At 59.3% G+C, this 57,671-nt stretch carries 45 protein-coding genes (1 of these 45 running past the window's edge); 17 read left to right on the forward strand and 28 right to left on the reverse strand.

All coding sequences use genetic code 11. The features are described from left to right. Positions 1–83: 83 nt before the first annotated feature. The 8 genes from folE to HS101_07735 all read right to left on the reverse strand — a co-directional run bounded on the left by folE (position 84) and on the right by HS101_07735 (position 8,253). A complete protein-coding gene (gene folE / locus HS101_07700) occupies positions 84–698 on the reverse strand; it encodes a GTP cyclohydrolase I FolE (GenBank protein MBE7506157.1) in 615 nt (204 codons plus the stop codon). Between the two features lie 34 nt (positions 699–732). Continuing rightward, positions 733–1,215 carry a hypothetical protein gene (locus HS101_07705; protein ID MBE7506158.1) on the reverse strand — a complete coding sequence of 161 codons (483 nt, stop codon included), beginning with the start codon at positions 1,213–1,215 and terminating at the stop codon, positions 733–735. 202 nt (positions 1,216–1,417) lie between these two features. After that, entirely contained in the window at positions 1,418–2,554 is a 1,137-nt protein-coding gene (locus HS101_07710; GenBank protein ID MBE7506159.1) for a hypothetical protein, read from the reverse strand. Between the two features lie 55 nt (positions 2,555–2,609). Next, positions 2,610–3,614: an AI-2E family transporter gene (locus HS101_07715; GenBank protein ID MBE7506160.1), complete on the reverse strand. Its 1,005-nt coding sequence runs from the start codon at positions 3,612–3,614 to the stop codon at positions 2,610–2,612. A gap of 48 nt (positions 3,615–3,662) precedes the next feature. Beyond that, positions 3,663–4,379 carry a PH domain-containing protein gene (locus HS101_07720; GenBank protein ID MBE7506161.1) on the reverse strand — a complete coding sequence of 239 codons (717 nt, stop codon included), beginning with the start codon at positions 4,377–4,379 and terminating at the stop codon, positions 3,663–3,665. A 750-nt stretch (positions 4,380–5,129) separates the two neighbouring features. Further along, the gene (glmS, locus tag HS101_07725) at positions 5,130–6,956 is read right to left on the reverse strand and encodes a glutamine--fructose-6-phosphate transaminase (isomerizing) (protein MBE7506162.1); all 1,827 of its coding nucleotides are present in this window, start codon (positions 6,954–6,956) and stop codon (positions 5,130–5,132) included. A gap of 347 nt (positions 6,957–7,303) precedes the next feature. Beyond that, the gene (locus HS101_07730; GenBank protein MBE7506163.1) at positions 7,304–7,597 is read right to left on the reverse strand and encodes an RNA-binding protein; all 294 of its coding nucleotides are present in this window, start codon (positions 7,595–7,597) and stop codon (positions 7,304–7,306) included. Positions 7,598–7,851: 254 nt separating this feature from the next. After that, on the reverse strand, positions 7,852–8,253 hold the full coding sequence (locus tag HS101_07735; protein MBE7506164.1) for a hypothetical protein: 402 nt from the start codon (positions 8,251–8,253) through the stop codon (positions 7,852–7,854). Positions 8,254–8,458: 205 nt separating this feature from the next. On the opposite strand from HS101_07735, the gene HS101_07740 reads away from it, so the two are divergent. From HS101_07740 to HS101_07755, 4 genes are all read left to right on the forward strand, one after another. After that, positions 8,459–10,000: a B12-binding domain-containing radical SAM protein gene (locus HS101_07740; protein ID MBE7506165.1), complete on the forward strand. Its 1,542-nt coding sequence runs from the start codon at positions 8,459–8,461 to the stop codon at positions 9,998–10,000. 168 nt (positions 10,001–10,168) lie between these two features. Further along, positions 10,169–10,804, forward strand: a complete 636-nt coding sequence (locus HS101_07745) for a helix-turn-helix transcriptional regulator (GenBank protein ID MBE7506166.1) — start codon at positions 10,169–10,171, stop codon at positions 10,802–10,804. A 5-nt stretch (positions 10,805–10,809) separates the two neighbouring features. After that, positions 10,810–11,673: an SRPBCC domain-containing protein gene (locus tag HS101_07750; GenBank protein ID MBE7506167.1), complete on the forward strand. Its 864-nt coding sequence runs from the start codon at positions 10,810–10,812 to the stop codon at positions 11,671–11,673. A 66-nt stretch (positions 11,674–11,739) separates the two neighbouring features. Beyond that, positions 11,740–12,669 carry an SRPBCC domain-containing protein gene (locus HS101_07755; protein ID MBE7506168.1) on the forward strand — a complete coding sequence of 310 codons (930 nt, stop codon included), beginning with the start codon at positions 11,740–11,742 and terminating at the stop codon, positions 12,667–12,669. A 748-nt stretch (positions 12,670–13,417) separates the two neighbouring features. On the opposite strand, the gene HS101_07760 is transcribed toward HS101_07755, so the two are convergent. The 8 genes from HS101_07760 to HS101_07795 all read right to left on the reverse strand — a co-directional run bounded on the left by HS101_07760 (position 13,418) and on the right by HS101_07795 (position 20,823). Continuing rightward, the gene (locus HS101_07760) at positions 13,418–13,666 is read right to left on the reverse strand and encodes a hypothetical protein (GenBank protein MBE7506169.1); all 249 of its coding nucleotides are present in this window, start codon (positions 13,664–13,666) and stop codon (positions 13,418–13,420) included. 27 nt (positions 13,667–13,693) lie between these two features. Further along, positions 13,694–14,467, reverse strand: a complete 774-nt coding sequence (locus HS101_07765) for an HNH endonuclease (GenBank protein ID MBE7506170.1) — start codon at positions 14,465–14,467, stop codon at positions 13,694–13,696. Positions 14,468–15,233: 766 nt separating this feature from the next. Next, positions 15,234–16,202, reverse strand: a complete 969-nt coding sequence (locus HS101_07770; protein MBE7506171.1) for a hypothetical protein — start codon at positions 16,200–16,202, stop codon at positions 15,234–15,236. A 39-nt stretch (positions 16,203–16,241) separates the two neighbouring features. Then, on the reverse strand, positions 16,242–17,213 hold the full coding sequence (locus tag HS101_07775; protein MBE7506172.1) for a D-alanine--D-alanine ligase: 972 nt from the start codon (positions 17,211–17,213) through the stop codon (positions 16,242–16,244). Positions 17,214–17,291: 78 nt separating this feature from the next. Beyond that, the gene (gene murB / locus HS101_07780; protein ID MBE7506173.1) at positions 17,292–18,176 is read right to left on the reverse strand and encodes a UDP-N-acetylmuramate dehydrogenase; all 885 of its coding nucleotides are present in this window, start codon (positions 18,174–18,176) and stop codon (positions 17,292–17,294) included. Further along, positions 18,151–19,626, reverse strand: a complete 1,476-nt coding sequence (gene murC / locus HS101_07785) for a UDP-N-acetylmuramate--L-alanine ligase (GenBank protein MBE7506174.1) — start codon at positions 19,624–19,626, stop codon at positions 18,151–18,153. The genes murB and murC overlap by 26 nt, the downstream gene beginning before the upstream one ends. A 377-nt stretch (positions 19,627–20,003) precedes the next feature. Next, a complete protein-coding gene (locus HS101_07790) occupies positions 20,004–20,339 on the reverse strand; it encodes an STAS domain-containing protein (protein MBE7506175.1) in 336 nt (111 codons plus the stop codon). Positions 20,340–20,424: 85 nt separating this feature from the next. After that, positions 20,425–20,823 (reverse strand): helix-hairpin-helix domain-containing protein, encoded by a 399-nt coding sequence (locus tag HS101_07795; GenBank protein MBE7506176.1) that lies wholly within the window; start codon positions 20,821–20,823, stop codon positions 20,425–20,427. 194 nt (positions 20,824–21,017) lie between these two features. Here HS101_07795 and HS101_07800 point away from each other — a divergent pair, with 194 nt between their 5' ends. Continuing rightward, a complete protein-coding gene (locus HS101_07800; GenBank protein MBE7506177.1) occupies positions 21,018–22,637 on the forward strand; it encodes a glycosyltransferase in 1,620 nt (539 codons plus the stop codon). Between the two features lie 17 nt (positions 22,638–22,654). Here HS101_07800 and HS101_07805 read toward each other — a convergent pair whose 3' ends face one another. The 4 genes from HS101_07805 to HS101_07820 all read right to left on the reverse strand — a co-directional run bounded on the left by HS101_07805 (position 22,655) and on the right by HS101_07820 (position 27,334). Beyond that, on the reverse strand, positions 22,655–23,896 hold the full coding sequence (locus HS101_07805) for a hypothetical protein (protein MBE7506178.1): 1,242 nt from the start codon (positions 23,894–23,896) through the stop codon (positions 22,655–22,657). A gap of 77 nt (positions 23,897–23,973) precedes the next feature. After that, complete coding sequence (locus tag HS101_07810) at positions 23,974–24,429, reverse strand: PEGA domain-containing protein (protein ID MBE7506179.1); 456 nt, start codon at positions 24,427–24,429, stop codon at positions 23,974–23,976. A 133-nt stretch (positions 24,430–24,562) separates the two neighbouring features. Next, complete coding sequence (locus HS101_07815; GenBank protein ID MBE7506180.1) at positions 24,563–25,825, reverse strand: SpoIID/LytB domain-containing protein; 1,263 nt, start codon at positions 25,823–25,825, stop codon at positions 24,563–24,565. Between the two features lie 168 nt (positions 25,826–25,993). Beyond that, a complete protein-coding gene (locus HS101_07820; protein MBE7506181.1) occupies positions 25,994–27,334 on the reverse strand; it encodes a tetratricopeptide repeat protein in 1,341 nt (446 codons plus the stop codon). A 511-nt stretch (positions 27,335–27,845) separates the two neighbouring features. On the opposite strand from HS101_07820, the gene dnaA reads away from it, so the two are divergent. From dnaA to HS101_07840, 4 genes are all read left to right on the forward strand, one after another. Continuing rightward, positions 27,846–29,234, forward strand: coding sequence for a chromosomal replication initiator protein DnaA (gene dnaA / locus HS101_07825; GenBank protein MBE7506182.1), 1,389 nt, complete (start codon positions 27,846–27,848; stop codon positions 29,232–29,234). Positions 29,235–29,522: 288 nt separating this feature from the next. Further along, a complete protein-coding gene (gene dnaN / locus HS101_07830; protein MBE7506183.1) occupies positions 29,523–30,620 on the forward strand; it encodes a DNA polymerase III subunit beta in 1,098 nt (365 codons plus the stop codon). A gap of 1,745 nt (positions 30,621–32,365) precedes the next feature. After that, a complete protein-coding gene (locus HS101_07835) occupies positions 32,366–32,617 on the forward strand; it encodes a hypothetical protein (GenBank protein MBE7506184.1) in 252 nt (83 codons plus the stop codon). Positions 32,618–32,824: 207 nt separating this feature from the next. Further along, entirely contained in the window at positions 32,825–33,592 is a 768-nt protein-coding gene (locus HS101_07840; GenBank protein ID MBE7506185.1) for a hypothetical protein, read from the forward strand. A gap of 701 nt (positions 33,593–34,293) precedes the next feature. Here the strand turns inward: HS101_07840 and HS101_07845 are convergent. Beyond that, the gene (locus HS101_07845) at positions 34,294–35,121 is read right to left on the reverse strand and encodes a hypothetical protein (GenBank protein ID MBE7506186.1); all 828 of its coding nucleotides are present in this window, start codon (positions 35,119–35,121) and stop codon (positions 34,294–34,296) included. 426 nt (positions 35,122–35,547) lie between these two features. Here HS101_07845 and HS101_07850 point away from each other — a divergent pair, with 426 nt between their 5' ends. The 6 genes from HS101_07850 to HS101_07875 all read left to right on the forward strand — a co-directional run bounded on the left by HS101_07850 (position 35,548) and on the right by HS101_07875 (position 42,554). Beyond that, a complete protein-coding gene (locus tag HS101_07850; protein MBE7506187.1) occupies positions 35,548–36,381 on the forward strand; it encodes a hypothetical protein in 834 nt (277 codons plus the stop codon). Between the two features lie 99 nt (positions 36,382–36,480). Further along, the gene (locus HS101_07855) at positions 36,481–36,978 is read left to right on the forward strand and encodes a molybdopterin-binding protein (protein MBE7506188.1); all 498 of its coding nucleotides are present in this window, start codon (positions 36,481–36,483) and stop codon (positions 36,976–36,978) included. Then, positions 36,930–37,772 (forward strand): prepilin-type N-terminal cleavage/methylation domain-containing protein, encoded by an 843-nt coding sequence (locus tag HS101_07860; GenBank protein ID MBE7506189.1) that lies wholly within the window; start codon positions 36,930–36,932, stop codon positions 37,770–37,772. The genes HS101_07855 and HS101_07860 overlap by 49 nt, the downstream gene beginning before the upstream one ends. A 42-nt stretch (positions 37,773–37,814) precedes the next feature. Beyond that, complete coding sequence (locus HS101_07865; GenBank protein ID MBE7506190.1) at positions 37,815–38,558, forward strand: hypothetical protein; 744 nt, start codon at positions 37,815–37,817, stop codon at positions 38,556–38,558. A gap of 819 nt (positions 38,559–39,377) precedes the next feature. After that, a complete protein-coding gene (locus tag HS101_07870; protein MBE7506191.1) occupies positions 39,378–39,848 on the forward strand; it encodes a hypothetical protein in 471 nt (156 codons plus the stop codon). Between the two features lie 48 nt (positions 39,849–39,896). Continuing rightward, on the forward strand, positions 39,897–42,554 hold the full coding sequence (locus HS101_07875; GenBank protein MBE7506192.1) for a cation:proton antiporter: 2,658 nt from the start codon (positions 39,897–39,899) through the stop codon (positions 42,552–42,554). 292 nt (positions 42,555–42,846) lie between these two features. Here the strand turns inward: HS101_07875 and HS101_07880 are convergent, their stop codons facing one another. Then, positions 42,847–45,348 carry a serine/threonine protein kinase gene (locus HS101_07880; protein ID MBE7506193.1) on the reverse strand — a complete coding sequence of 834 codons (2,502 nt, stop codon included), beginning with the start codon at positions 45,346–45,348 and terminating at the stop codon, positions 42,847–42,849. Next, complete coding sequence (locus HS101_07885) at positions 45,345–45,926, reverse strand: sigma-70 family RNA polymerase sigma factor (protein MBE7506194.1); 582 nt, start codon at positions 45,924–45,926, stop codon at positions 45,345–45,347. Before HS101_07885 ends, HS101_07880 begins: the two co-directional genes overlap by 4 nt. A gap of 190 nt (positions 45,927–46,116) precedes the next feature. Between HS101_07885 and HS101_07890 the strand changes: the two genes are divergently transcribed. Continuing rightward, positions 46,117–51,339 carry a hypothetical protein gene (locus HS101_07890; protein ID MBE7506195.1) on the forward strand — a complete coding sequence of 1,741 codons (5,223 nt, stop codon included), beginning with the start codon at positions 46,117–46,119 and terminating at the stop codon, positions 51,337–51,339. Between the two features lie 30 nt (positions 51,340–51,369). Then, positions 51,370–52,242 (forward strand): hypothetical protein, encoded by an 873-nt coding sequence (locus HS101_07895; GenBank protein ID MBE7506196.1) that lies wholly within the window; start codon positions 51,370–51,372, stop codon positions 52,240–52,242. Between the two features lie 984 nt (positions 52,243–53,226). Here HS101_07895 and HS101_07900 read toward each other — a convergent pair. From HS101_07900 to HS101_07920, 5 genes are all read right to left on the reverse strand, one after another. Beyond that, the gene (locus HS101_07900) at positions 53,227–54,474 is read right to left on the reverse strand and encodes a hypothetical protein (GenBank protein MBE7506197.1); all 1,248 of its coding nucleotides are present in this window, start codon (positions 54,472–54,474) and stop codon (positions 53,227–53,229) included. A 428-nt stretch (positions 54,475–54,902) separates the two neighbouring features. Then, positions 54,903–56,522, reverse strand: coding sequence for a hypothetical protein (locus HS101_07905; GenBank protein ID MBE7506198.1), 1,620 nt, complete (start codon positions 56,520–56,522; stop codon positions 54,903–54,905). Then, complete coding sequence (locus tag HS101_07910; GenBank protein MBE7506199.1) at positions 56,485–56,664, reverse strand: hypothetical protein; 180 nt, start codon at positions 56,662–56,664, stop codon at positions 56,485–56,487. Before HS101_07910 ends, HS101_07905 begins: the two co-directional genes overlap by 38 nt. Positions 56,665–56,749: 85 nt before the next feature. Then, positions 56,750–57,187, reverse strand: coding sequence for a hypothetical protein (locus tag HS101_07915; protein ID MBE7506200.1), 438 nt, complete (start codon positions 57,185–57,187; stop codon positions 56,750–56,752). A 238-nt stretch (positions 57,188–57,425) separates the two neighbouring features. Beyond that, positions 57,426–57,671: the 3' portion of a hypothetical protein gene (locus HS101_07920; GenBank protein ID MBE7506201.1), read on the reverse strand. The gene runs 81 nt beyond the window's last position; the window shows 246 of its 327 coding nt (coding positions 82–327); its start codon lies off the right edge, out of view — the gene reads right to left on this strand; its stop codon occupies positions 57,426–57,428.

The following is a 57,671-nucleotide window of genomic DNA, read 5'->3' on the forward strand; positions in this document are numbered from 1 at the left end:
ATGACAACGGCATTGCCGGGTTGATCAAGCCCCCAAGGCTAATCTCGATGGGTCGCCCAGTCGAGTTCGCAGCGCCGCACGCGTTACTTGTGCAGCAGGCTCATGATCTCGGCGCGCGTCGATGCGTTGTGACAGCATTCGCCGCGCACGGCGGACGTCACCATCACACTGCCCGCCTTCTTCACGCCGCGACAGGTCATGCAACTGTGCACCGCCTCCATCACCACCGCGACCCCTTTGGCGTCGAGTTCGTTGAGCAGAATATCGGCGATCTGCGTGGTGAGGCGTTCCTGCACCTGTGGCCGGTGAGCGAAGGCGTCCACGATCCGCGCCAGCTTGGACAGGCCGATCACCTTGCCGTTCGGCAGATAGGCGATGTGACACTTTCCTTCGAAAGGCAGCAGGTGATGTTCGCACATCGAATGAAAGGTGACATCGCGAAGGACCACCATTTCGTCGTAGCGCTCGTGGAAGAATGTCTTGAGATGATCGCGCGGGTCCTGCCGCAGGCCGGCGAACATCTCGGCATACATCCGCGCCACGCGATTGGGCGTCTGTTTCAATCCTTCGCGATCCGGATTCTCGCCGATCGCCAGCAGTATCTCGCGGACCGCCGCGGCGATGCGCTTCAGGTCCACGTCCTTGCCATGTAGAACGGTTTCGCCCATGGTCGACTCCCATCTATCGCATGAACTCATACAGACCGGCGCCCACCAGGGACATGGCGCCGAATCAGGAATGCGAATATTTTTCTGACGTCGCCAGATCAAATCCCCGGTGATCGGCATTATAGCCCACGCCGCGGTATTCGGCCCGGCACTTGTAGCAGACCGTCGCCCGGCCGACGAACAGGTAGATGACCGCGTCGACCGCCACCAGCGAGCCCAGCGTGGCAAACGTCGCGATGACATTCTCATAGTAGTAGAACACGGACGCCACGATTCCGAAGACGATAACCAGCCCCAGGCCGACCTTCTGCGGGAAGTCTTTGCGAATGAAGAACTCCCTGCCCCCGCACCAGACGCACTGCGAAACAGCATTGCCCACACTCATGTCGCGGACATTCCGCAGCGCATGCTCGTGGCTGCACCTGTCGCACTTCACCATGGCCACATCGTGGTTCTTAATAATATGCAATGGGACGTTCAGCGGGTTTTGGCAGTCGCCGCTCCCGCATCGTCGTCGCGTTTCAAGATTCCCAACAGCCTTGGGCATGTTCGGTACTCCGGTCGGGAATTGTAGTTACTTCATGGCCGCCGCAAAATCTCCCGCCCCTTCTTCGCTAGGTTAACAGAAACTTTCGCGGAAAAAGCGACAGGCTTTTGCCAAAATGCCACCGGTGTCATCGTCATGCCCCGGAGCCCTCGAACGGGATTCGCCGGGGGCCTCCTGTCGCCTGATGAAGAAGGCTCCGATTTCAACCGCCCATCAGCTCAACGACAAACGCCTGCACGTCGCGCCCATCGAGCAGCCCGTCGTCGTTGACATCCAATGGACAGGGGTCGGCGGGAACGACGATTCCCAGCAGCACATTCACCATTGGCGAAATGTCCGCGATGTTGACGACGCCATTTGCGTCAACGTCGCCCTTCATGCACGGGACCGTCGCCGATCTCAAGGCGAGCCCACGAATGTCGGTGAGACTGGAGGCGACCATCAAGACCTCGCCGAAATCGAGCGCGTCCCCGTCGGCGTTCAGATCGCGCACCCGCCAGATTCCTCCCGCCGCGCCCGTTCGGGCAACGAAAGCCCCGTCAGGCGTCGCCGCCAGCGCGCTCGCCGACGACAGCCCTTCGGCGTAAAGCCTGACCTCCGCGAAATCCAGCGCGTCATTGTCGCCGGTCAAATCGTCCAGCAGTTGAAGCGTTCCGTCACCGGGCCGCAGCAGAAGCGACCTCGCCGTGGACTCGGCACAGATAGCCGTGCCCGCGGCGAAGTTTTCCGCGTAGCTGATGTTCTCGGCAAAGTCGAGAAAATCGCCATCGGCGTTACGGTCTTCGAGAATCCGCACCGGCACCTGCAAAGACTGCTGAGCAACGAGCATCGCGCCGTCCGGCCGCAACGCGATCGACTGCGGCGAGGTCAACCCGTTTGCGACAATCATCACTTCAAGCGCATCCAGCGCGTCCCCGTCATGATTGAGGTCGCGCACGGCGTATACGCACCCGCAGCCCGAGTCCGCGACGAACAGTGCGTCATCGCCCGCCGAAACGATGGCGGTCGGACCGGCCGGACCGGCGGGCAGTTCGGCGAAGGCAAGGATTTCCCCAAAATCGAGGGCGTCAAAATCCCCATTCTCGTCGCGCAGGCGAATGATCGTACGCGAGGTTGGGTCCAGGACAAAGACTGATTCCGCCGTTGACGAGATCGCCGCGGCCGTCACAGGTAAACCATCCGCGAACAATCGCGACTCGTTGAAGTCGAAATAGTCCCCGTCGCCGTTGACGTCGACCAAGTAATGCACCTGCCCCGGACGCAGGGCAAAGAGCTCCCCCGCCAATGCGGAGCCCGCCGCCGCGCCGGAGACCATCGCTATCAGGAGAACCGGATACATGCCGCCTCCTCTCGGCGACGCAGTTTACTTACAGCGGCATTCCAGGGCGAGACGATCAGTCCGGGCCGCTGGAGAGCAGCTTGCTGAGCGGTTTCGTCAGTTCGATGCGCTCGAGGATGATCTTCACCAGGGCGACGATCGGCGTTGCCAGGAACATGCCGATGATCCCCCAGATCATGCCGAAGAAGATCAGGCCCAGCAGCACCACCACCGGGTGCAGGTTGAGCGACCTGCCCATCATCCGCGGCTCGACCACATTGCCGATGACGATCTGAATGCCGCCGGGAATCACGATCGCGAAAATCTTCGCGAACGTTCCCAGCTCCGGGTTCAACACGACGACCGGCAGCGGCAGGAGCGTCGCGATCACCGAGCCGATGTTTGGAATGAAGTTCAACAGAAACGTCAGAACGCCGAACGCCAGGGCGAATCGCACGCCGATCACCTTCAGGACGAGGCCGACCAGGATGCCCGTCGCACCGGAGACCAGCACCTTGGTGACGAGATAGCTTTTGATCTGTGTCTCGAGCTGTTCGAGGATGCTCCCGCTCTGGGGCGGCGTGCGTTTGCCGGCCATCATGAAGAGCATGAAGATGAGCACCAGCATGCCGTTGGAAAAGACGGTCATGATCGAGCCAATCAGCGAGCCGGCCAGCTTCTGCACCGACTCGCGCGAGACCGTCACGATCGACTTGAGCTTCTCCGGCTCGATGCCCATTTGCTCCACCGGCAGCCGGGCTGCGATATCGTCGAGCAAATGGGCGAGCTCTCCTTCGTACTCGCCGGCGTGCTGAGACATCTCGCTGACACTGGCCCACACCACGCCCCAGAGCAGAATGACCACCGCCGACCCCAGCAGGACCGTGGTGATCAGCGCCGCCGTGCGGCCGATGCGAAAGTACTTCATCTGAAGATCGATGATCGGCGTCAGGCAATACACCAGGAAGACCGCGAGCACAAACGGGATCAGCACCGGGCTCAGAAAATAGAGCGCCGCCCCCACGGCGAACGCCGTGAGCAGGAGCAGGCAGATGGTTTGTATTCGTCGTTCGGTATCCATGGAGGAAACCAGCGGGCAAGCTTACATGCGCCGGCCCATCATGACTGGTCAGACATTCTCGACAAACAGCGAGCCCTTGCCGCGGGCGCCGCGGACGTTTCGGCGGACGTGTTCGGCGACCTGCGCCGGTTCCGCGATGGACTCGAGGGTCAGGTCCTGATCGGTCTGGTCGCTGCTGACGATCTCCACGCGGCCCGTGTTGACCAGCCGGTCGATGACGCCCTGCCGAAGCCGAACGTCTTCCACGCGGACGAGTTCCAATTGATCGGTGACGCGGGAGAGGATTCCCCGGTTCATGAACAGGCGCTGCGTGGTCAGCCGATAGTGCTGGCCGTAGATGACGAGAAACTGTCGCACGAAGAGGGCCACGCCTGACGCGAAGGCGATGAGCCACGCGGTGCTTCGCAAATTCCAGGGCGACTCCGAGGGCAGCGTTGAACGATGCACAAGAACCAGAAAGACAATGACCGCCACCAACCAGAGAAACCAGGTGCCGTAGTATGCCCGCCACGAGGGCCGGCCCTGCCATACGTCTTTTTCCATCGCCGGGTCGCGGTGCAGGTCGCCGGACTTGGCATCCTTCGCGGCGGCGGTGAGCGGATCGGACCCGGTCGCCGGCGTGCTGGAGGGGCCTGCCGATCCTCTGTTTGAGGGCGTCATCGGGGCGGCCGGCGCGGCGACGGCCCCGGCGGCGAGAGACGCGCCGCAATATTTGCAGAACCGGCTGTCGGCCTCGATGGTGAAATGGCACTTGGGACAGTTCATGGCGCGGGATTGTAACCCTTGCGAGGGCGCGGGGCCAAACAAGTAAAACAGGTCCCGGCGAGCGCTTTGCGAAGGTGACATAAGGCGACGCATAAACGTCAAAACGCCGAAAAGTCAAAACGTCAAAATTCATACATTTCGCTGTGATCATCCCCTCCTCCGACTTGGAATTCCGCGCGCAAGGGCTGCAAAACCGAAGGTGACATAAGGTGACACAAGGCCCTTGGAAATTGTGCCAACACTTGTGGCGGGCACGAGTTGGGGCAGTGCGACTTTTGGGCGGTTTTTGGTGAAAACGGGCAAGGTGAAACACGACTGGTGTATGCCCGAATGGGCACGGAAAATTTCGGGGGAGTTCGTTTGTAAGTCTTTGAAAAATGTGCCGGGAAGGTGACACAGTGAAATGAATGTCAGGCTGGCGCGGCGCGGTGGGACCGTATCGATGTCTGACAAGACAACTGGGCGCAAGTTGGCGGTGTGCGTGAGCATTGCATAGGAGATTCTTGCTCCATGTGCGCGCGGTAGATAGCGAACGCCGCGAGCATCGTCCGCCCTCTGGGCGGCGCGGGAATAATGGAAGGGTTTGGTGGTTGGGCTCGCTAACCAGTGGCTAGAAGCCACTGGCTACCATCGTGCGCCCTACCGGGCGAGGAGCGGGAGCAGGATTAGGATTAAGAGTAGGAGCAACTCGTCCTCTTTGACAGTTGCCGCGAGCTCGATTGGGGGCTTCGGGACGGGCCGCGGGCGGGCCTACTCCACCGTGACGCTCTTTGCCAGGTTGCGGGGCTTGTCCACGTCGCAGCCGCGGAGGACGGCGGCGTGGTAGGCGAGGAGCTGGAGCGGGACGATCGTCACCAGCGGCTGGAGCGGTTCGGGGACGTCTGGCACGTAGAAGACGTGCTCGGCGAGACGGGCGATCTCGGTGTCGCCTTCGGTGGCGACGGCGATGACCCGGCCGCTACGGGCGCGAACCTCTTCGATGTTGCTGATGATCTTTTCGTACTGGCTGTTCTTCGTGGCGATGAAGACGACGGGCATATCCTTGGTGATGAGGGCGATGGGGCCGTGCTTGATCTCGGCGGCGGGCATTCCCTCTGCGTGGATGTAGGAGATTTCCTTGAGCTTCAGGGCGCCTTCGAGTGCGGTGGGATAGTTGTAGCCCCGGCCCAGGTAGAGCCAGTTCTCGGCATCCTTATATCTCTCGGCGACGCGGCGGATTTCCTGGCTCTGGGCGGTGATGCTGCGGATCTTCTCGGGGATCGCCTCCAGGGCCTTCAGGTAGTACAGCAGCTCGGATTGCGACAGGTGCTTGCGCCGGCCCATGTAGAGGGCCATCATGGTGAGGACCAGCACCTGGCCCAGGTAGGCCTTCGTGCTGGCGACGCCGATTTCGGGGCCGACGTGAAGATAGACGCCGGCGTCGCTCTCGCGGGCGATCGTGGACCCCACGGCATTGACGACGCCGAGGGCCAGCGCGCCTTTTTCGCGAGCCTCGCGCAGGGCGGACAGGGTGTCGGCGGTCTCGCCGGACTGGCTGATCGCGACGACGACCGTGCCGGGCTCAATCGTCGGGTTGCGATAGCGGAATTCGGAGGCGTATTCGACTTCGGTCGGGATGCGGGCAAGCTGCTCGAAGAGGTATTCACCGACCAGACCGGCATGCCAGGCCGTGCCGCAGGCGGTGAGGATGAGGCGCTTGGTCTGCACGAGTTCGCGGGTCTGGTTGGCGAGCCCGCCGAGATGGATGCGGCCGTCGGCGACGTTGACGCGGCCGCGCATGCCGTCGGAGAGGCACTCGGGCTGCTCCATGATCTCCTTGAGCATGAAGTGCTCGTGGCCGCCGAGCTCGATGTCTTCGAGGGAGAGCTCCAGCTCCGTCACTTCCTTGGTGACGGGCAGGGCGTCGAGGGTCGTCGTGCGGAAGCCGTCATCCCAGACGACGGCCATCTCGCCGTCGGAGAGATAGATGACCTGGGTCATGTGCTGCACGATGGCGGCGGCGTCGGAGGCGACGACGTACTCGCCGTCGCCGATGCCGAGGATGAGCGGGCTTCCCTTGCGGGCGGCGACGATCTTGCCGGGCTCCTCGGAACAGAGGACGGCGAGGCCGTAGGTGCCGCGGACGTCGCGCAATGCGGCGCGGACCGCCGACTCAATGTCGTCGGTGTAGAAATGCCCGATGAGCTGGGCCAGGACTTCGGTGTCGGTTTCGCTTTTGAACTCGACGCCGCGGTGTTCGAGGTAGGTGCGGAGGGCTTGGTAGTTTTCGATGATGCCGTTGTGGATGAGGGCGATGCGTCCGCTGGCGTCGACATGGGGGTGGGCGTTCAGATCGTTGGGCGCGCCGTGGGTCGCCCATCGCGTATGGCTGATGCCGCAGGTGCCCGGCATGCCATCGGCGCTGAGGGTCGATTCGAGGACGGAGATTCGGCCCGCTTTCTTGCGCACATTGAGGTGGCCGTTGGATTGGATGGCGATGCCGGAGGAGTCGTAGCCGCGGTATTCCAGGCGCTTGAGCCCTTCGAGAAGGATGGGCTGCGCCTGCCTGAAGCCGGTATAACCAACGATTCCGCACATTCGGGCTATCTCCTGAATTGCCGCCGGCGAGGTGAAGACGGGTTAGGGCCCCTCGTCCCCGCGGCTGACTTTCGTTTTCATCGGTCAGCCGCCGGACGGGGCCAAGCTTCCATATTATATGACGATGGCGACCGGGACGCGAAGGGCCCTCACTCCACACCTTGTCATACGGCCGGGGCATTGGCGGAGTTCAGCGGGCTTGTGGGATTGCCTCGGAGCCCCGCTTTCGCCCGATAAGGAGGGCTGCCGGGCTCCCTCGGATTCGAAGAATCGGGGTGGCGGGGTAAAAAAGGGAAAAGGCCAACGACTGGCGCCGGCCTCTTCGCGATGAACGGTGTTGCGTGTGGTTAGTAGCGATCGCGACGACCGCCGCCGCCGCCGCCAGTTCGGTTTTCCTTGGGCTTGGCCTCATTGACCTTGAGGGCGCGACCGGCGTGGTCTTTGCCATCCAGGGCAGCGACGGCCGCCTTGGCCTCGCCTTCCGAGCTCATCTCGACGAAACCGAAGCCCTTGCTGCGGTTTGTGTCGCGATCGATGATGACCTGCGCACTGACGATCGAGCCGTGTGCGGAGAACAACTGCTGAAGATCAGAGTCGTTCACGTCGAAGCCGAGGTTTCCAACATACAATTTCTTGCCCATTTCGTTTCCTTTTTTTGATTGGGCCGATCAATCCGTTCGTTTTGCTTTCAGGATTGATATTGAAAGAGTCCTACATTCCGGACCAAAGAGGAAAGGCGCGAGAGAGAGAAGAATGCAGGAAGCGAGAAGTCGTCAGACTTGACACATTGCCTGAAAGCTCGGTCGTCGAACCAACCAGAGCAAAGTGTAGTGTGAATTCGGCGAGAAGTCCAACAAAAAGGCGCGGCCCCATGGCGGCACGGAGCGAATCGCCGCTAATACGTCGTTTTTGAGTCGGAATCGACGATCTGCGCCGGCGCGCTTCGGCCGTGCCAGACCGGCAGGCCCCTCAGTCGATCCATGAATAATTCGTGCGTTGTCCCATCATCATCGTTGAAATCAAACAGCGCCGACATCGCCACCATCTCGGTATTGGGTTGAAATGCCGTCGCAAGGTGGCGCCGTTTCGCGAAATGTCTGCTCATGGGTTCAAAGAGTTTGCAGGCCCGTTTCCAGCCGAACAGGTGGCAAAGGCCGCCGACGATGTCCCAGGAGACGGCGGCATCGTCGTCGTAATGTACCGCGTTGCCGTCGGCATCCACCGCATCCATGCCCCGGCACCAGTTGCTTTCGACATCAAAAAAGGCGATTAATCGGTCTTTTTCGTCCTGAATCATGCCAATCCGCTTTCGAATCCCCACGGTACCCTGGACCTCATCGACGATCGTACCCAATCGAAAAGCAGCCGTGCTCGGGGGTGGGAATCATGCCGGGGCGGGCGCTCGATGGACCTACAATGAACATTATAGCCGCTCTATCCTGATTTGAGTGGGGCGATTACACTCTCCGGGTCATCGAACCAGTTTCCACACGAGATTTCCCATGCGAATCGTCCTGATCAATCCCATTGCCAGGCGCACTCAGGGTTATCACACCATCGGCAGTAAGATTCCCCAGCTTGCGCTTCAGGTGCTCGCACAACTGGTGCCCGCGGAGCACAGCGTCGATCTGATTGACGAGTTGTTCGGCACCGAGTGTACCGACGAGCGCGTGCGCCGCGGGAACTACGACCTTGTCGGCGTGACCTCCTATACCAGCGGCGCGACGCGGGCCTACGAGATTGCCGAACAGTGTCACCGGGAGGGCATCACCTGCATCATCGGCGGGCCGCACGCCTCGGCCATGCCCGAGGAAGCGATCCGGTTCTTCGACTCGGTAGCGATCGGCGAATGCGACGAGATTTTCGGGAAGATTCTCGCCGACGCCGCCGCGGGCAATCTGCAGAAGTTTTACCACGGCACGCTGCCGGACCTGGAGACGACGGGCTTTGGCCGGGCGCGGCAGGATCTCCAGCCCCTTAACGGCGAGTACGATGTCTCCGCGATTCAGACGTCGCGCGGCTGTCCGGTGGGGTGTGAGTATTGCAGCGTGACGAAGTTCAACGGCGCGCCGATTCGCCGCCGAAGAATGGAGGACGTGATCGACGAGTGGTTCAAGACCACCAAGCCGTTCATGTTCGTGGTCGATGACAATTTCTTCGGGGTCGGCGAGAAACACGCCATCTGGGCGAAGGAACTCCTTCGCAAGATCATCGCGGAAGGCCATCGTCGAAGCCGTGTCGCCGCCGCCCTTAAGCGGGCCCCCGCGGTTCGGCGGCTATTGGGTTTCGCGCCGCGACTGTGGTTCAGCCAGACGACCATCAACATGGGTGACGATCCTGAAGGGTTGGCGCTTTCGAACGAGGCGGGCTGCGTCGGAATGCTCGTCGGATTTGAGACGTTCAACAGCGAAAACCTCAAGGACTTCCACAAGGGCGTCAATCGGAAGAACCTCGAGCGATACCAGACGCTTGTTCGCGGATTTCAGCGCGAGGGAATCTCCGTCTTCGGCGGCTTCATCATCGGGGCCGATGCGGATGACGAGAACACTGTCGCGGCGACCGCCCTGCAGGCCGTGCAGGTCGGCATCGACACGATCCAGATCACCAACCTCACGCCGCTGCCGGGCACCAAGATGTACGACCGTTACGTGGAAGAGGGCCGCATCTTCGCCACGAATTATCCGCAGGACTGGGAGCGCTACACCTTCGTGGAGACGGTTTACAACCCGCGAAACATGACCGCGGAAAAGCTGGACGAAGCGATCTTCGAACTGCGACACCTTGCGGCCCGTGAGAGCTGGGTGTGGAAACGAACGCTTCGCACGCTGTGGCGGACGCGGAGCCTGACGACGGCCGCATTCATCCACGGCATGAACGTGGGCTGGAAGCGCATGGCGAAGATTCAGTCGCCGCGCGACGAGGAGCGCTTCGGCCTGCACATCGACGAGAGCCTGCGCACCACGCGGATCCGCCAGGCGTTTCGCATGTTCCAGAGGAAGTGGGTTCCGACCAGCCTCTCGGTGCAGGGCACGCCGGTTAGTTGAACGGCGCCGTCGCCCGATCTCTAATTCCATAGGGCATTGCAATTTCGGCGTTTACGTCCGTTGGCGCCCTACTGCCGGTTGACTGAATATAAATTATGTCTTGACAATAAGATTTTTCCGTAGTATCTTCTTGGAAACGCCTATGCGGGCGTCTTTCGGAGTCTTCGGATGGCTGAGGCGGCACTTCAACTGGTTCAGGGGGTCGAGCAGGCGGCGGCGCTTTTGCACCCCATTCGCCTCAAGCTGCTGGGGCGGCTCGACGGTGAAAAGTCCGCGAGCTCGCTGGCACGGGAGATGAATCTCCCGCGGCAGAAGCTCAACTATCACCTTCGCGAGCTGGAGAAGGCGGGCTATGTTCAGTACACCGGCGAGCGCAAGCGTGGCAATTGCGTCGAGCGGCTGGTGAAGGCGACGGCGCGGTCTTATCTCATCAGTCCCGAGGCGCTTGGCGATTTGGCAAGCGACCCGAGCCGGATTCCTGATCGCATTTCCGCTTCGTACATGGTGGCTGTCGCGGCGCGAACGATTCGCGATATGGCCGTATTGCAACGGCGCGCTGCCCGAGCGGGGAAGCGACTCGCCACGCTCAATCTTCAGGCCGACGTGCGATTCGCCAGCGCCGCGGATCGCAATGCATTCTCCGAGGAACTGGCGAACTCCGTCGCCCAGCTCGTTGCCAAGTACCATCATGACGATGCGCCGGACGGGCGGTTGTTTCGATTTTTTCTGGGGGCGTATCCCGCCATCACGAAACAGGAAGACGACGCGGGCGACGCCGCTGATGCTTCCGTCAATATGGAGTAAGAATCGTGAGTGAATCAAAAGGCCCCCGATCGATTGAGAAGGAGATTTGCATCCTCGCGCCGGTCGATGTCGTCTGGAAGGCGCTGACCGACGCGGAGGAGCTTACGCGGTGGTTCCCGCTCGAGGCGAAAGTCACGCCGGGCGAAGGCGGGGCCGTTTGGATGTCGTGGAAGAACGAGTTTCAGTTCAACACGCCGATCGCCGTGTGGGAGCCGAACAAGCGACTGCGCCTGATCTACATGGAGCCGGCGCCTGCCGCCAAGCCGGGCGAGCCGGGCATGCCTTTTGAAGTGCCGTTCCAGGTGGCGCTCGACTATCACCTCGAGGACCGGTCGGACGAGACGGTGCTGCGGCTGGTGCACTCGGGGTTTTCGAGCGAGGCGTCGTGGGATGGGCACTATGACGGCACGTCCAGCGGGTGGAACTTTCAACTCGGCGGTCTCAAATTTTATCTGGAGAGGCATCGGGGGACGCCGCGCCGCTGCGTCGTCTGCCGCGCGGCGATCCCGCACATGTCGGTCGCCGATGCGTGGAACAGTATCATGGGGCCGCGGGGGCTCGTGGTGGTGGAGCATCCGGCGCCGCGCGCGGCCCACGAGCGCTATGCAGTGACCACGGCGAGCGGCGACCGATTCGAGGGGATTGTCGATTCGTTTTCTCCGCCCATCGACTTCAGCGCGACCGTGACCAACTGGAACGATGCATGGCTGCGGCTTCACATCGACGACAATGCCCTGTTCTGTCGGCGCGATGTCAATTTGTGGATCTCGATATACGGACTGCCCGAGGAGCACGTGTCGGGCTTGCAGGAACGGCTCGACGGGCTGTTTGCTGAATTGTTTGCGCCGCCGGCGACTTCGGGCGCGTAAGCGCGCGAGCGCCTGTCGGCGATTGGAATGAGTAGTGGTTTTGCGGCGAGCCGGAGAGGTTTTGAGATGATTCGGTTGAAATTGGGAATCGCACCGGCGCTGGTCATTGGCGTGATCGCGGCGGCGCAGTCGCCGGGAAAGGGCCCGGCCGCGGGAAGCCGGGAACGGCCAATCGGAGAGACGAACATGGGCGTCAAGCAAACGCGAACGGTCGAGACGGAACTGGAGATCCATGCGCCGGTCGATGCCGTGTGGAAGGCACTGACGGACGCAAACGAGTTGACGCGATGGTTTCCGCTTCACGCGAAAGTGAAGCCGGGCAAGGGCGGATCGATGTGGGTCTCGTGGGGGCAGCCGTTTGAGGGCGAGTCCACGATTGAGATCTGGGAGCCGGGCCAACATCTGCGAACCGGCTGGCCGTTCACCGCGGCTCCCGACGGCGACCCGCGGCCGCTGGCGGTCGATTACTTCCTCGAGGGGCGCGGCGGCAAGACGTCGCTGCGGCTCGTGCACTCGGGCTTCGGCGTCGGCGCGAAGTGGGACGGCGAGTATGACGGCGTGACGCGCGGCTGGGCCTTTGAGCTGCGCGGCCTGCGGCACTACCTCGAGCACCACGCGGGCAAGGATCGGCGGGCCATCTGGGTGAACAAGCCGACCTCGCTGAGCCCTGCGGAGGCGATCGCGCGCGTCATCGGTCCGGAGGGCCGGGTCATTCGCGGGAGCATTGAAGGGCTCAAGGAAGGCGATGCGTATCGGCTTGAGCTGGTCGGGATGAATCAGCACATCGAGGGCGTCGTTGATATCAACATGCGGCCGCGCTCCTTCGCGGCGACGGTGAAAAACCTGAACAACGCGTACTTCCGCTGCGACATGGAGAACTGCGGCGGGAGCGAGATGGTCTGGGTGTGGTTCTCGACCTACGGGCTCGACGCCGCCACGGCGGACAAGCTGCAGGCGACAATTGAGGCGAACGCGGCGAAGGCGCTGGCGGAGTGAGCAGTGCCGCGGCGCTTTGACGAGCGGCTGCGCGAGAGACAAGAAGCCCGGAAGAAGCAGGCTCGCCCTTTCCGGGAATTTTTTGAAGGCCTGCGGATGCGTGTCCGCGGGCCTTCTTTTTTTTGCTGAGAGTGGCTGAAGGGGGCGAGGACGGCGCGCGGGGGGCGCCTCTTGAGGCGCTGGGGGCGCGTTTTTGAAGGTGACGCGAGGAACAGGCGGTTAATTCAAGTTTTGTAGCGGGGTTCGGGGCGCGCAGCGCATGCGCGGCCCCGAACCATGGTGTACGCTATGAAGGCGCGCGAGACATTGCGAGCACCTTCTTCAGCCCCGACAAGGGGCGACGGAATGTAGCCACGGGTGGAGCGAGAGTGGGCGAAGCCCGCTGAGCGCAACCCGTGGTTAGGGTCGCGCAGCGCGCCCCGCCCCGGCCAGGGGCGGAGGAGGACTTCGATCGCGCATTTCATCAGCGGGCGCATAGATGACGTTCGGATTGATTTATTGCTCACGTCACATGATGTCTGGTATGACGTTCCTGGGGACTTGTGCGTTCGTGCCGAGTTTATGACACCTGCCCCACACTTAATCGCTCCAACGCCCCTTCGGGGCTCATCATGAATAACAATCCCTATCCACGGGTTGCGCATCGCATCGGCTGACGCCTTAGCAATGCTCCACCCGTGGCTACAATCCGACGCCCCATTCGGGGCTCAAATCCCTTAACGAGACTCGCAAGGAGTAGGCCCGGCAATTAGATGCCACAATCCCCATCTTCGATGTCCAGAGCTTCGGCAAGCGCAAGAGCGTTGGCTAAAACAAAAGTGCCATAACGCCGGGAGAGTCGAACAATGGTAGCTGCGCCCTCTTTGGTCCAGTCTGAGCGGAGAACAAGAAGCTCGCGAAGCTTCGATTTCCGCTGGGCATCGCCGAGCTCGGAAACCAACTCGCGATACTCGCCAGTAAGATGCTCGACATGTTCGGCGGTTGAGAGCGATTCCATACTTCCTCCTTGTGGGGATATTGAGAACTAAGCGGCATCAAACACGTTTTCGCGGTGCCAACGCAGGCAATCGGGATCAGGATAGAACCGGGATGGTGGGATTATTTTCTGCCCGTGCCGGGCGATCACCATTTCTTTGGCTGACAGGTCCTTCAGGGCGCGGACTCGCTTGCTTACGCGAAGCGTGAGGTCGTCATTGATAGTCAGCAGCCCAGAGTCAAACAGGCGGTCAAATGTCGCCGACATGCAAACGCCGTTGGTTGGATCGGCGCGGCGCCGCTCGTCCACGCTCCAAGGAACAATGTGCCCTGCAATCAGACACTCTACGAGCGGAAGTCCGGTGACGCAGCATCGATTGTTGTAGCTACTGATGACGGCCTCGCGGAAGAACGCCTGGTGCAATCGCTGTTTGGCGGTGACGAGTCTTTCCGACATGCCACTTGGCAAGGTCAACTCTTCAACCTTTCGCTTGACCGGTTCGCGTTCGCGACGAAGCTTGTGGGCGTTGACGACCAATTTACCCCAATCGCTATGAAACTCGTCCCAGATGGCCCGATCGAGCTTACTTCCATGGGTAAGCCCGGTCACTTTTCGGGCCGCAAGCTCGGGGTCAAAGGCACCAAAGTTTCCCAGCTTACGTGTTACGGAGGCTGGTGTGCGATCAAGGAGGGCGGCGAGCTCACAAATGAGCGGATTGCGGGTGGTGATTCGTCCAAACGGCACACGACAATACAACTCGAATGCGAGAATCAACTGTTCGCGCGTCCAGGGTTTGCCGTCGTTTGCGGGCCGTGCGTTCATCGTGCTACTCGCGCAGCCGAAGTGTCGAAGCAGTGATCAAAAGCAGACTAGGGAACGATCCGCGAACCAATCGTGGCTGCGCGGTCTACTGCCCTTAGGTTCCTCCTAGGCAGACGCACATAGTATGCATAGCTGGGCATCAACGAGCAAATAACCGCCGGTACTCCCTAATTCTTGTTCGTATTTGGCGCGCACGCGGAGCAAGAATGCATAAATGAAGATCAATCCGCTCACGCCCCGCGAGATTTTGCGCGATGAACATTCACAATCAGAGTTCTGGCCCAAGTGACTTTGGGCCTCCCCGCCCTGTTTTTCACCTTTTTCGCGAAGCGCCCCAACACATGCGTGCCGCGCGAGTTGCAAGCGTTCGCCCAAATTTTTTTCGCCTATTGTCACCTGGGTTTTTGTGCGCTTGGAGTGCTCCGCGATTGGGGCCGCGCGCGTCCGCAAGCGGTACCAGAGAATCCGGATGCCCGATCACAATCAAGGCCAATCGCCGGCTCAATCAGTGCCGCGGTCTTTGCGTTTACCCCGGGCCCCTTGGCCTGTTTTTCACCTTTTTCGCGCATCGCCCCAACACGCGACTGCCGCACGAGTTGCGCTCGTTTCGCGAAGGCTTGTGTCACCTTATGTCACCTTGTGTTTTTGCTCGCGCCGCGCCACCCACAAGGGGTGGCGCTACGGTTTCGCGGGCAGGATGCCCGCGCTACCCGGGAGGGGTGGGGCTCGCGGATACGCATGTCAAACGAAGATCGATCGCGGCGGATCAGCCGCGGAGGAGGCGGCTTTGGGCGGGGGCCTGCATGACCTTGGGCATGGCCACGCGGTCGGGCCAGGTCATGATGTCGACGTAGGAGCGGTTCATGTCGATGCGGCCCGACTGGCGATAGAGGGTCTCGAGCAGGATGAGCTTCTGATCGGCGGAGATTTCGGTGCCGACGTCTTCGCCCGGCGGGCGGCCCCACCAGATGCGGCTGCCGGGCAGGTCGGTGGCGAGCTCGATGTGCGGGCGGCTGCGATCGCGCCGGCCGCGATAGTTGCCGACGTGGACACTGGTGATCTGATGGCGGAACGGCCTGCCGTCGAGCAGGGAGACGAGATTGAGGGCGCCGGCCAGATCGTCGCCGGGCCAGGGGGCGCCGATTTCCGGCGGCGAGCCGGTGACGCCTTCGATCACCAGCATGGCCGTCGAGCGGCAGTCGGAGATGTCGTATCTGCCCGGCAGGCGGACGCCTTCGGCGTCGACGAGGTAGCCGACCTTGCGATGCTGGACCCAAGCGGCGGGCATGCGGAAGTGACACTTGATTGTCACCTCGCCGGAGGGATCGATGCGGACGCGATCGACCGACTTGACCCAGCCGATGCCGGGATCGGCGAGGGCGGCGCCGAGGCGCTCGGCGAGGGAGCGGTCGAGCATGCGATCGGTGGATTGCAGATCGAGGGTGCGGGCGAGACTGTCGAGGACGTGGCGGTTTTCCGGCAGGCGCAGCCACGGCGGCAGCTCGACCCACTTGAGACTCAGCGGACGGTCGTAAGCGGCGAAGGCATGGACGCGATTCTCCAGCCGGGAGAGCGACCAGCCGACGGCCAAGGGAATGAGCAGGATGAGGACGAGCTTGATCCACCTTTTGGCGGGCCAGGCGGCGAGCGCGGAATGGACGCGCTCCCATCGCTCCGCCAATGAGGCGAGGACGGGATTAGGAGCGCTTTTGGATTTTTTGGACGATCTGCCCAATGGAACCGTGCCCCGTAAAAAGCGAGCGAGCCGATCGGCCTATCTGGCGAACTTCCGCCGGATCGCCGAATCGATCAAAAACTGGCACATCTGCGGCATCGGAACCCCCGCCCTTGCCGCGGCCTTCGGCAGGAGGGAATGGCTGGTCATGCCGGGGACGACGTTGACCTCAAGGATGTAGGGCTCCATGCGGTCAGTGTCCACGCGCCAATCGACCCGGGAGAAATCCCGGCAGCCCAGGCCGACGTGGGCCTCAAGGCTGAGTTGCTCCATCCGCTCCAGGAGGTCACTGGGCAGGTCGATGTCGAAGACGTACTCCGTATCTTCATCGACATATTTGGCGTCGTAGTTGTAGAAGTCCCGGCGGGTGCGGATCTCGATCGGGGGGAGGGCCTGATCGCCGAGGATGCCGATGGTGATCTCCTTGCCGGGGATGTACTCCTCCACCATGCCGTCGCCATAGGCGGCGAGGACGTCGTCGATGGCCGGGCGGAACTGCTCGAAATCTCGGACGATGTGGCAATGGAGGCTGCTGCCCTCTTTGACGGGCTTCACCACGACGGGCAGGCTCCACGCGGCCATGGCCTCGCGGACGGTGTCGCGGGTGGCGATGTCGTATCGCGGCGTCGGCAGGCCCAACTCGGCGAACTTCTTTTTGGATAGATACTTATTCATCGCCAGGGCGCAGGCGTCGCTGCCGGAGCCGGTGAAGGCGATGTTGCGGCGCTCGAGGATTTCCTGGACATCGCCGTCCTCGCCGAAGCGGCCGTGCAGGGCGATGAAGACGCAATCGACGGTACGGGCGAGGGCGCCGAGGTTTTCGGGGGCAATGTCTTCGAGATAGACACTGTGACCCATCTGCTCCAGGGCGGCGGTGACGGTGCGGCCGCTGGTGAGGCTGACGTCGCGTTCACCGCTGGGGCCTCCGGCGAGGACGGTGACGGCGAGCTTCTGGTTGGTGGCGGCTCGAAGTATCCTGCCGGCGTCGAATCGAATGCTGGTTGCGGCCACGTTGGGACTCCCTTCATTTCAAATATACACCATCGACCTCCGGTCGATGGCGATCAACGCGCCGCGGGCGGCGCGGAATTACCAGATTTTGACTTCCGGCTCCAATCGGATGCCGCACTGATCCTCGACGCGCTGCCCGACGAGGCGGATCAGATTGATGACATCGGAGGCTCGGCCGCCGGGGTCGGCGAGCACGAAGTTGGCATGACGATCGGAGACATAGGCGCTGCCGAGGCGCATGCCCTTGAGGCCGGCGCGGTCGATGATTTCACCGGCGGACCGGCCGTTGGGGTTTCTGAAGATGCAACCGACGCTCTGGGCGCCGAGGGGGGGCTGGGTGTTTTGCTTGTACATCCAGATTTCGCGGAAGCGCAGCTCGAGATCGGCGGGATCGACTTCGTGGAGCTCGAAGACGGCGCTGGTGACGCAGTCGGCGCCGAGGGAGCAGTGGCGATAGCCGAACTCGAGGTCGTCGTGATCGCGGTCGTAGAGCTTTCCGTCGGGGCCTGCGACGCGGACACGCTGGACGACGGCGCCGATTTCGCCGTAGCGGCCGCCGCAATTCATGGCGATGCCGCCGCCGACGGTGCCGGGGATTCCGGCGAGATTCTCGAGGCCAGCGAGGCCGAGGCGGACGGTCTTGCGGATGAGCTTGGTCATGTCTACGCCGCCGCCGGCGAAGACGCGCGAGCCTTCGACGCGCGTGTCAACGAATTCGCCGGCGTCGAGGCGAATGACGACGCCGGTGACGCCTTCATCGGGAACAATAATGTTCGCGCCGAGGCCGAGGAGCCGGACGGGTGTGCCGGAATCGCGGCACCTTCGGATGACGGCGGCGAGCTGGCTTTCAGATTGCGGAGAGATCAGGTACTCGGCGGGTCCGCCGAGGTGAAACCAGGTGAGCGGGGCGAGCGGGACATTCCGCCGGCATACGCTCTCAGGTAAGTCGTCGAACAAGTTCATCGGCGATTTTCCATACGTCTCCGGCGCCCATGGTCATGACGACGTCGCCCGATCGGGCGTGGGTCGCGACATATTCGACGATTTCTTCGTGGCCGGGAAGGTACTTGGCGTCACAGTTGTTGGCGCAGACACGTTCGACGAGGTGGCGGCTGGAGATGGCGTTCTGCTCGGCCTCGCTGTCCCGGACAAAGTAGATGTCGGGGACGAGGAGGTGGTCGGCCTGGCCGAAGCTTCGGGCAAAGTCGTCGAGGAGGAAGCGGGTTCTGGAGTGCTGGTGCGGTTGGAAGATGACCCAGAGCTTTCGGTTGGGGTAGTGCTCGCGGACGGCGCGGAGGGTGACCTGGACCTCGGTGGGGTGGTGGCCGTAGTCGTCGAGGATGAGGATTCCGCCGGCTTCGCCGCGTTTGTAGAGCCGCCGGGCCGCGCCGGCGAACTTCGAGAGTGCCGATGCGATGACACCCGGGGTGACGCCGGCGTGATGGGCGAGGGCGGTCGCGGCGAGGGCATTGGAGATCTGGTGGCGGCCGGGGAGATGATCCAGGGACACGGCGGTAAAAGGGCGACCATCCTTGAGGATCGTGAACTGATAGCAGCCCTCGATGGAACGGATGTCGACGGCGCGCCAGGTGAGCCCATTGGAAGTTCCAAAAGTCTCAACGGGGGCGGCGATGCCTTTGAGGGCGGCTGTGACATTTACGTCTTCGCCGTTGGCGATGACGGCGCCGCCGCCGGGCACGAGCTCGGCCAATCCGCGAAAGGCGGTGATGATGTCGTGAATGTCGTGGAAGTAGTCGAGGTGGTCTTCCTCGATGTTCAGAATCGCAGCGTAGCGCGGGAACAGATTGAGGAATGACCGGTCGTATTCACATGCCTCGGCGACGAAGTGTGCGCCGTCGCCGACGGCGGAGGAGCCGTCGAGCTGGGGGACGTCTGCGCCGACGACGAAGGTCGGATCGGCCTTGGCGTGGCGGAGGATGAAGGCGACGAGTGCGGTGGTGGTGCTCTTGCCGTGGGTGCCGGAAACGGCGATGCCGGTGCGTAGCTTCATGACCTGACCGAGCATCTGGGCGTAGGTCATTATCTGCAGGCCGCGGCGGACGGCTTCGGCGTATTCGGGGTTGTCGCGTTTGACGGCGGCGGAGGCGACGACGATGTTGCAGTCGGAGGGGACGTTGATGGGTGCGTGGCCGACGGCGATGGCAGCGCCGAGTTCTTCGAGACGGCCCTGGGCCTTAAATCCCTGGCGATCCGAGCCGCTGAGCACGGCGCCGCACCTGAGCAGGACGCCGGCGAGGCCGGACATGCCGGAGCCGCCGATGCCGATGAGGTGGACGCGTTTTCCGGCGTAGGGGCCGGACCAGTGCTGGTGCTGAGCGTTACGAAGCTGACGAGAGCCGGAGAGGGTAGAAGTATCCAGGGACATCCGTGAGGGGCCTACAACGCTTGACATGCTGGCCCACCTCCATGTGAGACCGCCCGGGGCTTTGCAGCGGCGAATCAATGTGAATTTCCTTTGCGCTCCGAGACGGGAGCGAAAAAGGGCTGCGCCGCCGCATGCCAGGGACGCCCATCCCCGCCGCCGCCCCCTCGATTCGTCGCATCCTACTCGGATACGCAGCGAAATCGCAAGGAGTTCCGAACCAATTCGCCCAAGAACAGCGATTTCATCCGGCGTTGCGGCGGGCGCCGGCACATGCTTTGGCCCCCGAACACTGGTGCGGTGCAACGTAAGGATATCGGGATGAATTGGATCGATTCTTGAGGCCGTGAGCGAATGCTGCGCGTGGCTTTGAGTAGTTGGGCGGAAGAGCGGAGGCGGGCGCGAAATCAGCCCTGGATCTGGATGCTGGCCAGACCGCTGGGGACGTCGTCGCAGAACTCGAAAATCTTGTCCAAGCCGGTGACCAGAAGGACGCCCCAGGCGCCGGTGTTTATCCCGCAGAGGCGAAGTTCGGCCTTATGTGAATTCATGGACTTTCGGAGCTTTAAGAGCTTGGCGATATTCGAGGAGTTAAGAAAATTGACGCCCCGGAAGTCGAGGACGACATGGGCCTTGGGTCGCTTTTCGACGGCCTCCTGAAGAGCATTTAGGTCGTCGGAAAACAGGGGGTCGTCCTGCAATTCGGCAAGGATAATCTCGTCTGACCAATCCTTAATGGACATGAGGCGTGCTTCTCTGCAAATGAGCGCTTGCTTATCGGGACGGCTGGCCAAACTATCCCCAGCGTCTCCGGCTGTCAACGGCAGGCTAATTTCCGGCGTCTGGGAGCCTCAGGAAGGGTTGAAGACGGCGGATGGTCTTTTCTCCCATGCCGGAAATCGGGTCCAGGTCGGCGGCCGAGCGGAAGATGGGGCCTGAGATGGTCGGGTTGGATTCTCCGTGGACTCGGAACTCGATGATTCGACGGGCCAGTGATTCGCCGATGCCAGGAAGCTGGGATAGCTCGAACCAATGTGCTGTGTTGGGGTCAATGCCCTTTGCGACGAGGGTTTTGTGGGCACCGGGACTGTGGAGCGGCACGCGGAGAGGCATTGCCCCCAGAAGAACGACGCACGCACTGCAGATGAGAATTGAGGCAAGCCGGGCGCGATGGAGGTCGTGGCTGGAGAAGTCGTGCGCCTTGCCCGGCTTGGCGATGTGGTTCATGGCGCAATGCCCCGGATTCGGAACTGGAGAAGAAGTATCACAGCGGGGCTTGCGGGGCAATTGTCTGCGGCCGGGAATGGTGCTGATTGGGGGCCGTGGGGTTCATAATCTGCGCGTCGCTGATGCAATAAGTGCCTGTTAGTTCTAAGCTAACCTTCATACGAATGGCAGGTCTAAACCAACCGATGGCATACATGGGATTCATCAGTGTGGATTGGGCCTGGCGGGGGCATCGCTCTGTTTCGACGGAGGAGGGGTCCTCCGCGAGCCCGCCGTCGGTTGGCGGCTACGATTCCCGTGGAAACCGATTCATGACGCTCATCCAGGAAACGCTTGGTCGCCTCGATTGTTCCGGGCCCGGGGAGCGGGATCGGGTTTGCGGCGCGGGCTCGGCTGAGGGGCGCGGCGCGGCGGAGCCATCGCCGCTGCTGCTTGAAGCGCAGGCGGCCGGGACGGCGCGCGAGAACGCGATAAAGGCCGTGGTGCTGGTGTGCTTGGGCGTGGTCAGCGCGATGGTCATTGCGCGGACGGGGATTTCATGGGGGCGGATCGGTCGATCGTCGAGCACCTTTGGAAGCGCGGCGTGGAGTGCGACACTTGTTTATGGTTCGTTCATGTATGCCGTGCTCATTTGGCGGCTTTGGATGTGGCGACGGTATCGGCCGATGGCGGCTGTTGCGGATGAGGCTCTGCCGAGCGTGACGGTGGTCATGCCGGTGTTTAATGAGGGGGCGCTGGTTGCGGAGGCGATTCGGTCGGTGGTGGCGAGTCGGTACCCTGCCGGGCGACTGGAGCTTGTGGTCGTCGACGACGGCAGCACGGACGATTCATGGTTGCACATCCTGCGCGGTGCGCGGGCGGTGGGCGGCCGAATCAAGGTGACGACTCTGCGGCACGTCACCAACAAGGGCAAGCGACACGCGCTGCACCTGGGCTTTTCGCGGGGGCGGTCCGAGGTGTTCGTGACGGTGGATTCAGACAGTCTTTTGCATCCCGATGCGATTTGCAACGGCGTTTCGGCGCTGGTTCGAGACCGGCGCGTGGGCTGTGTCGCGGGCTGCGTCGAGGTACTGAACCCGCGGACGAGCCTGATTACGCGGTTTCTCAAGTGCAGCTTCAGCTTGTCGTTCAAGTTCGTCCGGGCGTATCAGAACGAGTTTCGCGGGGTGTTTTGCACGCCCGGCGCGCTGTCGTTTTACCGCGCGGCTTTTGTCCGCGAGGTCGCGGATGAGTGGGTGAATCAGCGGTTTCTCGGTCAGGCCTGTACGACGGGCGAGGACCGGGCGATGACGAATCTTTTCCTGCGCGAGGGTTGGCTGACGGCGTACCAGGGAAACTCGAAGGTATTCAGCAAGATGCCGGAGACGTTTGCGGGGATGTGCCGGATGTTTCTGCGATGGGCGCGGAGCAACATTCGCGAGACGGTCGTGCTGTTTGGTTTTCTCTTTCGGCGGTTCCGCGGGGCATTTGTCAATACGTTTCGCCTGAACATGTTACTGGCGACGCTTTCGCTCGTATTGCCGCCGATCTTTGCCGTGGGCAGCATCATGCTGCTTGTGACGAGAGACGGCTATGCGTTGAATCAGTTTCTTGCGGTGATGGTGTACTCATTGAGTGTGGCGGTGATTTATTACCTCAACGAGCGCGACACGGATTGGGTCTGGCTGATCGTGTACGAGCTTGTGTGGGTAAGCTGTTTGTGGTGGATCATACCGTACGCGTTCATTTCGCTCCGCAACACCGGATGGCTGACGCGAAGCGCGGGGCCGGAATCTTGCAAACCATTGCTCGCCGGCCCGGCGACGGCGAACTGACGCCGCCTTATCACGAACTACGACCAATGAGTGATGCGTCGGCGCGGAAGGAAGGAGGCCGCCAGGGCGAGAAGGAGGATCGTCTGCGGTTCCGGCGCGGGCGGATCGAACGCGACATTGAGGCCGCCGTCGGCGTCGATATAGGCGATGGCGGGCCAGCTTGTTCCATAGTCATCGAATGCAAGTGAAGGGCGTCGCGGCCTTCCGCCGGGAGCGTCGAGGGCGACCATCGCGTCGACCAGGCTGGTTTGCCACGAGAGCGCGGGAGTGCGATAGGCGAAGTGCAGCTCCTGGGCGCCGGACATATTGACGCGGCGCTCGTAGGCGATGGCCGGCTGGCCGTCGGAGAGGTCGAATGAGAGCGAAACGTCTTCGAAGCGCTGAGATGTTGAGGAGAAGATTTCGGTGGTGACCATGCCGAAGCCGTTGAACTTTGAATAGAGGAGTTTGGAGGTCTGCGATGTGTTATTGAAGGTGGTGTAGACGAGGGCCGCGCGACCGTCGGCGGGGTCCATCTTGATATCGACGCCGAGTACGCTGTCGGCCGCGATGAGCTGGCCGGATGCCCAAGGGCCGGGGATTGAGGGCTCCGAAGCGATCATGATTGCCTGGCCGCCGCTGGAGAGATTTGCGCGGGCGGCGACCTGCCGGAGGCCTCTGCCATCAGCGATCAAGGCGGCATCAATGATCGACGAGACGCCGGAGATTGTGGTCATGTCCAGGGTGGAGAATGTGCCGCCGGTGTAGCTGATGTCGAAGAAATTGCCGGGCGTGGTTTTCGCGTAGGCGCCGCGGAGGTTTCCAGCGAGGTCGTAGGAAATGGAGAGTGCGGGTGTCACGACGGCGGCATTGACGCCAAAGGCCTGGGCAGCGCCGCCATTGAAGCTGGCGGCGAGATTGCCGTTGTTGTTGATCCAGGCAATGGTCGGTCGTTCGGCACGATCGAATGCCAGGCTGGTTACAAGGGCGATATCCGTGCCGGACGCCACGTCGCGGCTGGTCCAAAGGCCGAGGCCGGCAAACTGCGAATGGCGGACGATGTTAGTTCCGCTGCCGTCGGCGACTTGTGACCAGGATACCGAAGGCGTGCCGTAATGATCGAAGGCGAGCGACGGCGACGAGACGAATGAGCCGACCGGGGCGGTGCCGACGCGCGACTCAAACCATGTGGGCGTTCCACTGACGGCGAGACTCCGGCCTGGGAGGGCGGAAATCAAGAATGTGATGAGGAAGAGGATGGCCGGGAGCGTTCTGTTCACTTGGTTGTTCCTCCTTGGGCAATGATGGCGGCAGAATGCGTCGCAAACCGGAGGGGCACGCCGACTGGAATGCCCGGTTACTCGGCCGATGAGCCGGTGGCGCGCTGTCGCAGTTCGGCCGCTGACTGAAGCAAAGCACCTTTATCAATGGGTTGTCGAGGATTCATTACAAAGACATCGAGTTCGCGATCGTCGTGAATCGTGAAAGGTACGAGGGCTTCGGAGATGATGTCGATGCCGGGGGTTTGGTACCAGGGGGCACGCAGTCGCTTGTTGGTTTTCAAGGTTTCGTAGCCCTCTTTACGGAGGATGATGTCGTAGTCGCCGTACCACGTGAAAGGCACTTTGACGGGGGATTTGCCGACTTCCTGGTCGTTGAGGATGACGGTGGCCCCCTGCGGCTCGGTGTTGATGGAGATGGTACGCTCGACGCAGCCGGGCAGGGCGGCGAGAGTCGCGGCGATTGCGATGCCGCGCAGTCTGCCGCGGACAGAGCGGCGCCGAGATTCAGTCGAAAATGAAATGCGCATCATCCAGACGCTCCCGGGGGCGATGAGCCGAGCAACAGTTTATCGTTGTGAGTCTTGGGGGCAATGGGGGCGGGAAGACGGCGGGCGCCGGCTGCGGCATGCGATTACCGGCATCGCATGCTCAGTGTCAGCGGTATTAATCGTAGATTTTCTGGATCGTGGAGTGGGGGTAGTAGGTCGCGAGGATTTGCCGGTAGCCCATTCCCTGGCGGGCTTTGGTTTCCATGCCGTACTGGCAGAGGCCCATGCCGTGGCCGAAACCCTTGCCATCGGTGAATCGGAAGCCGTCCTTGGTTTTCTCGATTTTGAAGTTGGTCGATTTGAGAAGTCGGCCGCCGATGGAAAGGCGGAAATCCTCGGCGATGAGTGTTTCCTGATCTCCGCCCGATCCGACCAGGTCGATGGTGATGTGTCGGCCGGCGTCGTTCATCTTGTGGGATTTTACATCGACGATCATGCCGAGTCGTTTGAGGGTGGGGTATCGTGCGACGATCTTGCGGGTGAGCTCTGCGCGGCTGATCGTGACGGGATCCCAGCGATAGCGCGGGGCGACGAAGCAGTCGCGACAGACGACGCCGCCGGCCAGTGGGGGGACGTTTGGGTCTCTGGGCTTCACGTTGTTCACGTGTTGTGAAAGGCCGCCACAGCAGGATGAGTAGTAGGTGCAGAAGATGTCCTGTTTTCCGGCGTTGTCATATGAACAGACCTCGCCGCGCGTTTCGTCCACGGCGCGCGCGGACGTGGCGTCCTCCACCGAGACGCCGCTATAGACCTGGCTGCCTTCGTCATCGTAGACATCAAAGGTGGAACCTGCGGGCTTGAATCGCTTGGTGTAGAGGGCGTAGGTTCTGGCGGCGACGCACTGGGCCTTGAAGGACTCGATGTGGAAGTATCGCGGCAATTCGCCGCGCAGCACGCCGCGGAGATACGACTCGATATCCACATGGTTGGTAAATGTGAGGCCGGCGCCGGACCGCTGAACGCGGAGCGCACCGCGGTAGGTTTTATCGTCGATGACGAGGGCGGCGTCGCGCGAGGGGGTGATGAGGATGTCGTCGGAGGCAAAGCGGCGATCGCCCAGTTCGAGGCCGGTTCCCGCGGCGGGTCGAATCGTCGCGCCGTTGATGGGTTGCATGGCCTCGGCGACGGGATTGCCGGTCGAGGTTTCGATCACGGTAAACGGGGCGGTGACCGACATTTTTTTGGAGGGGTGGGGCTTTCGGCCAAAAAGGCGGACGCGGATGAGACGGTCCATGACGACCGGTTCGATCGGCTTTTCTTCCCGAGCGGGGCTGTGCCAGAACGGCGACTCGGTCAAACTCAGACAGCCGACGAAGAGCAGTGTGAACGAGGCGAGGAAGATGCCCAGGGTGGCTGCGGGGCCGGCGCCCTTAATCACGCGGGCAACTCGCCCAAATCTGCGTCGTGAACCGGAAGGAGGTAACAAGTGAGTGGCTCCTTATCGGGGGCGACTTGTTCCAGAAAAGCGACTCACTGAAGGCCGCGTGCTCGACCGGATGATAGGGTCGACTATTCGCGACGGCCGTGAACGGGGATCGGTCATTCATCAGGAATCGGGGCGGAAGCCGAGGCCCATTTCCGTAAGCCTATTGTGAAGCTCCTTGAGCGAGGTCTGGCCGAAGTTTCTGGACTCGAGAAGTTCCTGCTCGGACCGGGAAGCGAGTTCGCCGATGGTGTTGATCCCGAGGCGCTGGAGACATTTTCGCGAGCGCACGGAAAGCTCAAGGGTGTTGACGGAGCGGGAGAGCACTTCGGGGTTTGCATCGGGGAACATCGTTGGATCGGCGGCGGGCATTGCCGGGGCGGCGCCGGGTTTCTGGTCGGCGTTTTGGCCGAGGCTGAGGCCCTTTTGGGCGAGCATGGCCTTGATTTCTCGAAGAGAGGTCTCGCCGAAGTTCTTATACGAGAGAAGGTCGGCTTCGGAGGTGCGCAGCAGGTCTCCGAGGGTGTTGATGTTCATCTTTTTGAGGCAGTTTCGGCTGCGGACCGAGAGCTCGAAGTCGCTGACCGGAATATCCAGAACGGCATCGCGCTTTTCCTGAACCTTGAGCTGGTGCTCGTCAATGTACATGTTGCGCGAGGCGAGGACGTCCTTGTAATAGAGTTGTGCCCGGGCATTGTTGGGGTTGACGGCGAGGACGCGTCGCAGGCAGTCGGCGGCCTTGTCGTATTTGCATTCGTCTTCGAGGATCACGGCGAGATTAATGAGGGCATGGCTATAGACGAAGGGGAGCTCGCTGCAGCGGAAGTAGAGTTCTCTGGCGTTCTGATCGCTTCCATGCAAGTCGAGCAGGTAAGCGAGGCGGAACATCGCATGAGCGTGGTCGCAGTTGATGGCGAGAGCGGCTTCGTACGATTCGATGGCCCCGATGAGCTCGCCTTGTTCCTGACGGATGCGGCCCTTGAGATAATTCCAGTCGGCCGAAGCTGTGCCGTGCGACTTGTTGGCGTCGAGGATGGCGGTGGCGCCGGCTACGTCGCCGGCGAGGAGGAGGCACTCCGCACGGGCGCAATCGCACTCGAGCTTGTCCCATCCCTGGTTCGCGGCCGCGGTGAAGTGCTCCGCAGCCGTTGAAAAGCGGCGAAGGTCGCGATGGGCGACGCCGAGGTGGTAGCTGCGAAGGGCCGAGGGCTTGGCCTTCTCAAGCCAGTCCGCGGCGACGGCGGTATCTCCGACGAGCAGCAGGCAGAGGCCCGCCTTGAGGGCGTTGGCCGCGGAATTCTCTCCGCCGGCTTCTGCGGCGCGCAGGAGGCCACTGAGCATTCCGGCAAATCGATCGACATCGTCGGGCGAACCGAAGGCGGCCTCTTTGAGGGCCGTGTAGCCGGCGGCGTCGAGTTCCGGGAGTTTCAGTAGTGTGCCGAGGTCCATATTGGTTTCAATCATCGAGTGATTTCTCTCCAAGGGCTGATTCTTGACATGAAAAGCGCGGACGGTGACTGCATGAGTGTCGCGCGCGGGTTTCGGGTGTCCGAGGTCGTTTCGTTGCAAATGCCCATACAAGCCGAACCGTGCATTTTAACTAAGATCGACCGCCCTGCAAGCAGCGGTCGATGGGCCTCCCGGAGCCTGCGGGGATCATTCCGCAAGGCTCGCTAATCTGAGGGGGCTTTTTGTCATGCCGAAATGCGAAGTTCCGACGCGAATGGTATGTGATCGGTGATGGCCCGTGCGCGTATCCTACACACGAATATGAGCTTGCGATCCTGATGGCTTCGGCAACAATATCGGCCGCATTTCTCGTTGTTCAGAATCGGTGAAGATGTTATGATTCGGGCGCACGGAGGCTGGATAGGTTCCTATCCATAAGTAACTTCAGGGAAACGAGTTAGGTGTACGATTGTTCCAAATCGACCGATCCCCGGTCGCTCGGCCTATTTGTGCGAGAATCAGTCTAATGGACGAGCTTAGCGAGGTGGTTTGGGCCGACATCCTAGGCCACGTGCGGACTCATCATGCTGCGATTGCGAGGGGATGGTTCAGTCAGCTTTCTCCCGGCACCCTCCACGGCGGCGTCCTGAAAATCATCGCGGCGAACGCTGCGCAACTCAGCTATCTCATCGAACATTGTGTCCGGCCGTTTATCGAGGCCTCGCAGGCGGCGACCGGTAGGCTGGTTTCGGTCGAGTTTGAGGCGGGCAACGGGGAGACCCTGGAATCGGCCGGGCTGCTTCGGCCAGGGGCTCAGGATCAATACACTGCCGCCGGCGATCTGGGCCTGCGGCTTAGCGCGGACAACATTTTTGACAATTACGTGGTCGGCCCGTGCAACCGGATGGCACATGCGAGTTGTCTGTCCGTCAGCCAATCGCCGGGCACGACTTACAATCCGCTTTTTCTTCATGGGGCAGCCGGCCTCGGCAAGACTCACTTGATTCAGGCGATCTGTCACCGAGTTCTCGACCTTGCGCCGGGGACGCAGGTGGTCTATATGTCCTGTGAGACTTTCGTCAATCACTTTATAGACGCGGTTGAGCGGGGGGCTCTCAACAGTTTCCGCTATCGGTATCGCCACGCCGATGTGCTGATGATCGACGATATCCAGTTTCTTGCCGGTCGCGATCGGACGCAGGAAGAGTTTTTCCACACGTTTAACACGCTTTATCAACTTCAGAAGCAGATCGTGCTCTCGGCGGACTCTCCGCCTTCGGAGATTCCGCAGCTCGAAGAGCGGTTGGTCAGTCGGTTCAAGTGGGGGCTGGTTGCCCGGATTGATCCGCCGTGCATGGAGACGCGTGAGGCGATCATTCGCAAGAAGATGCGGATGCGGGGGGTGGACCTTCCGGACGATGTTGTGGCCCACCTGGCGTCGTCGATCAAGACAAACCCGCGGGAGATCGAGGGCGCATTGATCAATCTTCAGAGTCGAGCGCTCACGGAATCACGGGTGATCGACCTTGAGCTTTCGCGTGCCGTACTGGGCGACGACGACGAACGGCGTCCCCGGCGGGTTCGCATACAGGACATCATGGCCCTGGTGACTGAGCGATTCGATGTGAAATTGTCGGACCTACAGGGGCGGCGTCGGAGCCGGTCAATCGCGCTGCCGCGACAGGTTTGCATGTACCTTGGTCGGCGGCTGACGAATCACAGCCTTGAGGAGATTGGTGGGTTCTTTGGTGGGAGGGATCACACCACGGTCCTGCACGCCAACAAGTTGATCACGCGGCGCTGCGAGGAGGAGCCTGAATTCAACAGGCGGATCAGCGAGGTTGAGGAGACGCTGCTTAAGGGCGGGTTCTCCGAGCAACCTTCCGCGAGCCGATCTGTGACAACGCGTGGATAAGCTGCTCTCACCGACCGCGTTGCGGCGGAAGGCTCTTCAAATCGGGCGGAGGGTGTTTCCAAGTGGCGCAAAGTCTGGCGGATTGACAGGGCATTAAACAGCTTGTGCAGATAGACGATTGGGGTGATCGGCTGTATCATCCGTGTTCATCAAAGCCTAAGTAGCGAGACGGCGGATGCGCTCGTTTTTGACAGGGAATACGGTTGATTACTGCGGTATACATTTATTGTTTCTAAGTAAGTAATAGAACCGTCGCGATTCGATCGGACGGTTCGCCGGAAGCAAGCCATGAAGTGTATTTGTGATCGCGTTGCACTGCTTGAAGCACTGTCCGCGACCTCCTCGGTCGCCGCGGCACGAACGCCGAAGCCGATTCTCCAGTGTGTCCGCCTGACCGCCGCGAAGGATGCCCTGACGGTCACGGCTTACGATCAGGAGGTCGGCCTTCGACAACACGTTCGGCAGATCGATGTCACCAAGACCGGTGAGTCGCTTGTCAATTGCGAGCGCCTGCTGGCTATCGTGCGCGAGTCGGCCGATGAGACGCTGGCCTTTGAGACCAAGGACGACATTCTTCATATTCGCGGCGCGGACAGTCATTTTCAGGTGATCGGGCAGAATGCACGCGAGTTTCCGCCGGTACCGGACATGGAGGGGGACGCGGATTTCAGCGTGAAGGTCGGCGTGCTGCGCGAGGCGGTCGGCCAGACGCTCTTCGCCGCGGCGCGGGAGAACACGCGCTACGCGATCAACGGCGTTCTCTGGCAGAAGAAGGGCAAGACCCTGCAACTGATCGCCACCGACGGGCGGCGCCTGGCGATGTCGAGCGTCTCGCTGGAGAAGTCCGTCGGCGAAGAGGTCAGTGCGATTGTGCCGGCCAAGGCGCTGAATCTCCTCTCGAAGCTGCATTTTGCGGCTGACGAGGTTATCCAGGTCAAGCTTTCGACGAATCAGATCATTCTCCGCAGCGATCGGGCGACGATCAGCAGCGTGCTGGTTGAGGGTCACTTCCCGAAATACGAGGACGTGGTTCCCCGCGATAACGACAAGAAAATCTCGCTTAAGACCGATGAATTCATGAGTGCCGTGAAGCGGGCTTCCCTGCTTTCGGGGGTTGAATCGAAGGGAATCCGCATCCATGTGAGCAGCGAGGGGCTGGTGCTTTCCGGCCGGGCCCAGGAACAGGGCGAGGCGACGGTGAAGCTCTCGGGGATTGAGTATGGCGGCCCGGCTCTGGATATCGGGTTCAATCCTGAGTTCCTTGTGGATGCGTTGAAAGTCTGTGGAGAAACCGTGAGTTTTGAGTTGAAGGAGCCTTCGCGGCCCGGCGTGATCCGCAGCGGTCCGGTGTTTTTGTATGTGGTGATGCCAGTCAACCTGTCGTAATCAACATCTGGGCAGGGTGAGTTGGCCCTGGGTTTTGCCGCGGCATCCTGCGGCTTTCTTAGAAACACTCGGAAGTAACTATCCAACGCAAGGGCTCGAGCAGATTGCGCGTCCCTCTCGCGCCATTGTGCACCAGGGTTTAGGCTGGCTGTCGAGGGAGAACTTTGGCATGGAAGCCTGTTCGATGGATTTGCGAAAACGGGTGCTGGCGGCGTGCGATGCCGGGCATGGGACCACGCAGGCGGCGAAGTCGTTCGAGGTGTCGCCGGCGTGGGTTCGGCGGCTGATGGGGACTTGGTCGGAAATGCGAATTCGGACTTTGGGTATGCCACTTGGTTTCGCTTCGTGGGCCTGGGGGGAGGGAATTGCAAGGTGACATAAGGTGACACACGCGTTTTTTTTCGTTTGCAACTCTTGTGGCGGGCATGTGTTGGGGCGGTTCGGGTTTTGGGTGGTTTTTGGGTGGAAACGTCGAAAAGTCGAAACGTCGAAATGGAGGAGAGCCGGGACTTGAGGCGCGGAGGGGCCGAGGTGGATGCAAGGTGTCGAGGGTGAAGGCAGGATCGCCGGCACGCGCGCAAGTGCTGTAATGTTGAAGGCGATGCATAAACGTCGAAACGTCGAAATCAATCCAATTCGCGGCGATCATCCTCTGCTCTGATCTGAGATTTCGTGCAAAAAAGCGCGTAAACCCAAGGTGACATATAGTGACACACGCGATTTTTTTTGTTTGCAACTCTTGTGGCGGGCATGTGTTGGGGCGGTTCGGGTTTTGGGTGGTTTTTGGCGGAAACGTCGAAAAATCGAAAAGTCGAAACGTCGAAATTGTGCGCGGCGGCGGGGTCGCGCGGGGGCAATCGATACGTGACCCCTCCCTGACAGTCGGGGCTCTGAATGGGGCGCGGCGATTCGTTGATTTGCAAGGTGACAATAGGCGAACAAAAAGGGGCCGAGGGACCAAGGGGCTGAGGGGTCCGGGGTGAAGACCAGCTCGCTGATCGCACGCAACTCCTGCAAAGTCGAACGTGACATATAGTGACACACGCGAATTTTTTCGTTTGCAACTCTTGTGGCGGGCATGGGTTGGGGCGGTTCGGGTTTTGGGTGGTTTTTGGCGGAAACGTCGAAAAATCGAAAAGTCGAAACGTCGAAATTGTGCGCGGCGGCGGGGTCGCGCGGGGGCAATCGATACGTGACCCCTCCCTGACAGTCGGGGCTCTGAATGGGGCGCGGCGATTCGATGATTTGCAAGGTGACAATAGGCGAAAAAAGTTTGGGCGGACGCTTGTAAGTCGCGCGGCGGGCATGTGTTGGGGCAGTTCGGGTTTTGGGTGGTTTTTGGTGAAAACGCGCATGGTGAAACGCGACGGGTGTATGCCCGAATGGGCGCGGAAAGTTTCAGGGAAGTTCGTTTGTAAGTCTTTGAAAAGTGTGCCGGGAAGGTGACACAGCGCGGCCGAGGGGTTTGAGTGTTTTGGTTGTGCACGATGCGCTACCTCGCGGGGCAATGGTTGGATTGATCTCCATTTGTGCATTCTTGCTCCGCGTGCGCGCGGGGAATGGTGATCGCGCGCGTGGGAATGCGACCCCGTTGGGGTCAAGATGGATTCTGAGGATGCTTTGGTACAGGGGCGATGCCCCTGCCTACTGAATTTTGGCCCTTCGGGCCGGGGGTTCGATCGGTGCAGAGGCTTTCGAACAAGATGAAACAGCGTTGCGGCGACTAACGCAGGCTGGGGGAGCGCTTGGTCAGGAGCGGCAGCGCGAGCAGCAACGCTGCGGTGGGCTCGGTGATTGAGATTCGGTTGAAGTGCGATTTCACCGGGGACGGTCGCGTGACCTCGGGGGACAGCGGGGGGTTTTCGAGCGCGTTGTACGGCGAAACGGACAATGTGTTTCAAGCCTACTGCGGGGATTTTTCGGGGGACAACCGGGTGACGGTGGACGACGTGGACGCCTATTTCCAGGCGATGATCCGGTCGGCGAGTTGTCCGTAGGCGGTGCAGGCGGTGGGTATGCCCACGGATTGGGATCCGTGGGCTTGGGGTGCTGCGTGGAATGGCAAATCTCCTTGGAAACCAACGGTATCGGGCGGGCGGTATGGAAGTTGCGAGCGGTATAATCCTGATGGGGGCGTCTTGCCGGCCGGCCCATTGTGCGAGGCGAAGTGGGAGTGCGGCGAGCGAATCGGGGAGGATATCCGCATGTTGAAGCAGGCTGGTCTTGTGTCCTCTGTCGTTCTGATTGTCTTCGCCGGTCAAACAGCGCTAGCCGGTCCGGTGCTAGACATCGACCCGGGCCTGATGGGCATCCCACGCGGGGGGGTTATCTTTGAACAACTACCTAATCGGTCAGGCGGCCCCGCAGCTGACACGGATTACATCTCAGGAAATGGGTTGCCCTACTGGCAACTTGAGGCTGACAATATCTTGTTGAGTGAGTCCGCGCTGATTCGCCATATCACCTGGTGGGGATTCTATGGCGGAGACTCCGATCCGAGCCCCGGAGCGGATGATCCACCAACTGGCCCGGAGACAATGCGCATCCGACTTTATTCTGCGCGAGCCGGCGATGGTCTCCCGGACAGCTCGGACATTCTATTCGAGGAATCCTTTCTTAATCCGTCGCGGACAGCAACCGGTCGAAGAATCCTCACGCCGACTGCCCCGGATGAATACCGATTCGAGGCCGACCTCGCGGTGCCCTTCACATTGATCTCGGGGCTTCCCTATTGGTTGGAGGTCGTTCAGTTTGGTGACCAAGCGAGCCTGTTTCGTTGGGAACATGGGACAGGTCTAATCAATGGCCGCGCGTTCAATAATCCTATTGTTCCGAATTGGTACGGCACCGAAGGGAGCTTCGCATTTCAGCTCAGTACGATACCGGAACCGTCATCGTTTGGACTTTTGTTGGCATGCGTCGTCCTGAGCACTTTGTTGGGGCCTGGGGGAAGGAGGGCAACTTCACGATAGACAATTCAGTTCACTAAGGTAAAAAGGGGACATTCTACTTTTCGTAGCCAAGAAGCATTCTGAAGAGAAAAGTAGAATGTCCCCTTTTCCTCCCCATTTAAGTGAAGAAACCCAGTGCCCAATTGAGTCGGATTCTCCCAGCGGATGCACAGTCGTCGAAAGCTCTTCAAGGGCGCTACGGCGAAGAGGTACCCCCGGTCATTGACCGGGGGCTAAGTATTTGTGGGATTACAGTTGGTTGGAACGGTGCAGATTGGTTGCACAATTCAATTCAACTGGAGACACTGGGACGCCAGTAGAACTATTTCTGGCCGGAATCCGCGTTCTTGACCCCGAGAGACGTGACTTGATCGTGAAAATGACCTGACTCGCGTAGTGCACAGGTTGCGTTCCGGCCATCCCTAAGTTCGGTGAGCAACCATGTCGCTCGTCGCGTCAAGGGCAAGCCGCTCAGCGATGGCCCCGGCGCGGTCCAAAGTAGCCGTACATTATTCCCTCGACATGCTAAGTCGTTCGCCGAATTATTCCGCCCGTGGTCGCTTGGGCGTACATCCTCTCCTGCGATGACCGCCGTAGCGCCGTTCAACACGTCGATGGCCCGGAAGGCCAACGATGGTAGCGAGTGGCTTCGAGCCACTGAGCAACGGGCATCCAACCCATTGTTTTATCTTCACCGCCCGGAGGGAGGACGCACCGAGCGATCAAACCTGAATCGCCCGTGCCCTGTTTCGCCTATCGAGCCGCTTTGCGCGCTGTGAGATCATGGCGAAAGCGACAGCTAGCATTGGCATCAGCAATGATGGTTCAGGCACGACATTCAGATAGAAGTGCTCTTCGTCGTAAAAGGCATATGACCCCGTCATGTGGTCATAATCCCAGCCTTCTACCGAAACTTCGAGATCGTACCATCCGGGTAAAACAACGCTGGGAACTGTGACGGTCAGGTTCAGTGTCGTCGGACCGGTCCAGTCGTGACCACCATCTCCGGTACTCGCATAATACTGTGCGCCATCGTTAAGAAAATAATCCGTGTAGAGCGTCCACTCAGATTCATCGAGCGGTACCGGTGCGGGATCGTTCGGAAACTCCTCACCGTACTCCTGTGCAGCAGCCAGTAGCAATTGCGCATCACGCCAAGTCATCGGGTCAGCATTACCGGCCTGATAGTCGGGGTCCGTATGTCCCACATTCTTGAACCCCACAGCCCAGCGACTTGGATTAAACAATGGATTGGGATCGCTCAATTGAATGACAAGCTCAAAGGTCCCGCCCGGCGTTGCTGAATAGGAATCAAGCGGGCCCTCGCCGCGATCAGGGTCGCCAAATTGTCCCACCGGGATAATTGACGAATTCGTTCCTACGACATCCAGCATGGCATCTGTGACAGTGTGCCCGAAGCCATTACTGCTGTGACAGGTGATACACGACTGCCCATAAGAGGGCCGCGCCGAGAGCGGTGTCGTGATGGCCAATGTCAGCAACACTGTAAAGACGGACGCAATGAATCGAATATTTGCCAGCTTACTCATTTTTTCCCACTCCAAGAATTGGCTCGGAAGGTCCGGTACTCGATTTCCGAGACCGGCACGAGCATTGTGATGTGCATTCTATCTAATCAGCAGACCAGAATTCAAGTCAAAGGCGTCGCATTCCATGATGCGAAAATGGCGATTATCACCCATATTGGAACGCCTTCTGTGGGATGTCGCGTGTCCGAAATTAATTAACTGACTTGATGAAGTAAGTAGGCTCAAAGCAGCAGCCGGCATGGCCTCCTCTTCGAGCATGCGGCGTTATGTCAGTACGGTCCATACCGCGAGCCGGTCATCGCCGATTCGCCGCAGATTGAGGCGTTATTCCCTTCGTGATATTATGCCCCGCATATGGTCATCTCTGCAGCCTTCGCGCGAAATCTGTTGCTTGGGTGCGCCCTTTTGAGCATGGCCTCGCAGGCCATGGCTGATGAGACAATCGCGGTGACGGCGATCCGCGATGCCTTTGTTCGCGAACAGGATGCGCCGTCCAACTTCGGTGGGGGTGGGCTGCTTTGTGTTGCGGGCCAGGACAGCGTCAACGAAGTCGAGCAGCCACGAGGTCGATTTGATTCGGTCGTTGTCTTCGACCTGACGTCAGCGGTCGCGTTGTTCGATCTCTCATTCGGCACACAGCAATGGGTGATTACAAATGTCGAGCTCCAGTTAGCTCATGTCGTCGTGCCGGATAATCCGCTTTTTCCGCGTGGGATCGGGAACTTTCAGGTTCTTTGGTTCTCGGAAGACACCTGGACCGAGGGCACGGGTTCACCGAACGCCCCCACCCAGAATGGCGGCGACGAGATGTCGTGGCAATTCCTTCAATCACTACTTGTGACGGCAACCGAAGGCCCGCTAGGTAGCTTTCTTACTTCAGGCGTGACTGGCGTTCATGTATACGAATTGGCTCTCGACACGAATTTCGTAACCGACATCGCCGCCGGCGGCATGGTCAGCCTTCACTTCGTGCCGCAAAGCGCTGACCTGGGGTTTACATTGCGTTCGCGAAATTTCGGCGATTCTGCCCAACGGCCGAAACTTCTGATTACCGCGGCAAGGTTCATCCTGGGCGACCTGAATTGCGACACGATAGTGGACATCCAGGACTTGGAACCCTTTGTTCAGTGCCTGATGGACCCGGTTCTGTATTCCAGTCTTCACCTGGGATGCGAACCCACTCAGGCGGATTTCAACGATGACGGGTCGGTCGATGGGGCGGACATTGCAGGTTTTGCGGAAGCTCTGTTGTCGCCATAACGTACTTACGACCCAGGTCGCATTCTGCGGCTCATATGGCAGAGGAAACCACCCATGAAGGGCATCCGATTCCGTTACATCTTTGTGATGCTGGGCTCCATGGCGCTCCTCGCGCTTTCATCACTGGCTCAATCAACCGCTGAAAATCAGAAGGCCGCGACCCAGCCGGCGAATGATGTCCTTGTCGTGCAAGGAGTGGGCTTGCGGGAGATCAAGATCGACCGCGATGAGTTGGCCGCAATGCCGCGACGTGTGGTTAAGGTCAAAGACCATGATGGCGAGATGTCCTCCTTCGAAGGAGTCATGGTGGGCGACCTCCTGAAGAAGGCCGGCTTCACCTTCGGCCAGCACTTTCGCGGTCCGCGCATGGCCGACTACCTGATTGCTCAGGCCGCCGACGGATACCGTGTCGTGTTTGCGCTTCCAGAATTGGACACCGAGTTCAGCGAGCGAATTGTGATTGTGGCAGACCGTTGTGATGGCAAGCCACTGTCCGAACGGGATGGTCCGTTCCGCATGGTTGTGTCCGACGAGAAGAAGCATGCTCGATGGGTCCGCCAAACGACGAGCCTCACGGTCGCGACGGCGACACCCTGATTCGCCCGGAGACGCCTCGTTTGGAGGCGAAGATTGCACTGATGCCGGCTATCACGTCTCAACGGTCGCGTTTCGCTTCGAGATGTCAGGAGTCCAGGGATACCGCAACCGCGCGGCACGGCTTCACCGTCATCGAATTGTTGGTCGTCTTCGCCATCGTCGCCATCCTCCTCGGCATTCTCATGCCAGCCCTAAGTAGCGCCCGACATGGTTCGATGTCCCTTCGCTGTCAGACGAATCTCCGTCAATGGGCGCAATCCGTCATCATGTATGCCCAGGACAATGACGGGAGCCTCCCGCGGCGCGGACAAGGCGCACAGCCCACCACCAACATTGTTCGGCCGGCAGATTGGTTCAACGCGCTCCCGCCGTTGCTGGGTCTTAAGCCCTATTCGGCATTGGCAAGCGACGGACAACTGCCGAAACCCGGCGATCGCAGTTTGTGGATGTGTCCGAGAGCGACTCCAGCTGCCACTGAACACTATTTTGCCTATGCGATGAATATGTACCTTTCGACATGGCAGAATCCGTTGCCTGACAGGATCGACAAGGTGGCTCCGACCGACAGACAAGTCTTCGTGACCGAGGGGCCAGGAGCCTATTGCTCGGTACTGGCCTCTAGGCAGGCATATTCCCCGGTCGCCCGGCATGATGCTCAGATCAACATCGCGTTTCTGGACGGGCATGTCGCGCGGTTCGCCGCTCAATACGCAGGGTGTGGTGTCGGCGACCAGTTTCATGGTGACGTGCGTTGGGTCGTTCCTAACAGCACTTGGTCCGGACCTAGCGAATAGTGCAGGCGGCCCAGCGCCGTCGAAACCAAATGGGAGGAAGTAATGAATTTCAAAATCAGAGCGTTGACGATTTCCGTGTTTGCATCACTCACGATTGCGCCAGCGTTTGCCGCGCCGCCCTTGACAGTAAGCTCCACACCGGTTGCCGATTCGTTTGTCTCGTCGGCCAACCCGGTCAACAACTATGGCGCAGGTGGCGCGCTGGCGTTGTCAGCAGATGGTTTGCCCAAGGGCTCGTTTGCCAGTTTGATTCGCTTTGACACCGCTGCTGCCACGACCGCATTCGACGCGACATTTGGCGTGGGCCAATGGTCGGTTCAATCGGCGAGCCTGCGGCTTACGGCCACAACCCCTAACAACGCCATCTTCAACAATGCAGATGCCGGGCAATTCAGCGTTAGCTGGATGGAAAGCGATGCCTGGGTTGAAGGGACCGGCACACCCATGGTTCCGACGACGACCGGGGTCACGTTCAATACACTTCCCTCGTTCCTGAGCGCGAACGACGCACCGTTGGGGTCATTCACCTTCGGCGGCGGAATCAGCGGTTCAACGATCTACACGCTGAACCTACCGCTCGGTTTCACAAACGACATCTGGACCGGCGGCTTGCTGAGCATGCGGTTGTTTGCGGAGGATTCATCGGTCAGCTACTTGTTTAATTCTCGCAACTTTGGCACCGTGGCCAACCGCCCGGAACTCTCCATCACTGTAGTCCCAGAGCCCACCTGTATTGCCCTGCTGTTCCCGGTTGTGTTGTTGATCGCAGCCCGACATCGTCGATGACAGATGCAGTCGCATTCTCCCGGATTTGAACCGTTAGGGACTATAGCCGGACCGGCAACACGTCGGGTGCATGCTCGCGGGGTGCTATTGGCTATAGACTGTTCTTCGTGATGGCCGAAGCGCTTCGGGAGGCGACAACCAACCTCATCTGGTGTCGGCAGCCTACACTCCTGCCCAGCCACGACTACGACCAGTTGTCCTTGTTTTTTCGTGCGATCTGATCGCCGATCTGAAACGCCATGTAGGGCTGAGACTCCCATATGCCGCATCTCGCTTGAAATAATCACTCAGGCGGTCTTGCGACGACAACTGGTTGCCTTGGTAAATGACCCGGCTAGAATCAGGCCAGTATGTTCGATTTTTTGCCAATATGTCGAAGTGTCGGAGCACGAGCTGTTGTAGTCACCTTGTCGCTTATTCTCATGGCGAGCCCCCAGTTCCCACCTTCGGATGCCGGCGGAACAGAGGCGAGCGATCGTTCACAGGCCACGTGCACCAGCCACAAAGACCTGCTCGCATTCACGCCCTCGAAGTCAAGTTTCTACGGTGACTCACGTAACCAGGACTGTTTTCAACCGTTCGCTTCACTGGCATCATCGCACCACACTGTGCAGTTGCATTGGCAGGCACATATCTGCGCGGATCATCTGTCCGCCTTCAATATCACTCTCGATCGTTGTGATAAACTCTGCCGTTGGCTGATTTGATTCGCTAACACATCTATCGGTTCCCGTTTATTCAGAAAATCGTGATTGCGGATCAGGCCACGCGCGTTCGTCGTGAATTTCTACGACGCGCACATTGAGAGATTATTTTGCGATGAGAAAATCAAGCCCAGAAACCCAGGAGCGGGCGATCGCCCTAATCAGTGACTTGCTGGACCAAGACAAACCAGCTGATGCCCTCGACGTTATTGCAAGATTCGGAGCAAAGAATGACGAGATACGTAATGCATATGGCGTATGCCTGATGCGTCTCGGTGAACTCGATAAGGCCCTTGAAGTATATCGAAGCTTGTGTATCAGCCAAGGCGTTTGCCTAAAGCCGGATGCGCCGGTCGCGCACCTGATCAACTATGCGACTGACCTTCTGCTTCTACAGAATGTCGCGGGGTGCATCGACATCCTTCGCGAAATCCGTGCGTCGTCTCATCCAGGGGCGGCGCGAGTTCAGTCGGCAGTCGATCAATGGCGTCGGTCGCTGCGATGGTGGCAACGTTTGAGCCTACTGGTCGGCATCGAGCCTGACGTGGCCATTCGCCTTGAATATCCTCCGGGCGTGTTGGTCTAGGCGAATCGGTTATTGATCGGTTCGCCGGTAAGTGCCAGGATTGCAAGCATGCACGATCTTTCACTCATCGCCACGGTGGCTGCTGCGTTCACTTGCGCTTGGCTCCTCGGGCTGATAACGCAGCGGCTTCGGCTATCTCCGATCGTGGGATACCTCCTTGCAGGCGTTCTCATAGGGCCACACACTCCCGGCTTCGTGGGTGACATACACATTGCGCAGCAACTGGCTGAGGTCGGAGTTATTCTCCTCATGTTCGGCGTGGGCCTGCACTTCCATTTGAAAGACCTGCTTGCGGTCAAGGCAGTAGCCATTCCCGGCGCGATCGGACAGAGCCTTATCGCAACCGTGTTCGCCATTGCTGTATTTTCAGCATTTGGTTTTTCATTTACGACCGGCGCCGTCATCGGCATGGCGATGGCGGTCGCAAGCACTGTCGTCCTGATGCGGGTACTCATAGATGCAGACTCGCTTAATTCGCCGGAGGGGCACGTCGCCGTTGGCTGGTTAATCGTCGAAGATATCCTCACGGTCATACTGTTAGTACTTATTCCAGTCCTCGGCAACGGGAATTGGGCCGGGCCGACTTTGAGTACAGTCAGCGAACCGCCGCTTTGGCAGACTCTCGGACTCGCGCTGATAAAGCTATTGGCGTTGGTAGGTATCGTATTGCTGGGAGGGTCGCGACTCGTGCCTTGGGTCCTGGTCCGAGTGGCGAGACTCCGATCGCGCGAACTATTCACGTTGACAGTGCTCGTTTTTTCCATTGCCGTTGCCGCCGGATCCTATTTCTTCTTCGGCGCGTCGATGGCGTTGGGGGCGTTTCTCGCTGGCATGGTCGTGGCGCAATCGCCAGTAAGTCACCAGGCTGCGGCGGATGCCTTGCCCATGAGGGATGCTTTCGCGGTGTTGTTCTTCGTCTCGGTAGGAATGCTCTTTAATCCGGCGTTTATCTTGCAGCAACCATTGATGGTATGCGCTGCGCTCGGAATTGTTCTCCTAGTGAAGCCGCTGGCCGCACTCACCATCGTAGCGATTCTCGGGCATTCGGCGCGCACGGCGTTGACGGTAGCAGTCGGCCTTGCGCAAATCGGAGAGTTTTCCTTCATCCTTTCCGATCTTTCGAGTCGGCATGGACTGATGCCAGAGGCCGGGCACAATGTCCTTGTCGCATCAGCGATAATCTCGATCACCCTGAATCCCATTCTTTTTCGATCGCTGCCCAGGTTTGAATTATGGCTGAAGGCTCGACCCCTGATCTGGCGACTTTTGAACGGCCGCGCTGAAAGGCGAGCCATTGCGATGAACTTGGCCGCCGCCAACTTGGTGGCGCAGCCGACTCAGGCGAGTGCTCGATTGGCGATTGTCATCGGTTACGGACCGGTCGGCCGGTCGGTTCATCGGCTCCTGCGGGAAGCAGGACTTTCTACCGTCGTAATCGACCTGAACATGGACACCGTATCGTCCTTGAATGCTGAGGAACAGATGGCGATCTTCGGTGACGCTTCGCACGAGAGTATCCTCGAACAAGCTGGCGCGAGACACGCCACGTACGTGATCTTGACACTGCCGCATTCATCCGAACGCGCGGCCGTCGTAGCAGCAGCGCGAAGTCTAAATCCGAGTGCGAGAATTCTGGTCCGCGCCAGATACTTACGTGAAAGAGAGTATCTGGAGCAAGCAGGAGCGAACGCCGCTGTTTTTGAAGAGGCGGAAGCGGCGGTTGCCTTGGCGCGACTGGTTCTCGCAGACACGGGGCTTCATCGTAAAGCGGCGGACAAGAAGATAAATGATTTGCGGCTCCGACTCATCATGGAGAATATCTCCAACATACGCACTCAGCGGGTGAGGAGCGTTATGGTGCCGTGGGCGCGAACCCGTTGGCTGCCTCAATCCGCGGATCGGAACACCGTGCTTTCGCAGGTTTCTCAGGAACGATTCTCGCGGTGGCCGGTCGTTGAACTGCGAACGGGACAAGTTGTCGGGTATCTGCTGACCAAGGACTTGGTGGCTCATGCGGCAGATGCGGACTGGTCACCGTTGGTGCGCCCCCTGAAAGCAATCCATCCGGACGAAAATGTTGAAGCCGTCCTGACGCGCATGCAGAACGAGGGCGACTCAGTTTATTTGGTGGAAGACGAGGGACGGCCACTCGGTCTCATTACACAAGAGAATATACTCGAACAGGTAGTCGGTCAGATAGAAGACGAATATCCCCATGAGTCTCCCGTCTCAGTCGCCGATGCGATTGCTCGTGGCGCGATAGTGCTCAACCTTGCCGCCATGTCCCGCGATCAAGTGGTCGCCGAATTGGTCGAGAAAATACCGCTAGAGCGCTTGCCATTCGGTACTATGAAAGATGGAATAAGCCGTTCAGTGCTTGAACGAGAGAAGGAAGTATCCACTGATCTCGGAAATGGAGTGGCGATTCCACACGCGCGGGTTTACGGACTGCAATCGCCCATCGTCGTTTTCGGGCGCTCCCCTTATGGCGTGATGTTCAGCACAACATCTGATGTGCTGGTACGCTTGGTGTTCCTGCTTGTGACACCATCCGAGCAGCCCGAAGCACAGCTGGCCCTGCTTTCGCAACTCGCGACCGTCTGCCGTGAACCGACGAATCGTGAAGCGCTGAACAATGCGTCCTCAGCGACGGATATTCTGTCGATAGTCGATCCGCGCTCGCGAGGAAACATTCAGCAAATCTGAATTTCATCGGCTAGATAATTCGCAATTCTATTGCTATGTGGTCGCGATGCAGGAGTGATTGCGCCGTTTCGATTTGACTGGGCAGGATTGATGATGGGGGCGCGATCTCGCTCGAATCATTAACTTGTGCGGATGCTAATTTCCCAGCTAAGTGGATGATGAACTCTGATAGCGGAGCAGAATGTGAACATTCGTGGGACGTAGTGCGCCTTACTATTGGAAAGTCTTATCTTTGCAAATGGTTACAGCTGGCATTCCGTGTTAGGAACCAAGCAATGCTCATTAACTTTGGTCACGGCTGAGAGGTGGGGCCGGGATTCTGAGTCGGATTAAGAGAGGCCCGAAAATCGCTTACAGTCTTGACCCGCCCATCATCGGGACCGAAATTTTTTCTTAGAGTCCGAAGAGCATTTGTTAGTAATGGATCTGCTTCATTGACGCGGCCGTTTTTGCGAAGGCACTCGCCATAGCGGGCCTCCCAGAATGCCGTTTTCCAGTTGTCCGCAGTATATAACTCCTTTGCCCGATCGTAGGCGGACTTCAACAGGGATTGTGCCTCGTCAAAACGATCAAGCATGGTGAGCGTCCAGCCGTAGTTGCCGGCAATGACGATGAATTGTGAGTGGTTCAGCCCGGCGTATTCTCCAATGGAATCCCACAACTTCTTCTGCACGTCGGACGCGTCCTGCCAGCGCTGCAGCTTGTTATACAAGAGCGACAGATTCAGGGTATAGAGCAGCGTCGAATCGTGCCGCAGGCCGAGGACCTGTTCGGACAGGCCGACAGCGCGTTTGAGCCACTTCTCAGCTTCATCATACTTGTTCAGACTCAAGAGCAGATATCCCAGATTGTTCATGGACGAAATCGTGTTGGGATGATCCTCGCCCAGCCTTCGAAGGCGCGTTTCGCAGACACGGCGCTGAAGTTTCTCCGCGTCATCGTAGCGCCCTTGATTTTCATAGACCACGGCCAAGTTGTTGCAGCAGGTTAGGGTCTCTTCATGTTCCGGCCCGAGCAGTTCCTCTTGGAGGCGAACAAGGCGCTCCAACAGCGGAAGCGCCTCGGTGGGGCGGCCGGTTTCGCGCAGGAGATCGGCAAGATCGTTCAGCTCGCGCAGGGCAATAGGCGAGTGGTCGCCGTGGGTTTGCTCGGCCAGTCGCAGTGATTGGCGGTGCAGTGATTCGGCTTCAGCCGAATTGCCGGATCGCCCGAGTTCACGCGCTAGGTCGCGCTGCGCGGCTAGCGTGTCGAGGTTCGACGGTCCGAGGAATTTGGTCCGCAGGGCTGCCGCGCGTTCGATATGTCGGCGCGCAGGTTCGTGGACCGCCAAGTCGGAGTAGACTTTTCCGAGTGTGAGTCGAATGCTTGCCTCGACGAGCGGATCATTCCGAAAACGCCCCTCGATTCGCTGAGATGCATTGTCCAGTGTCTGCCGGATGGTCAGTTCCCTTCCGCGCGCGTTGGCCGGATCGACGCTGCCGAGCATGTCTTCATTCAAGAACCGAACAGTTTCGGCTGCGACACGGCGCTGGGCCTCGGCACTGCGATACATCATGAACGTCGAGACCATGCCTCCGATCAACAGCACGAAACTAGCCGCGACGCCGCCCACCAATGCTCGATTTCGCCGGGCGAATTTGCGAAGCTGATACAAAGTGCGTGCCGGCCGCGCGATAATCGGTTCGTCATTCAGGAACCGGCGAATGTCCGCGGCCATTTCCGCGGCCGCCGCATACCGGCGCGCCGGCTCCTTTTCCATCGCACGAGCGACAATGGTTTCAACATCGCCGCGGAATTGTCGATCGATACGACTGAGCCGCGACGGATCGTCCTCCCGGATGATTCTTGCCGCCTCGACAATGGGTTGCGCCTTGAGATCGTGAGGCAAACGGCCGGCGAGCAGTTCGTAGAGCACGACGCCGAGCGCGTATACATCGCAGCGCGCGTCGATGGCACGCGGGTCACCCGTAACCTGTTCCGGGCTCATGTAAGCGACGGTGCCAATCATTTGTCCGGTGTTCGTGTGCAGCGTCGTCGTGCGAAGATCGGAATCCGTCAGTCGCGCCACGCCGAAATCGAGGATCTTCGGCTCACCGCGATCGTTGACGAAGATGTTGCCCGGCTTCAAATCGCGGTGGATGACGCCCTGCTCGTGGGCATGTTGAACGGCGTCGCAGACGATGACAAAAAGCCGCAGCCGATCTTTCGTCGAAAGTCGCTTGTCCGCCGCATGGTGGGTGATCGCATTGCCTCGGACCAACTCCATAGCCACGAACGGCAGCATTCCGCCATGAACCGGCGCTGTCCCTGCCTCAAAGACTTGGGCGATGCCGGGGTGCGCAAGCCGACCCAGTGCTTCAGCTTCGAGTTCGAACCGACGGAGCAATTCCGCCGAACCGAACCCCAGCAGTTCGGGCCGGATCACTTTCAGTGCCACGGTACGATGCGGCTGGTCCTGAATCGCCTCGTAAACGCAGCCCATGCCGCCCCGGCCGATGATGCGAACAATCTCGTATCGGCCCAACCGTTCCGGGAGGACCTCGCCGGATTCGGATGGATGGCCCGCGGCACGCGAGACACTGCGGGCAAGTAACTCCCGCCCGACTCCCAGTTGCGCGTCACTCAGGGCGCCGTGATCCAAGGCATCGGAGGCCAGCATCGATTCCACGTTTCGGCGTAGTTCGGCGTCATCTCCGCATGCCTCGGTGACATACGCGGTGCGGTTGGGCTCGAACATTTCAACGGCCTGCTGAAATATTCCGACGACGCGGTTGTATCGTTCGACATCCATCACGAATTCGATTCGCCCAATTCCAATCGCAACCAGGCGCGGGCCGCGCGCCAGTCGAGTTCGACGGTTCGGGTCGAGACGTTAATCAAGTCGGCCACTTCTTCAACGGTAAACCCGGACAGGAAGCGGTATTCGACAATCTGCGCATGCCGCGCGTTGAGCGCCGCGAGCTTCCTCATCGCCGCGTCGAGCGCCTCGATATCCACGTCACAGGTTGAGAGCGGTGTCACAACGGGATTCAACGTTACGCGCGTCCAGTCCCGGCCACGTTTCTCCGCACGCGCCGCCCGGGCATGGTCGGTCAAGACCTGTCGCATCACTTTCGCGGCCAGCGCGAAGAACTGCCTGCGGTCGCGAAAACGCTCGTTGAGTCGGCTTGCCAGACGAAGATACGCCTCGTGGACCAGGGCTGTCGGCTGGAGAGTGTGCTCGGTCCGTTCATTGGAAAACATCGCCGTTGCCATGGACCGAAGCTCGTCGTACACGATCGGCAGGATGTCCTGAACAGCCCGCTGATCTCCCTCGTCCACGCGGGCCAGGATGGCGGTCAGGCTTTGTTCTCGGTCGTCCTGAGAATTCATTGAATTGAACCGCTAAAGCACCGTGGCGCTTCATATTACCGCAAAAACGCAATCGGAAACAGGCATGGCAGCGGAGGGTGCGTAGTTTCTTTGCGCCTTTTTTTTACCATTTCCGCCTGTAAGCGGGGATCGTTGGTCGGCCTCCGCCTTCGGCCATCCTCGAATGTCGATCAGCAAGAGGATCATTGCGATGAACAAACTTACCCATGAGAGAATAGCAGCGCGGGTCAACCGGTTCGATCTGCCGCCACAGGTGCTCTGTTGCGCGTGGTTATGGATGGCCGCGTGTCTTCTTACCAGCAACCCGGCACAGGCCACCGATTGCGACAACAACGGCATCCAGGACAACTGCGACACCTTCATCGGCGGAATCGCACAGGACTTCAACGCGGAGACGGGCAGTTCATCGTACGTTCTTAACGGCAGCGCAATCCGGGATTCGGCCACCGGTGCGATTCGGCTGACCAACAACATCAACAACCTGATGGGCTCGGTAGTATTCACTGATCTCGTTTCCATGCAACGGAACTGGACAGCGACGTTCAAGTACAAGGTTGGAGGCGGCAACGGCGCGGACGGATTCAGCATGGCCATGCTTCCCAATTGCTACTACTCGACGATCGCTAATTTCGGCGAGCACGGCTCGGGGAACTATTCGCTCGCCGTCGCGTTCGATACGTTTCAGAACATGGGAGAACCCAATGGTAACTTCCTCGCGGTCTTTTCCGGAACGACCTATGCCAAGTACACCGATGGAAGTAACGCCGTAAACTCGACCATCCCGACGATCGACAACAATGCATGGCACACGGCCCAGGTCATTTACAGATTCGGCCGCGTGACCGTGTTGATCGATGGCACGCCGTACATCACCGCTGCGGAGATGAGATTCGACACCGTTCAAACCGCCAATGCGTTTATTGCCCCGACCGGATATCTCGCCTTCGGAGCACGGACGGGTGGATCCAACAATCAGCACTGGATCGACGATGTGACGCTAACCGTCGAACAGGGGCCGGACTGCAACTGCAACGCCGCGCCCAACAGCGCCGAAGTGATCCCCTATTCCAATGGCTACTCACTGTACTTCGATCCGAGCGTATTCGGCGCGACTCGGCCTTCGGTGAAATTGCTGGACAACCTGTTCAAGAACACCGGCACGACGTTGACCGTCGAAGGTTGGTTTCGCTGCGGGCGCAACAACCAACTCACCCGCGAATACGGCATCATCATCGGCATGAACAACGGCGACATCACGAGCGATGATAATCCCAGCGGCGTTACGCATTACACGCCGGTGATATATGTGGGCGAGGACGGCAGGCTTCGCGCCAAGTGGTGGAATGGTCAGGGTGATCCCATCACCACGCCGCTTCCGGTTGACGATGACCGTTGGCATCATTTCGCGCTGGCCGGCGCGGTCAATACCCAGTCTCTTTATCTGGATGGCGCGCTGGTCGGCACGCTTGGCGGCGTGATCGATCATCTGGATGAGACGCAGAACTTCATCGGACGCGGAAAGTGGCAGGGTTGGCCCGGCAGTGATCAGGTCGGCGGCGCCAAATCGTTCAATGGGAACATCGACGAAGTCAAGCTCTGGAACATCGCCCTGACCCAGGTGCAGGTTCAGCAGAGCATGTTTACTGAGATGGTCGGGAGCGAATCCGGCCTTGTCGGATACTGGCGATTCGAAGATGGGAGCGGCAACACAGCGACGGACAGCGCCCCGGCCAGCGGCGCATCCAACGGCACGCTTTTTTATAGCCCGGTATGGACTGTGGAGATCGGTGGAACGGACTGTAACGAAAACGGCGTCGAAGACATCTGCGATACCGTTTGTCACGGCATGAGCCACCTGTGCACGACCACCTCCGCCCCGAACTGCTCGGGACTTCCCGGCTGTCTGTCGATGAACGTCTTCACGACTTGCCCATCGCCGTCTGGAATCGGACAGGAGGTTCATTTCTGGGCCCAGTTCTCCCCGGCCGCCCCGACGGTCCTTTCCGGCGAAGTCTGGTGGTACGTGAACAACGAGCGCGTCGCTACGACGCCTGTCTATGTGACAAATCAATCGAACCTCAACTACTTCTCCGAGTACGCCACGACGCTGGCGGAGTACACGCCGGGGACGCTATCAATTCGCGGTGTTTATGTCGGTTGTGAAACTGATGTGAACACGAACCCTATCGTGTTCATCGGAAGCACATCCCACACGCTTCAGGTCGATCCCGCGCCGGACACGCCCTGCGAAGCCGCACAGTGGGTCGGCACGACCACCGTCTCGCCTTCGAATACCGCTGTGTTCGGCGAGCCGGTCATCATCCGCACGACATGGCACGCACCGAATCATGATCTGGACGCCCTCTTGGGCCCGGTGAATTATTTCCGAAGTCCGAATCAGTTGGATGTCTTCAGGCAGGCATTGAAATACAACGTCGGCGAGGACTACAGCGCCACGCTCGTCTCCTCGACCCTCCCGCTGGGGACTTACGACCTCGATGTTGACTACATCGGCCCCGAGGGTGAGATCGTCCAGGATCCGTTCACCTTGAACGTCGTCCCGCCTCCCAACCCGGTCAAGCTTACCATGAGCCCGCCGAATCTCATCATGCGGGAGGGCAATCCGCAGACCCTGCGAGTTTGCGTGTCGCGATTGCCGGGCCTGAGCGGGTCGCCCCCCAGTGGTGACATTCGGCTCGAATGTGAGCAGGCCGAGTACGATCAGACCCTTCCTCTCGAAGGCTCGGGCTGCGCGGAATTCGACGTCGGGTCGTTGTCCGCCGGTTCATATGTATTCGATGCGACCTACGCAGGCGATGCCGCTCACATGAGAAGCATGACCGACACGCGCATGACAGTCGTGCCCACTCCGGCGGTGGGTCCGACGCCCTATGGAAACGAAATCGATGTGATCGCGCTGGTCAATCAGCACGAGCTGCTTCCCGCACACGTAAACGCGGTCGCGCCGGGCGTCACTTTCCAAGTCGCCGTGGGAGCACGGAACGTCGTTGCGCCTCCCGAGGCAGTGGAACCGCTCCTGAACTGCCTCTCCGGACCGCGCCAGGGGGATCCAGCGTTCAGCCCGCTCTGCATTCCCAACGATCTGGATCGCGACTGGGACATCGACATGTCGGATGTCGCCGATCTTCAGCGGCGCACCGCCACGCCGACATCAGAGCCAAGCACCATTGCAAACGTCTATCTGAACGGCGGATGGGTCGCTTCGGCGATGGTGGATGCGCTCGATTCCGTATGCAGCTTTGGGTCGTACAATGTCTCCCCCGGAACCTATGTGCTGGATGTCCGCTTCGAGGGCGACGATAACCACGCTCCGTCATCATCCGCGCCATTGTTGATAGAAGTCTCGTCGAATCCTCCGTCGATTGCCGCCACCGATCAGGCCACCGGTATTCACCCGCCGCAAGGCAGCCCTCAGACGGACCTCGCGCTGCAAGCCCAGCCGACGTTCCCGGTCGCAAGCAAGCCCGTGAGCCTGACAGGGTTTGTGCATTCTCCCAAGCGTGAGGCAATGACGCTGGGCATTCCGGACGGCGTGCTTGTCTTCAAGGATGGTACCGGGATGAAGGCGCCGATCCTCGGCAAGGCTCGCCTGAACGGGAACGCCGGATCGATCAGGTTGCCCGCCGGCCTTTCGAGCGGGCCGCACATTGTTCGCCTGGAATACTACGACGCCGGTGAGACGACGCTGCTCAGCAACATTGAGTATTCCGTGACAGTCTTTACCGGCTCCTCGCTGGTCCTGGCAACGGCCGAGACGAATCCGATCGAAGCAACCAGGCCCAACAAGCTCATCGCGGACGTGTACGACGCCGCCACGCTGAGCGGCGCGGGAGTCGGGGGCGCCATTGACTTCTACAAAGGCGATCAGCTCATCGGCTCGGCCCCCATCGCGAACGGCCGCGCCGAGCTTCCGTGGACTGCGCCGAACGACGAGGGCACGTACTCGATCTCTGCGTTGTTCGCGGGCGGAAACCTGGCACCGGGTGCCGCGAGTTTCCCGTTGGCCGTTATTCCGCCATCCAACATTTATCCGCAGAACATGTACATCATGGCCCGCTTGGCGGCGTTGTCGGAGCAGTTTGGCGATGACAACGGGGACATTCCCGTCATGAGACGGCCCAGCTTTACCGGGATCACGCAGAACTGCGCCGACCAGACGTACGTTGCCGGTTGTCAGGACACGGTCACTTGCATGCCTCCGAATTCCGAGTTGTTCGAGTGCAGCCGGGACCTGGCATCGGTGCTGGCCCAAGAATTCGGGCTGGAGCTGGTCTTGGCGAAATATCGTCTCACCCGCTCCCCCCAGAACGTGACCATCGTCGGTCAGCTCAGCCGCGTGCTGAAGAGAATCGCAGGTGAGTCAGGGCCAGACGGGGATCACCCATTTGAGACGACTTTGCAATTCAAATCCTCTTTTTTCGTGGCCAAAGACGACGATGCTCTCGTTATCTCCATTCGCGGCACGGATGGCCCGGAGAATGTACACGTCAATAACCAGTTTGAGCCGGCACTCTGGTATCTGCGGCAGGGCCCGGAATACGTCGTTGCTCATCCGGGCTGGGGGTACATGACCGACCACTTGTATTATGGTGGATTCGGTGGTTTCGTCGGGCTCAAGAGCGTTATTGAGCAAAACCGCATCGGCCCCAAGGGACCGCGACGACTCTACCTCACCGGACATGACATGGGCGGGTCTCTCGCTCGGATGGTCATGCTCAGGCTGGCGATAGACGGTCTGCGCGACGCGCAAGACAGAGTGTATACCTTCGGGGCGTTTTCAACCGACGCGTACAGTTATTGGATTGGGCTCGGCAAATTTGATGCCGAGCTTTTGGCTCCACTGGACCCCGGCTACCAGATCGGCTACCTCGGATGCCAGGACGTGACATGCCTGTACCAGCACTTCGGCTTGAACGGCTACACTTACACGGTCATGGGAGACCGCGACCGGACGCCCAACAACATGGACGTGCGCACCAAGAAAAAGTGGGATGGGGCGATCAAGCTCAATAACGTCCTGGAGGCCATCGAAGACATGGCCGACGACATCACCGATTATTTGGAAGAACACGCACCCTTCTTGAGCGACTGGGGCGCATCCATTGTCTCGTTCTTTGGCGGAGATTCCAGTGATTCCGCTCCGCTGGACTTGGAGATTCCACGTCCGATCGGATACCACTCCACGTTTTTCAACACCGTCTTTCGAATCAATGCCGACCCGAATGTCCCCGACGAAACATTCTCGTGGTGGACCTATGAATCTCGGTTCAAGTATCACCATTCGGCCGAATACGTTCGCTTCTGTCTCGAACAGCTTCGGAACCTGAACCAGGGGTACTACTTCCCGAACAATAACGTACAAGTTCGACAACCGCTGAACCTCCAGCAATAGGTGGCCGGGGCTCAAGCGCGCACGAGAATCATGAATACGCGGAATCAACTGAACGGGAGCCTTGTGATGAAACCAATTCGAACTCTCATCTTGGTCGCAGCGGTCCTCGTAGTGGTCGTCGCTCCAACTCAGGTAATGGCGCAAACGGTGACGCTCAGCCTCGCCTCTCCCGAAAACGGCGCCACGATCGTCGTCGGGCAGACCATCCATTGGTCCATCGAATTCACCGTGTCGCAGGGCGACAACGAGGGACTGGCCTTGCTGACCGCTGACCTGACCCAAGCGTCTACCAATCCCGTGACCATCGACATCCCGCCGGCCACTGCCGTGCCGCCCGAAATGAACAACTTCGCGCGACCGGCGGGAATCACTAACCCCGGCGGCGTAAACCCTGTGGACGGCTACATGGGCGTTCAACGAGGACCTGGAGGAGCCCAAAATCTGATGCAGATCGGCGGTGCACAAAATACGTTCGGGGTTGCACGGCCGTCTGGCGCCGGCATCGCGGAAAACACTACCGTGAGCGGAGGGATTGGACAGTCCGGCAGTGTGTTGCTCACGAGCGGATCATTCACCGCCCCTGCCGCTTGTGGCGCCTATTCGTTCTCCCTAGCCAACGCGATGGCAAACGTGTTGACCTCCGTCCAATCACCGCCCGCGCAGTCGCTAGTCGCTGAAGCGACAGTGGCCATTGGCACCGGCTCCTTCACCGTCAACATTATCCCAGTCGCCGATCTCAACGCCGACTGCGCCGTCGATCCTGTAGACGCCGAGTTAATGGTCGGTGTTCTGATCGGCACCGTCTCCGATCCGCTGACAGTGTCCGGAGCCGACTTGAACCACGATGGTCAGTTGAATGGCCTGGACGTTCAATCGTTTGTCAACGCCGCTCTGGCGCCTTAGCGCTTCGATGAAGTCGTCACCGACGTGCAAAACGATCTATCATGAGATGTGACGTTACTGTTGGACTTACAACTTTCACGGTTTCACGATCTACTCGTAGGATGCCTTTGCGAAGCAAAGCCAGATGTTCGCTCGAATCGAGCGAATGAACAACGAAGTTTCGGACGACATCTTGATTATGTTGATCCGATGAAGACCGTTAAGGGAAACTGAATGCACACGGACGCCAGTAAAGGTTCTCTGGGCCGCGAATCTGCGTTTTCGACCCCGCCAAGTGGGAATCACCGGGCGCATTGCAACAATTAAATGACAGCAGGAGCTGTTGGCGCGCGAGAACAAAGTTCGCCATGTGGACGAAGAGGGCAGTGGCAGGCTCGGGGCCTCTAGGAAATTTACTGTAACGACAAGTCAGGCTGGCATGACTAGATGACGCATGATTTCTAGCTCTCCTGTTGAATCAGAAACGAATACCAGCGCAGTATCTGCTTGAATTAAAATGGGTTGAGGGTATCAACGCCATCTGTACGTCGGTGTTTGGTGCAGACCCATTTGGAATGGCGGAACAGTAATCTTCTTGGGCCTACGATAAGGAAGTCGCTGAAGCATTGAGTATTTCCAGTAAAATCGCCACTCTTGTCTATCTGCATGTTTTCTTGACAACTTCTCACCGTTTTCGCAGGTCATTATTCGGCTTCGCACTGGGATCCCATGGGGAGCACCCAATTGAAAGCGCCTGCAAGGCGGCTTCTGTTTCCTCGATTGGACACTTGCTGATTTCCAGTAGCCCGACCCCGGCGTCTATGCTTTCCAATAGCAAGCGAATTCTCGGTACTAACGACGGCCCCTGGGTCGGATCGCGTAGCGCCCGTGCATAATACAGTCTTGCGCGTTCAATTACCTCGGCACGGGTTGATTTGTCGTTCATAGGCGGTATCAGTCATTCGTCGTTACCTGCCTTTCAGCATACATATCTGGAGCTCTTAATCAATCGTTTTCTTGCTTGGTCGAGGACTTGGCGCTGAGAAGCACTTCGTAGAATCTCAACATCCGTTGGCGTCCAAGAGGAGATTTGTGCGTAACCACCGAGAAGAGCGATGCGAGGCCCAAGCTGGTCAAGAATCGAGCGATTAGCGACGCCGGGTGTATTGCGCCCTGTATCAATTCAGACGACATTGCAGCGGCGGTAGAAACCACCGCGCTCAATTGCACTCCCTGCAGCGCAGCCCGCATGTGTTTATTGACTGTTTGGTCCTTAATCTCTCGCCGCAGTTGATCAGCCCTGATGTATATTTCATCTAAGTTGTCGCGAAAGGCCTCGTTCGCATCTTTGCCCGCTTCGATTGCCACCTCGGTCTTAACCAGGACTCGCCCCAACGCACTCCTGTACTCCTCAAATTCGTCAGATTGCATGCGGATCGCTACAAACTCGAGATCGGAAACATCGTCGATGGCCGGAAGGTAGAGAGTTTTTAGTAAGCGTGCTCCGGACTCCACCTTCTCACTGGGCCGAACAGATTCCCGCACGAGGTTTACTATTGCAGCATAGACAACGCTGCCCGCGCGATCGATATACGCTAGGTTGCCATTGATGTTGCTAGCATTGATGATATCCATGAATGCACATCTTACGGCGCTTCCAATGGACTGGCGTCTCTCTTTGGCGGATACCGATGGCGAGACGACATATTTCATTGCTTCCGCGTATTCCGGCTGAAGGAGAAGCTCAGTAAGTTCCTCAGTTAATAAGTCATCCTGCATATCGCCGGTCACGGTGAATAAGGGCGCGTATCCCACGACAGAAAACACATGATGCCGCAATAGAACGTGATTATTACGGCACCATTCCAATAGCGATGCGGGATAGCTGTTCGCTTCTTGCCTGTTGCGAGCACAACGGTAATCGACCCCGACGTCGCCCATTGGAATTACGACTTCTCGATGTCCAAGGGCGACTTGCTTCACGGCACGGGTAGTTTGGGGGACTGTCGGATCGTGTGCCGCAATTATTGGGTTGGTAAGCATGTCTAGCATCACTGTGTCGGCTGGAAATGCTTGGGTATTGGCGTTGCGCAAATAATAGTCGATGGCATCCACTAAATCGTCAAGCTGTGACGAAGCGAGTTTTGCAATCGCGCTACGAGACACCGTCTCAATATTTGTTCCAAGGAAATTCTCGAAGACGTCTAGCAGTGACGGACGGTCCACATTCTCATCGTTCTTGAACTTGCCCATTTGATCATTCTATCAGCGGCCTCGAAAAAGTAATGCGAGCGCTCGTCAAGGCAACGTGGTGATTCCTGCGAGCGCAAAATGCGATTGCCGTTGCGCTGTCTTTTCCGGCGACTGCCCATCAATGCGTTGCTATGAGGGTGGCGTAGAGACCAAGCGACAGCGGCCGGTCAACTAAAAAACAAAGCCCGCGGTGAGCGGGCTTCGGGTCCCAAACTCTCGGGCCGGAGAGTTAGAGAAAGGAGGCTCTCAATGGGACCTACGAGTAGTGTAGCAATCTCCGCTGACTGAATCCAGCCCATGGAGCAGTTCCATACTATTAAGTTTCAGCGTGAGAATGCACGAGCTGCCATATCAACAAAAGCAGGCGGGCCCGTCCAGTTGCTGGACGAGCCCGCTTTGTTCAAGAATTCACAAAGTGCAATGTCCGATCAGGGTTTCTGAGCGGGCAATCCTAGCTCCTGTAACTTAGCTACCATCGCCGTAAACTGCTCGTCCATTCCGGCTTCGCAATCCAAGCCCCAGCATTGGGCGATTGCCCAGTCGTAGAATGCCTCCCAGGCCTCTTCTTCCGACCACTCGGATTCCGACATCATGGACTCGCCGCCACCGCCTCCCATGAGGCTCTCTTCTTCGCATTCATCGGGAATGCCGTTGGTGTCGGTGTCCTCGCTGATTTCGGCCTCGATGTCACAGCCGTCGGGAATACCGTTGGAATTGCAGTCACCGCAGGCCGGATCGCTTTCGCAATCGGCGATGTCGCATTCGTCGGGAATTCCGTTGGTATTGCAGTCCAGGCTCCCGAACGGTGGGGCAAGGGCGAGATTGCACTCGTCGGGATAGCCATCCTCGTTGCAGTCCGGGCTAACCCATTCGTCTCCGTCCGGATCGGTGATGTCAACGTCGCAATCATCCGGAACACCGTTGGTGTTGCAGTCATCCTCGCACTCGTCGGGGATGCCGTTGGTGTTACAGTCAGCACTCGTCGTCTCTGAGATATCCCACGCATCCGGAATTCCATTGGTGTTGCAGTCCGGTTCACATTCGTCCGGCACGCCGTTGGTATTCACGTCGTCGCTGGTTTCTTCGGAAATGTCCCATGAGTCGGGGATTCCGTTCCTATTGCAATCATCTTCGCACCCGTCGGGAATTCCGTTGTCATTCACGTCCGTCGCGCAGTCGGACTCGCAGTACCACGGCCCGCCTTCCGCCGTCGAGTTCTCGTCGATTTCGCACTCATCGGGAATACCGTTAGCGTTGCAGTCTAAGCTGTTTCCGAGGAACAGATCATTTTCGTCCGAGATTCCGTTGTCGTTGCAATCGATCGGTTCGTATCTCGGCGTCGCGCAGGTTCCTCCGGTAAGCAGGAGAGTCACGAAGGCGGGCAAGTCTTCAAGCGTGATTGCCGCGTCTTCCACGATGTCAGCAGCGCACATCGAAATAAGGCAAGAGCTGGGAGACATGAGCAGGTTGACGAATCCCTGAATGTCCTTTCCATCGATGTCGGTATCGCCGTTCACGTCCCCCTTGCAGCACGGCACGGCAGGAATCAATGCGAGGTCGCACAGGAAGGGGGTAATGGGTGTCGATTCAGAAGGGCATGTGCCATTGAATTGCACCCGAACCTGCACAAACCGTCCGACAATGCTGACAAGCGAAACGCCGCTGTCGGCCACTTCGGCGTATGGGATGGCGGCAAGATCGGTCTCGCGGTCGGCCGCCCTTACGAAGACTCGCAGTTCATCTTCTCGCGGTCCGCAGACTTCATGGTTCCAGGCGATTCTCGCCCATTCCTGGCCGAAGATGCCGCCGTCATAGACATCCGTCCATACCGCCGTGCCGGTAATCAAGTGAGTCTGCGTACTGGTCATGCCACCCAGAATGTCGATCGGTTCACCTGGATAAGCCGATCCGTTGTTTGCTTCGTCGTCGTTTAAGGGGATTACAAGGTCCGTGTCACCCAAACCGCTATCTGCATCTGGATCGATACGGCGAATCGAGCCATCGTGCTGCTTACGGCACAACACCCAGACCTTGCCGACAGAATCCACGGAAGGGCGCGACGGGGTGGCACTCGCCCTCAAACCCCGGACTCATATCAATGGCATTGACGTAACTGCCGCCGTTGGTCAATCGCGAGACGTTGTCAGACCCCTTGTTGGCGGTCCATACCTGATCATCCACGGTTCGCACGGTCACACTTCCCATCGCCGTGTTGCCGGACCCAAGGCCATACTCCGTTGTCGTGCCGCTTGGAGGACGACCTTGAAGACCTTGTTCACGCCATTGCTGCCGACCCACGGACTCCCTGAGTGTCCATGGCGATGCCGGAAGTTCGGTTGCCCGGACCGGAGATTTCGGTGATTGAAGTGACACTGGTGGAATCCACTTTGATCAACTCGCCGTCATCGGACGTGAGCCAAAGAAAACCGGCGCAGTCGATGGGTCCATCGAACGCTCCGCGATTATAAGGATTCTCATAGAACTCCGTGTTGCTTCCCGTAAGGGGTTGGGCTGAGAATCCGTCGAGCTTCTGGTGCCAGTTCGTGGAATCCAGGCCACCCACCCATACGTCATTGTTTCGATCCACGAGTGCTACTTTGCTTTCAAGGGTCTTGAGGCGTGTATATCTCAGGATGCACTCGTCCTCGGCATTCTCGACGCCGTCTTTGCCATCTCCGGCACCTGGATCGTCCTTGCCGTTGTAGTTCCCCAATCAAGAATATCAGTCAAACCGCTCGACGTACGAATGAGTCCATCGCCGTCCCTGTCTTCACACGTACAGTAATCGAATGGAGGCTGGAGATATCCGCCGTTGGAATCGGATACGCCACTGGCGTTGACACGCGTACCGCCGATTACCATTCCGATCTTCGTGACGGAACCGCCCTCGCTACCCGTAAACGGCGATCCGCTATCTCCATAATTCGTGATCCAAACCGAACCATCCAGATCTACGGTGAGTCCGAGAGGATTTCTTGATACTGGGGAAGGCTGCCGTTATCCGTCGATTTATGGTACACCGGCCCGGTGCGATACTCCCCCTTAATGGCGTCTTGTTCGTTTCCGGTCGATGGCGTTTCGTCGCTTCGGATCAGTAAGACAGTACCGCGTCCGGAACCAGGAACCCAAATGTACGGAAGACATGATGTTTCGTTTGGCGGGTTCTTTTGCAGACCTGTTTCCACGCCCGTCGTACC

It is taken from the genome of Planctomycetia bacterium, assembly GCA_015075745.1.
Taxonomy (GTDB): domain Bacteria; phylum Planctomycetota; class Phycisphaerae; order UBA1845; family UTPLA1; genus UTPLA1.

What these genes read in the sequence shown, in the direction of transcription:
- dnaA (MBE7506182.1), top strand. Translation starts at nt 27,846, where the DNA reads ATGGACGAGCTTAGCGAGGTGGTTTGGGCCGACATCCTAGGCCACGTG.
- murC (MBE7506174.1), bottom strand. Translation starts at nt 19,626, where the DNA reads ATGTCAAGCGTTGTAGGCCCCTCACGGATGTCCCTGGATACTTCTACC.
- HS101_07735 (MBE7506164.1), bottom strand. Translation starts at nt 8,253, where the DNA reads ATGATTCAGGACGAAAAAGACCGATTAATCGCCTTTTTTGATGTCGAA.
- HS101_07730 (MBE7506163.1), bottom strand. Translation starts at nt 7,597, where the DNA reads ATGGGCAAGAAATTGTATGTTGGAAACCTCGGCTTCGACGTGAACGAC.
- HS101_07710 (MBE7506159.1), bottom strand. Translation starts at nt 2,554, where the DNA reads ATGTATCCGGTTCTCCTGATAGCGATGGTCTCCGGCGCGGCGGCGGGC.
- HS101_07795 (MBE7506176.1), bottom strand. Translation starts at nt 20,823, where the DNA reads ATGAACCACATCGCCAAGCCGGGCAAGGCGCACGACTTCTCCAGCCAC.
- HS101_07705 (MBE7506158.1), bottom strand. Translation starts at nt 1,215, where the DNA reads ATGCCCAAGGCTGTTGGGAATCTTGAAACGCGACGACGATGCGGGAGC.
- glmS (MBE7506162.1), bottom strand. Translation starts at nt 6,956, where the DNA reads ATGTGCGGAATCGTTGGTTATACCGGCTTCAGGCAGGCGCAGCCCATC.
- HS101_07820 (MBE7506181.1), bottom strand. Translation starts at nt 27,334, where the DNA reads ATGATTGAAACCAATATGGACCTCGGCACACTACTGAAACTCCCGGAA.
- HS101_07765 (MBE7506170.1), bottom strand. Translation starts at nt 14,467, where the DNA reads ATGAACGCACGGCCCGCAAACGACGGCAAACCCTGGACGCGCGAACAG.
- HS101_07860 (MBE7506189.1), top strand. Translation starts at nt 36,930, where the DNA reads ATGGGTCCGCCAAACGACGAGCCTCACGGTCGCGACGGCGACACCCTG.
- HS101_07870 (MBE7506191.1), top strand. Translation starts at nt 39,378, where the DNA reads ATGAGAAAATCAAGCCCAGAAACCCAGGAGCGGGCGATCGCCCTAATC.
- HS101_07715 (MBE7506160.1), bottom strand. Translation starts at nt 3,614, where the DNA reads ATGGATACCGAACGACGAATACAAACCATCTGCCTGCTCCTGCTCACG.
- HS101_07800 (MBE7506177.1), top strand. Translation starts at nt 21,018, where the DNA reads ATGGGATTCATCAGTGTGGATTGGGCCTGGCGGGGGCATCGCTCTGTT.
- murB (MBE7506173.1), bottom strand. Translation starts at nt 18,176, where the DNA reads ATGAACTTGTTCGACGACTTACCTGAGAGCGTATGCCGGCGGAATGTC.
- dnaN (MBE7506183.1), top strand. Translation starts at nt 29,523, where the DNA reads ATGAAGTGTATTTGTGATCGCGTTGCACTGCTTGAAGCACTGTCCGCG.
- HS101_07720 (MBE7506161.1), bottom strand. Translation starts at nt 4,379, where the DNA reads ATGAACTGTCCCAAGTGCCATTTCACCATCGAGGCCGACAGCCGGTTC.
- HS101_07840 (MBE7506185.1), top strand. Translation starts at nt 32,825, where the DNA reads ATGTTGAAGCAGGCTGGTCTTGTGTCCTCTGTCGTTCTGATTGTCTTC.
- HS101_07855 (MBE7506188.1), top strand. Translation starts at nt 36,481, where the DNA reads ATGGCGCTCCTCGCGCTTTCATCACTGGCTCAATCAACCGCTGAAAAT.
- folE (MBE7506157.1), bottom strand. Translation starts at nt 698, where the DNA reads ATGAGTTCATGCGATAGATGGGAGTCGACCATGGGCGAAACCGTTCTA.
- HS101_07895 (MBE7506196.1), top strand. Translation starts at nt 51,370, where the DNA reads ATGAATACGCGGAATCAACTGAACGGGAGCCTTGTGATGAAACCAATT.
- HS101_07760 (MBE7506169.1), bottom strand. Translation starts at nt 13,666, where the DNA reads ATGGAATCGCTCTCAACCGCCGAACATGTCGAGCATCTTACTGGCGAG.
- HS101_07850 (MBE7506187.1), top strand. Translation starts at nt 35,548, where the DNA reads ATGGCTGATGAGACAATCGCGGTGACGGCGATCCGCGATGCCTTTGTT.
- HS101_07865 (MBE7506190.1), top strand. Translation starts at nt 37,815, where the DNA reads ATGAATTTCAAAATCAGAGCGTTGACGATTTCCGTGTTTGCATCACTC.
- HS101_07845 (MBE7506186.1), bottom strand. Translation starts at nt 35,121, where the DNA reads ATGAGTAAGCTGGCAAATATTCGATTCATTGCGTCCGTCTTTACAGTG.
- HS101_07875 (MBE7506192.1), top strand. Translation starts at nt 39,897, where the DNA reads ATGCACGATCTTTCACTCATCGCCACGGTGGCTGCTGCGTTCACTTGC.
- HS101_07900 (MBE7506197.1), bottom strand. Translation starts at nt 54,474, where the DNA reads ATGGGCAAGTTCAAGAACGATGAGAATGTGGACCGTCCGTCACTGCTA.
- HS101_07745 (MBE7506166.1), top strand. Translation starts at nt 10,169, where the DNA reads ATGGCTGAGGCGGCACTTCAACTGGTTCAGGGGGTCGAGCAGGCGGCG.
- HS101_07740 (MBE7506165.1), top strand. Translation starts at nt 8,459, where the DNA reads ATGCGAATCGTCCTGATCAATCCCATTGCCAGGCGCACTCAGGGTTAT.
- HS101_07885 (MBE7506194.1), bottom strand. Translation starts at nt 45,926, where the DNA reads ATGAATTCTCAGGACGACCGAGAACAAAGCCTGACCGCCATCCTGGCC.
- HS101_07890 (MBE7506195.1), top strand. Translation starts at nt 46,117, where the DNA reads ATGAACAAACTTACCCATGAGAGAATAGCAGCGCGGGTCAACCGGTTC.
- HS101_07790 (MBE7506175.1), bottom strand. Translation starts at nt 20,339, where the DNA reads ATGTCCATTAAGGATTGGTCAGACGAGATTATCCTTGCCGAATTGCAG.
- HS101_07755 (MBE7506168.1), top strand. Translation starts at nt 11,740, where the DNA reads ATGATTCGGTTGAAATTGGGAATCGCACCGGCGCTGGTCATTGGCGTG.
- HS101_07810 (MBE7506179.1), bottom strand. Translation starts at nt 24,429, where the DNA reads ATGATGCGCATTTCATTTTCGACTGAATCTCGGCGCCGCTCTGTCCGC.